We start from the raw sequence: 57,671 nt of genomic DNA, 5'->3' as shown, positions 1-57,671 counted from the left end.
TTGAACAAATTGTCGTCAAGCGCCGTGGTAACGAAGTGATCCGTTTGGCGCAGGTGGCGACGATCCAAGATGGCTTTGCAGAAATCAATGGTTTTAGCGTGCGTAACGGCAATCCGAACGTCGGCATTATGGTGATGAAATCTCGTGATGCAAGTACCGTGTCTGTGGCGAACAAAATCCGTTCGCAAGTTGATGAAATCAATAAAACGCTGCCAGAAGGAACCAAACTTGAAATCACCCAAGACGGCGGTAAAAACGCACAGAAGAATTTAAATAACGTGATCGAATCCTTGATTTTCGGTGCGGTATTAACGATTTTTGTGGTGTATGTGTTCTTGAATTCATGGCGCTCCACTTTGATCACAGCATTAAGTTTACCAACCTCGGTAATTGCGGCGTTTATCGCGGTGTGGTTGTGCGGCTTTACCTTGAACTTCATGACTTTACTTGGCTTATCGCTCGCGATTGGTGTGCTGATTGATGATGCGATTGTGGTGCGTGAAAACATAGTACGGCATATGGAGAACGGTTCTGATCGTCGCACCGCCGCTTTGAACGGTACGGCTGAAATTGGTTTAGCGGTTGCCGCGACCACATTCTCAATTATGGCTGTGTTTATTCCAGTCGCCTTTATGCCCGGTGTTTCTGGTGAATGGTTCCGTCCGTTTGCCTTAACGGTGACGTCGTCGGTGATGGTGAGCTTGTTTATTTCATTCACGCTCGATCCTATGCTATCTGCCTATTGGGGAGATCCAGTCGGACATCATTTGCAACCGAAGACTGGTCTCAGCGCCAAGTTGGAAAAATTTAATCTGTGGTTTGATAGTAAGGCGGAAGCGTATGGCAGCGTGATTGCCTGGGCCTTACATCATCGCCGTTGGATGGCAGTGATCGCGATGGCGAGTTTTGTCTTGGCGTTGGTTTTGCACGGTATGTTTGGCGGCACGAGTTTCTTGCCCGCTTCTGATAGTGGAACCGTGATGATTAGTGTACGTACGCCATCGAGCTCTAGTCTTGAGTACTCACGTTTGAAGGTTGAAAAGGCCGCCGAATTAGCGCGAACCTTGCCGGAGACGGTCGCCACTAATAGTAGCGTGAATATTACAGGCGGCAGGGTATATGTCGATATTGGTAAGAGCACCGAACGCAAGCGATCAGCAGCTGAAGTTGCTGTGAGTTTGCGAGCCGCTGTCAGTACCTTAGTTGGTGCTGAGTACGTGGTGCAAGACGATTTGAATAATGGCGGTGGTAAGCCAGTTCAAATACGTTTTTCAGGTGACGATTCTCGGAAGTTGATGGAGATCACCAGCGATTTTATGGATAAATTGCGTCAGGTTCCGGGTGCAGTCGATGTTGGCTTGTCTCAGCAAGATCCGAAAGATGAATTACAGATCGAATTGAATCGTGGTCTGGCAAATTCCTTAGGCATTTCAGCAAATGATGCGGCGCAGGCGTTGCGTGTATCGTTTGCTGGCGTCGAAGTTGGCGATTGGGTTGATCCGACTGGTGAGACACGTGATGTATCGGTGCGTTTGCATCCTGAAGATCGTGTGAGTGCTGACAATATCGAGACGTTGCCAATCGCTGTTGCTGGCACAGACAAAATGGTACCGTTGGAGCAAATTGCGACGATCACCATGGGCAAAGGGCCAGCGAGAATTGAGCATGCAGATGGAAAGCGCATGATTGCCGTATCAGCTAACGTGCAAGGTCGTTCGCCAGGTGAAGTGACTTCTGATGCTTTAAAAATCGCCAAAGCGATTAATTTCCCGGCTGGTTATGGGATTGAACTGGCTGGCTCAGCAAAGAATCAAAATGAATTATTTACTGAGATGACGATTGCCTTGGTGATGGGGATCGGTTTGATGTACTTAATCTTGGTGATGCAGTTTGGTTCTTTCACCGCACCGGGCGCGGTCATGCTGTCTTTGCCTTTAAGTTTGATCGGCGTGGTGTTAGCTTTATTGCTGACCAAAGGTACGCTCAATTTGATGAGCTTTATCGGTATCATCATGTTGATGGGCTTGGTCGCGAAGAATGCGATTCTGTTGCTCGATTGCGCACGTAAGCGCGAGGCGGAAGGCTTTGATCGTGAAGAGGCTTTGATTTACGCGGGTCGTATGCGTTTGCGTCCGATTTTGATGACGACCTTTGCTTTGATCGCGGGTATGCTCCCAGTTGCTATTGGCGTTGGCGAGGGTGGGGAATTTTATCGTCCTCTAGCAATTGCGATTATTGGCGGTACCATCACTTCGACTTTGCTAACCTTGTTAGTAGTGCCAACGTTCTACGATAGTATAGAAATTGCACGAGATCGAATGATTGCAAAATATGGTCGTCGTGCAGAACGTTGGAATGCTTTCTTTGCATTTACTGTGACCTTGATTGAAGCGATTTTGACTTTGATCTTTGTGCGCTTGATCTTCCGTTTGTTCATGAAGCTGGTCTATGTGGTCATGGGGAAAAAAGCGTAAATTAAATTCCGTGGTGTTAGGATGTGATCTCGCTTTCTTCGACTTAGTTTCGACTTAGTAGATCGCATCTAAAGTAATGTGATACAAACCACGGCCTCGTCAGAGGTCGTGGTTTTATGTTTTTCGATATGTGTAATCCGTCTTTTTGAGTAAATATTTATGAGTCAATCTTCCGTATTACCCGCGGCTGGCAACGATGCTGTCCAACCAAAAATGCCTAGACAAATCCCCTTCATTATTGCGAATGAAGGTTGTGAGCGTTTTAGTTTTTACGGCATGCGTAATATTCTGACAATGTTTTTGATGACCAGTTTATTGCTGTCGATTCCTGAAGAATTGCGCAAAGGTGAGGCCAAAGATATTTTCCACACCTTTGTGATTGGTGTGTATTTCTTTCCATTATTAGGTGGCTGGTTAGCCGATCGTGTCTTTGGTAAGTACAACACGATTCTTTGGTTAAGTCTGGTGTATTGCGCGGGTCATGCCTGTCTGGCGATATTCGAACACAATAAAAATGGCTTCTACACAGGACTGTTTTTAATCGCGCTAGGTTCTGGTGGTATCAAGCCTTTGGTCGCCTCGTTCATCGGTGATCAGTTTGATCAAACCAATCGTTCGTTGGCGCAAAAAGTGTTTGATGGTTTTTATTGGATCATTAACTTTGGTTCGTTTTTTGCGTCTTTGTTGATGCCAATCTTCTTAAAGCAATTTGGCGCCAGCGTCGCGTTTGGTATCCCAGGTATCTTGATGTTTATTGCGACCTTTGTGTTTTGGCTAGGAAGAAAACAATACGTGCGTGTGGAGCCAGTCAGCAATGATCCGCATGCCTTCTTAGTGGTGATTCGCCATGCGATTTTATCGCAAGGACCGAGTGGTACGCAAAGCCGTCCTGGGCTGTGGTTAAGCTTGATTGGCTTTATTTTGGCAATCCTTGGCTTCTTTTTTATTCCACAAATCGGCATCGTTTCAGCCATGTGTTCTGCATTGGTTTTGGTGATGGGTTTTGGCGGCGTCGGCGCATGGATACAATTAGATCGTGTACGCGGTCAACATCCTGATGAGGCCATTGATGGGGTACGCAATGTCTTGCGTTTATTAGTACTGTTCGCTTTGATTACGCCATTCTGGTCTTTGTTTGATCAAAAGGCTTCGACATGGGTACTGCAAGGAGAACAAATGACTAAGCCAGAATGGTTTCAGTCGTCCATGATGCAAGCCTTAAATCCTTTGCTTGTGATGATCTTGATTCCGTTTAATAACTTTGTTCTATATCCCTTGCTTAGTAGGGCTGGTATAAAAGTCACTGCTTTGCGCCGCATGGGGGCTGGCATTGCATTTACGGGTCTCGCATGGATTGTTGTGGGCGGCCTGCAATTAGCGATTGATGGCGGTGATCCAGTGACCATCGTATGGCAAATTATTCCCTATGCTTTAATGACATTCGGCGAGGTTCTTGTGTCTGCAACCGGATTAGAATTTGCTTATAGTCAAGCGCCATTATCGATGAAAGGCGTGATTACCAGTTTCTGGTATCTGTCTGTGACGGTGGGTAACCTGTGGGTTTTGCTGGCGAACTCAAGTGTGAAGGGGGCTGCAGTGACGACTTATATTGAATCGTTGGGGCTGAGTGTGACGGCTTTCCAAATGTTCTTCTTCGCCGGTTTCTGTCTGTTTGCTGCGTTCTTATTTGCGATGTATGCACGTAATTATCGTATGTTAGATAACTATCGCAAGGCATAAAGATTGACTCAAAAAAAACCGCAAGCTCCGCGTTTTGATGCTAAGAGTTTGCGGTTTTTTTACGTCTGATGATCTATTTTAAAGTTTCAGTCAAGACGCGCCCTTCAGATCCCGACGGCAATCGAATGCGTAGCAAATGCGATAAAGTGGGTGCAATGTCCATGACTTCTGCATATTGGCTATACGCGCCTGCTTTGATCCACGGTTTGCCCATGATCATTAAAGGCACATTGGTGTCATAGGTATATGGCGTACCGTGCGAAGTGCCTGAATTTGTAGAGCCAAAATACCAGTAAGGTTTTACCACCACCATCACATCACCAGACAATTGCTTATGCCACGCTCTTTGCATCAGGCGGCTGATACGGTCATTCGGCACTTGGCCATTTTCAAACTGGGTACGGGTATAGGTTGATGCTACGCCGTTGTAGTTCAGCATAAAGCGGGCGGCTGCGTTTTCTAATTCGCTACGTGTAATGCCTTTCACTTCTGCTTTACTGTAATCAAAGAAGAAGTAGGGAGCCGACCATTTACGAACCAGTTTTTCAACGCCGAATTGCTCCACTAAATGCTGATTTAATGCGGTCAACATTTTGCTACCGTCAAGTCGATTCGCATCACGTTTCATGCTCTGTGAAAATTCGGGTACGTTGGCGAAACCATGATCAGCGGTCAAGACCACCAGCGTATTGTCTAGCCCAATTTTTTTATCAACATCACTCAAGAATTTCGCCAATAAACGATCAAGGCGTTGCAAGTGATCGTGCGACATTTTGCTCTCGGGACCCCAAGTGTGATTGACATAATCATGACTCGATAAACTCACTCCCAATACATCGGTCGCGCCTGTTGGATTACTTCCTAACTTTTCACCTTCGATTGCAGCACGGGCGAAATCTAAAGTCAGTTCATCCACGTAAGGACCGGTGAATAATTTTTCATAATATTCAGCATCGGGCTTTCCCGATGCGCTGTCGTAGGTGTAAGGAAAGCGTTTGCTACTGCTGGAATTCGCAGGTGCGACGATATCATCGTGTGCATCATCATGATAAGCATGGTCTGCTAATGATGTGGTCCATTGTTTGCCATAAAAACGATCTTGCGGCTTATTCGCATGGAAGTCGGCATGCCAAGCCGGATGTTGATTCATGTAGTAGGTGCTGCTGGCAAAGGCCCCGGTTTTTTTCATCAACATATAGGCCGTACCAGTTTTACCGGCTAATAAAATCGCGCCGCGATCTTTACCAGATACGGTCACTACCTTGGAACGATTGCCCGTAGCGTAACGCAATTCATCACCGACAGTGCTGACTTTGAGATTGGCTGGCGAGGTTCCATCGCTGGCTTTGGTGTCGGTGCCAATATACGTGTGTTGCGTATCTTCGGTACAGTAAACCGAAGCAGATGTTTTAGGATCGAACCAGCTATTACCAATAATTCCATGCTGATACGGATACGCGCCTGTCAACACTGCGCTATGACCGACGGCAGTAACCGTAATGCCATGTGCCTGATGCGCATTGCCAAACCATGCACCCTGTTCCATTAAACGCTTAAAACCACCTTCGCCAAATTGGTGGCGATAGCGTTGTACCTGTTCGTTTGGCAGACCGTCAATCACTAGTACCAAAACTAACTTAGGTGCTTTCGCGATTTGTGGTGCTTGGCTCGGTGAAGCCGCCAGCGCATAGTGGCAACTGCCAGTCAGTGCGAATACCGTTAATCCAGTTAATAGCGTACGACGTAATTGGGAAGAGGGGGCTTGGTGTTTTAAATTCAGCATAGTGAAAAAGAATGTCGAAGGAAACAAAAGAGCGTTAAGGATAACGCATGTTGTTGATTCCTTCGAGTAACTTTGCTTGAATTTGTGTGGATTTTATATTGTGCGTATAAGTCGCTGTCTCCACATCGGTGGCTTTATGGCGATTTATACACCTTGTGTTTTTAGTCGGTAGATTTCTCTACTTACCATTTCATCTCGCCGGTATTTACCTTGGCGCCTATGTCTAGTGACATGCCACCATCAGTCAATTGTGGATAAGACTGCTTCATTGCTTTGATCAGTGCAGCGCTGTCTTTGCTAGTGGCGAGATTTTTCTCAAAAGTTTGCAAGTAATTTTTCGTAAAACTGATCGCACTGACATCGACGGACGTGCCTGTACTCATGTGACCTGGAACAACTAGCTCTGGTTTTAAGGCTACCATTTCCTCTAATTGGGCTATCCACGCTGCACGTTCGGCACTGCTTTGTGTATCGGCTGTCCACACGTGCATATTGCCAAATACAGCGATATTGCCGACGATGGCTTTAATCGATGGAATCCATGCGTAAGGGCGGTGTGCTAATAAACCTGTAGTGCCGCGAATTTCTATAGATTGACCTTCGAAGCTGATGGTATTGCCACTTAATACCTGTGGTGTGACAGGTGTACGTGGTGCATTCAAGCCCATTTTAGGACCCCAAAATGCCACTTTGCCAGCCATCTTCGCGCTCAGCTTTTCAAGTACCGCAGGTGTACTCACGACTTTGGCTTGCGGGAAGAATTCTTTCAAAGTCTCTACACCAAAGTAGTAATCAGGATCAGCCTGGCTGACATAGATGATACTCAGTTGTTTGCCGCTATCGAGTACATTGGCGGCAATGCGCAAGGCATCTGCGCGGGTGAAGCTTGCATCAATCACCATCGCTTCTTTTTCGCCATAGATGAGGGTGGAGTTGACATTGAAGCTGCCACTTCCCGCGTTATAAATTTTCACGGTCAGTGGGGCAGGTTGAGCGGCTTGTGCTGTGCCAAGAGTGACGGCAAGTGTGGCGGCGATTGTGCTGCTAATTAAGCTAGTGCGAATCATGATGAGCTCCTTTGGTCTGATAAAAAGTACGCAAAATTGCGTTGGATTGAACTATAGTTGCTAATATCGCGCAGATAAACCGCATAATCTGTGCATTACTATTTCTTGAATCGAGCAAATTATGGATAGATTAACTGCGATGCAAGTCTTTGTTGAAGTCGCCACCAGCGGTAGCTTTAGTGCAACTGCCGATAAATTAGACATGTCACGCGCCATGGTGACGCGTTATGTGGGCGAGATGGAGCGTTGGCTGGCGGCACGGCTACTACAGCGCACCACGCGTAGTGTGACCCTGACCGATGCCGGTGAAAATTGCTTGCGCCGTTGTCAGCAAATGCTAGCGTTGATGGAAAACGTAGAGGAAGAAACTAGTGATCACGAAGGTGAATTGCGCGGTCAAGTTCGTATCACCTGTAGCGTGTCACTTTGCTATGCACAACTGGCGGCGGCGATCGTAGATTTTTTGCGCTTGCATCCACAACTGAAGATCGATTTGAACGCCAGTGAAGGTGCTCTGAATCTGGTCGAAGCACGAATCGATCTGGCGATACGGATTAGCGCCGCGCCCGATCCGACTTTGATCGGCCGTATTCTGGCACCGTGTAGTTCAGTCTTAGTGGCATCTCCCGCTTATTTGGCAAGTCATGGAATTCCGCAAATGCCCGCTGATTTAACGACGCACCGTTGCGTTAGCTATGCGAATTTCGGTAAAAGCATTTGGAAGCTGAGTCGCGGTGAAGAGGGCGCACAAGTCAGCATAGGCGGCTACTTCAGTGCAAATGAAGCGACCACCTTATTACAAGGCTGTCTGGCAGGTGGCGGTATCGCTTTGCAACCGACTTTCTTGGCCAACCCGTATTTACGCGATGGTCGTTTGCAACAAGTCTTGCCCGAATGGCGCCTGCCAGAAATGTCGATTTACGCGCTATATCCTTCGCGCAAACATTTATCGCCTGCGGTCAGGGCATTACTTGATTTTTTGGTGGAGTGGTTTGCGGTGGTACCTTGGCAGGATGCAGAGGCAAAAACTTAGTATATAAAAAAAGAGAAGTCCAAAAACAGACTTCTCTTTTTCATCTTACGGATGTCCTTAGCGACGAAAATCTACTCTTAGCAAATTAATTGAATTGCTTAAAATCTGGCTTACGCTTTTGGAAGAATGCCATCATCGCTTCACGTGCTTCTGGTTGCGATAACATCGCGCCGAAGTGGGCGTTTTCTTCGTTCATTTTTTCGCGTATCGCTTGTGGCTGATTGGCCTTCATCAAGCTCTTAGTTAGACGTATAGATTTCGCTGGCAAAGCGGCGATCTTCGCTGCTTGTTTTTCTGCATACGGTAATAGTTCTTCAAGTGGCAATACTTTGTTTACTAAGCCCATTTCATGCGCTTGGTGGGCGCTGAAAGCTTCGCCTAATAAAAGCATTTCTGCCGCGCGTTGATAGCCAGCGATTTGGGGCAGTACCATGCTGGAGGCGAATTCTGGACACAAGCCTAATTGTGTGAACGGCATAGAGAACTTGGCGTTGTCCGCTGCATATACTAGTTCACAATGCATCAACAAGGTCGTTCCAATTCCCACAGCACCACCAGAGACGGCAGCGATCACAGGCTTTTGTGCATCGTTTAAAGCATGCATGAATTGATAGACCGGAGGCATTTCAGCAGACGCCAAGCTGCCAGCGTGTTTCATAAAATCTTCGAGATCATTACCAGCTGTGAAAATTTCTGGTTTTCCCGTAATCAAAATCACGCTGACGTTCTTGTCGTCGTTCGATGCATTGATTGCATTCGCCATCGCTTCATACATGCCAAAAGTGATTGCGTTCTTTTTCTCTGGACGGTTGAAGTTGATGGTCAAAATGCCGTCGTTGATCTGGGTCAGAATTTCCATGATGTCTCTTGAATTAGTTAGTTTGTGCGGATGGATGATGTTTGTTTTGTTGGATCAGCCATTGTAAAGCTTGTTGCCACAAGCTGTGTCGAAACTCCGCTCTAAAAAAGCCGAAATGGCCGACCCGTTTTGCTTGTATATCTTGCGGCTGTATGTAGCGGCGCTCCACGGGCGCATGGCTGAAATAATCATGTAGAGCATCGATATTCCTCCGCCCCATCATTTCATCGTCGGTAAAGCTCAAGCTGAGAATAGGCGCTTTAAATTGACGATGATAAGTGTTCATCGCATTGCCGCGTTCATCAACGAAGTAACGTTTGTCTTTGCACCAGCGCGACCATTGATAAATGACACCTTTAGGAAGATTGCCAACTTTACGTAGTTTCTTGCCAGGGAAATAACCACAAACCCCGGTGTACAGAGGTACCAAAAAGTACCACAACAGCCACACCATGCGCTTCGTTGGCGGCGCATTGTAACGCCAGTAACCAGTGCCAGAACCAACGGTGAGCATACCATCGATCAAATGATTATCCGGTAGTAAGCCTGCAAGTTGCCCGCCGAGTGAATGTCCGATTACTAACAGTGGAACATCGGCATGCCAGGCGCGGGCAGCTAAGAGTGCAGAGTTGTAATCAAGCTCGGCCCAATCACTGATATCGGCATCAAAGCCACGCAATGAGTCCACAAATTGAGATGGCAATGATTCGCCCATGCCGCGATAGTCGAAGCTCAATACCGCAAAACCATGCTCACATAAAAACTCAGCAAACGGCGCATAAAACTGCTGCTTTACACCCATCGCTGCAGGCATCAATACAACTGCACGTACTGCGCCAACTGGCGAATACTTGCGCCCCACAAGGCAAGTACCATCTTTCGCAATGACTTCAGTTGTCTCAATCAAACTCATGGCAACTCCGTAAAAAAACCGCACTTAAGTTTAAGTGCGGTTTAGTTTTTATAGTTTTTTTTAGAACGAAAAATTGCCCTCAGAAATTCAATTATAGGGATGCTGCGCTAGGCGCAAGACGCAGCAATATGTCGATATTGCGAGTACTTGCAACAACGCGTAGCGCCCTAGAATTGGATTTATGCGGGCAATGATTACATGCGTTCAAAAATACCTGCTGCCCCCATACCCGTTCCTACGCACATCGTCACCATACCGTACTTCAACTTATTCCGTTGCAAAGCATGAATCGTCGTCGCAGAACGAATCGCACCAGTCGCGCCCAATGGATGACCCAAAGCAATCGCACCACCCATAGGATTGACTTTCGCTGGATCGAGACCGAGGTCCTGAACCACCGCCAAAGACTGCGCAGCAAACGCTTCGTTTAATTCAAACCAATCGATTTGATCTTGTGTAATGCCAGCTGCTTTACATGCCGCTGGAATCGCTTCTTTAGGACCAATACCCATGATTTCTGGTGGAACGCCGCGCACTGCGAAAGAGGCGAAACGTGCCAATGGCGTCAGGTTGAATTGCTTCAAGATTTTTTCGCTAACCAAGATCAAAGCACCAGCACCGTCCGAAGTTTGTGAGCTGTTACCAGCGGTCACAGAACCTTTAGCAGCAAAAACTGCTTTCAGCTTCGCTAAACCTTCGAGTGACGTATCTGGACGCGCACCTTCATCACGATTCACTGTGCGTGTTTTGAGTTCGATTTCGCCTGTGACCAAATTCGGTACGCGGTCGATGATTTCGAATGGTGTGGTTTCTGCGTCGAAGTAACCAGCCGCTTGCGCAGCCAATGCACGTTGGTGCGATTGCAGTGCAAATGCATCTTGCGCTTCACGGCTAACTTTCCATTGTGCGGCCACTTTTTCTGCGGTCAAACCCATGCCGTAAGCGATGCCGGCGTTTTCATCTTTCAGGATCGCCATGTTCATGGATGGATTGCTACCCATCATCGGCACCATGGACATAGATTCCACACCAGCGGCGATCATCACATCAGCCTGACCAACGCGGATACGATCTGCTGCCATGGCGACTGCCGTGATACCAGAGGCGCAATAGCGATTGATCGTCACGCCACCTATGGTGTTTGGCAGACCTGCCAGCAGGATGCTCATACGCGCCAGATTCAAGCCTTGTGCGCCTTCTGGGAAAGAGCAACCAACGATAGCGTCTTCGATCAGTTTAGGGTCAAGATTCGGCACCTGTGCCAAAGCGGATTTCAATACACCGACCAGCAAGTCATCTGGGCGTGTGTTGCGGAACATGCCGCGACCCGATTTACCGATAGGGGAACGAGTTGCCGCGACGATGTAAGCGTCTTGTAATTGAGTAGTCATTTGTAATTCCTCATTAAGTGTAGCTGCACATGAATTTAAAAACTTTCGCCGCAGAGGCGCAGAGTTCGCAGAGAGATATTTTTGAATTTCTCCGCGTTCTCTGCGCCTCTGCGGTTAGCTTTTGCTTTTCATGTCGTGCGGTTCTTAGTTACGTACTGGTTTGCCGGTTTGCATCATGCCCATGATGCGCTCTTGGGTTTTTGGATGATTCAACAATTCCATAAACGCCTTGCGCTCCATGTCGAGCAACCATTGTTCGCTGACCATGCTGCCATTGTCGATGTCGCCACCGCAAACCACTTCAGCAATCATCTTGCCGAGTTTGAAATCATGTGCAGAGATGAACCCACCATCCCGCATATTGATTAATTGCGCACCGATAGTCGCAATGCCGTGACGGCCTGTGACTGGCACCAGTTTACGCATCGCTGGACGATAGCCAGCATCAAACATCGCACGCGCTTCAACTTTAGCGACATGCAATAATTCATAGGCATTGAAAACGATCACGTCGTTTTGATCGAGGTAACCCATTTTCTGTGCTTCTAAGGCTGACTTAGACACATTCGCTGTCGCTGCATTGGTGAAGTAGTTCTTCAAGAATTGCAGCAAGTCAGTACCTTTCGCATCTTTCGCAGCGCGTACTGCGGCTTCTTTCAAACCGCCGCCACCTGGTACTAAACCGACACCGACTTCGACCAGACCAATATACGATTCCAATGCCGCCACGCGTTTTGCTGCGTGCATCATCAGTTCGCAACCACCGCCGAGCGCCAGACCTGCGACTGCGGCTACGACTGGAACATTCGCGTATTTCAAAGCCTGATGCGCGTTTTGTAATTGTGAAATTGCAGGTTCGATCGCTTTCACACCACCGGACATAAACAATGGCAACATCGCTTGCAAATCAGCGCCAGCAGAGAAGGCGCCGCCTTCGGCTGCATCGGCATGCCAGATCACCAAACCTTTGAAATTTTTCTCAGCTTCGGCAATCGCTTTTTCCATACCTGCAACCACGCCTGGGCCAATCACGTGCATCTTGGTTTTGAAGGACAGGATCAAGACATCATCATTCTGATGCCAAATACGGACGGAATCATCTTCGAAGAAAGTCACACCAGCCGTTGCGCCAGTTTCTGCGCCTGCGCCCATCACAGGTGCGCGGAATGCTTGACGCTCGTACACTGCCAAACTGGAGCGTGGGGCGAATGTATTGCGGCTGATAGACCAAGAACCTTCTGGTGTATGTACACCTGCTTTGTCAGCGACTGGGCCTTCAAATACCCAAGCTGGCAACGGTGTTGCGCACAAAGCTTTACCTGCATCGATATCTTCTTTGACCCAAGTGGCGACTTGTTGCCAACCTGACGCTTGCCATGTTTCGAACGGGCCAACATTCCAGCCGAAGCCCCAACGCATCGCGAAGTCGATATCGCGTGCATTGTCAGCGATCGTCGCGCCATGAATCGCGATGTAGTGGAAAGCATCACGGAAAATAGACCACAAGAATTGCGCTTGTTTGTTAGTTGACTCGCGCAAAGATTTCATTTTCTTGACAGGATCTTTTTCCTTCAAGATGCGGCCAACCAAATCGTCTGCCTTAGCGCCACCAGCAACATAAGTGCCGCTAGCGAAATCTAAACGTTGAATATCTTTACCGACTTTTTTGTAGAAACCTGCGCCAGATTTTGAACCGAGCGTGCCAGCTGCTACCAGTTTCGCCAATACGTCTGGCGTTTTATAGACAGCAAAGAAAGGATCATCTTGCAAATTGTCCTGCATGGTTTTGATCACGTGCGCCATGGTGTCGAGACCAACCACGTCAGCAGTACGGAAAGTTCCAGAAGAGGCACGACCCAATTTCTTACCAGTCAAATCATCAACGACGTCGACACTCAAGCCGAATTGTTCAGCTTGATAGATGGTTGCCAACATACCGAAGATACCAACGCGATTCGCGATGAAGTTTGGTGTATCTTTCGCGTGGACTACGCCTTTACCCAAAGTCGTCGTCAAGAAACCTTCGAGTTGATCGAGGATGTCAGAACGTGTCGCTGCAGTTGGGATCAGTTCTACCAAGTGCATGTAACGCGGTGGGTTGAAGAAGTGGACGCCGCAGAAGCGTGCTTTCAATTCAGCGTCGAAACCTTCAGACAAAGCGGTGATCGACAGACCAGAAGTGTTAGAAGCGAAGATCGCATTTGGCGCGATATGTGGTGCAACTTTTTTGTACAGATCATGTTTCCAATCCATACGTTCTGCAATCGCTTCGATGATCAAATCGCAGCCAGCCAAAACGTCGAGATTGTCTTCGTAGTTAGCGACTTCGATCAATGCCGCATCGTCTTTATCACCGAGTGGTGCTGGGTTGAGTTTTTTCAGATTCTCAATCGCTTTGAGAACGATGCCGTTTTTCGGGCCTTCTTTGGCTGGCAAGTCGAATAAAACGACAGGAACTTTGGCATTGACACAGTGCGCAGCAATTTGCGCTCCCATCACACCAGCGCCGAGCACGGCGACTTTTTTGACGATGAAATTAGGCATTGGATAACCTTTACATGAAATTCAAACTTGGTTGGGGGTAGTTCAAAACAATTGACCTACATTTTTATTTTCCCCTCTCCCGCAAGCGGGAGAGGGGTTAGGGGTGAGGGAAGTTCCGCAATTCAAATGCTTCTTGAGCTTTGCTGTGCGTCTTGCAGTTTGAGTTGGAATAAGAAACTTCCGTCTATCTCAACCACCCTCACCCCAACCCTCTCCCGCTTGCGGGAGAGGGGGCTTAAAAACAATTAAAACAAATCAGCTTCTAACGACAACAAATTCGCAGAACCAGAACGTGCCTGACGGATGCACATGGCTGTTTCTGGATACAAGCGCGCAAAGTAGAAACGGATAGTCGCTAATTTCGCTTTGTAGAAGGTGTCGCCAGAATCTTGTTTTGCCAAGGCGATCTTCGCCATTTGTGCGAAGAAGTAGCTGTACACCAAATGACCCGCAACGCGCAGATAAGGAACCGCTGCCGCGCCAACTTCATCCGGATTTTGGAAAGCCTTCATACCAATTTCCATCGTCAGTTTAGTGACTTTGTCGCCGAGTTCTGCCAGTGGGGTGATGAATTCTGACATCGCTTCATCGGTACCGTTTTCTTCCACGAAGGCTTGTACTTTCGCGCCGAACTTACGGAGTTTTGCGCCGTTGTCTTGCAAAATTTTTCGACCTAACAAATCCAAGGATTGGACTGTATTCGTACCTTCATAGATCATGTTGATACGGGCATCGCGTACATATTGTTCCATGCCCCATTCCGCGATATAACCGTGGCCGCCGAATACTTGTAAGCATTCAGAAGTAGCTGTCCATGCGTTGTCTGTGATGAAGGCTTTGATGATAGGTGTCAGCAAAGCGACTTCGTCTGCGCATTCTTTACGTACTTCTTCATCTGGATGATTCAGTTCTTTGTCGAGTTGCAAAGCGACATAAGAACAGAAAGCACGACCACCTTCGGCCCAGGCTTTTGCGGTCAACAACATACGACGTACGTCAGCATGCACGATGATAGGGTCGGCTGGTTTGTCTGGTGCTTTTGGGCCGGACAAGCTACGCATCTGGATACGGTCTTTCGCGTAGATCAATGCATTTTGGTAAGCGACTTCAGTCAAGCCCAAACCTTGCATACCCACGCCTAAACGAGCAGCGTTCATGAACACGAACATCGCGTTCAAGCCTTTGTGTGGTTGACCAATTAAAGTACCGATTGCACCATCCAAGTTCATCTGGCAAGTGGAGTTGCCGTGGATACCCATTTTTTCTTCGATCGCGCCGCAGAAAATAGGATTGCGTGCACCGAGGCTGCCATCTGCATTCGGCATGAATTTCGGTACCAAGAACAGAGAAATACCTTTAGAACCTTCAGGTGCATCTGGCAAGCGGGCTAATACTAGGTGAATGATATTTTCTGCACAGTCATGTTCACCGGCAGAGATAAAGATTTTTGCGCCAGTGATTTTGTAAGTGCCATCGCCTTGTGGTTCTGCTTTAGAACGCAACATGCCGAGATCCGTACCGCAATGTGGCTCGGTTAAGCACATCGTGCCTGTCCATTCGCCAGAAGTCAGCTTCGGTAAGTACAATGCTTTTTGTTCTGGCGTGCCATGTTCATGCAAACATTCGTAGGCGCCGTGTGACAAGCCTGGGTACATCGTCCACGCCTGATTACCGGAGTTCATCATTTCGTACATGGAATTGTTCATCACCAGTGGCAAGCCTTGGCCGCCGTATTCCGGATCGCAAGAGAGTGCAGGCCAGCCTGCTTCTACGTATTGTTGGTAGGCTTCTTTAAAGCCTTTTGGCGTGGTTACGGAGTGCGTGGTTTTGTCATGATGGCAGCCTTCGCGATCACCGGAGTGATTGATAGGGAAAATCACTTCTGAGCAAAACTTGCCGCCTTCTTCCATCACTTGATTGATGATATCGGCATCAATTTCAGCGTACTTAGGCAATTCTTTGAGTGCCGCTTCTACTCCCAACAATTCATGTAAAACGAATTGCATATCGCGTAACGGAGCGATGTATTGACCCATGATTTTCTCCTCTGGACAAATTAAATTCTAAAAATTAAAAATCTCAAACTTGCATTTAAATCGCTATGATTCTTGGGCGATTCAGACTTACTTCAATTCACCGATTTAGTCGGCGCATAAGATTGAATCATTCTTTCAAAACCTGTTTCGGCGCGATTGACGCTGCCAGATTTCTTTAAAAAACGTGCATCGTGATGTAAGGCGAGTATCAAGCCATACATTTCATAAACTATCTGTTCTGGATCTATATCGGCTTGCAAATGTTTAAACTCTTGCGCTTGCATGGTGGCTCGTAGTAATGCACCTTGCCATGCGTTGACCATTCCTACTAATTCATCACGGATGGAACCTTGACGATCATCGTATTCGGTAGCGCCGCTGATATAAATGCAGCCAGAAGCAATTTCTCGTGTCACTCGTTTGACCCATAATGAAAACATGGAGCGCAATCGTGGTAATCCACGCGATTCTTTCATACTAGGATAAAAAACTTCTTGTTCAAACAGATGGTGATACAACTGCAGTACGGCGATCTGTAAGTCTTCTCGTGAGCCAAAATGCGCGAAGACACCGGATTTACTCATATTCATTTGCTCTGCAAGCAAACCTATGGTCAGGCCTTCTAAACCATGACGGCTGGCAGACTCTAATGCAGTCTCTAATATCGCAGCGCGGGTGAGTTCTCCCTTACGCATAAACTTCGAAGTGATATTCATGAATGCAAATGTTTTTCCGGTTGATACGTTTAAAGTAAGCCTTCAGATACTGAACTTAATCGCTATAGAAACAGCCGTTAAGAAAATAATCGAACGACCGTACTATTCAACATGCGACTTTAAAAGTCAATCAGAAAAAAGTCATTAGAATGGAATACCTACAACAGTGTGCGAGATCGCAACGCTCCTTATTTTTATTGTCAATATGAGAACGCCATCATTTCACAAAGGTGACAATGATGGCGTCTGCATGCTGCTATTGCTATCGATTTTTAGTCTCGCGACTGATTAGAATTCTTCCCAAGAATCAGCATTCGCTGTTGCACTCGATTTCGCTGGCGCTGATTTTATTCGTGCCACTGCGGGGGCGGCTTTTTTCACTGTAGCAGAGGCTTTTCTCGCCGTGGTTGTTTTGGGACTTTGATAAGTCGTTTGATGGTCTAGTTTGAACACGCTCACCACTTGTACTAAGTTGGCGGCTTGTTCCTGTAGTGTTGCCGCCGCTGCCGCAGCTTCTTCCACTAACGCAGAATTTTGTTGGGTCACGCTGTCCATTTGTATAATGGCTTGATTGATTTGTTCAATACCACTGGTTTGCTCTTGCCCGGCAGCGGTGATTTCGCTGATGATATCGCTAACACGCTTTACGCTTGCTACCACCTCTTGCATAGTGCTACCTGCACTATCAACCAGACGCGTCCCTTGGCTAACTTTTTCTACCGAGTCGTTAATCAATTCCTTAATTTCTTTCGCCGCGCTAGCAGAGCGTTGTGCCAGACTGCGCACCTCGGATGCAACCACCGCGAAACCGCGACCTTGTTCTCCTGCGCGAGCTGCTTCTACCGCAGCATTCAATGCCAAAATATTGGTTTGGAAGGCAATACCATCAATCACACTGATAATGTCGACAATTTTCTTCGAGGATTCATTGATCGAAGTCATGGTCGACACGACTTCCGATACAACATTGCCGCCTTTTTCTGCAATTGAAGTGGCGGTCTGCGATAGCACATTGGCTTGCCTTGCGTTTTCGCTATTGTGTTTGACCGTGGCGGTGATCTCTTCCATTGATGACGCGGTTTCTTCTAATGAACTTGCTTGTTCCTCAGTGCGACTAGATAAGTCTAAATTACCACTGGCGATCTCTGTCGCTGCATCGTTGATTTGATCAGTGCCAGCACGCACTTCAGAGACGACGTTGAGTAAGCTGGTATTCATATCAGACAGCGCACGGATCAGTTGACCAGTTTCGCAAGTACTTTCAGCTTCGATTTTATTGGTTAAATCTCCTGATGCAATCGATTGTGCAAGACCGACTGCATTTTGTAATGGTTTGGAGACGATTCTAGCTAGCCAAATTGCCATCGAAAATCCAATTGCGATACTGATCGCAATCGCAATAATGATCATCATTCGTGCTTTGATAAACAATGCATGACTATTTTCCGCGGCTTTTTGTCCAGCGACCAATTGTGCATCGACAATTTTGTCCAACATGCCACGCATTTTGCGATTGCTAACAGATGAATCTGTGCGTAGCAGCGCTACCGCTTCCGGTGTCTTTCCCTCGCGGGCAAAATTGCCAATCCGATCAGAAATTTGTGCATAAGCATTGAACGCAATCAGTAACTCATCTAAGGCTTTTTTGTCTTCAGCAGAATCGGCTTTTTTCAAGAAATCACTGTGATTTTTGCGAAACGCTTCGACCGCTTCGTTTGTTCTGTCTTGGTAAGTTTTGGCAAGTTCAGGTGTTTCAGCTGTCGCTAGCTGAGCCTCTTGAGCACGCATGCGAGAAACACTTTCCTTCATACCCATTCCGCTGATCGAACTAGGCATTAAATCATTGCCCATTTCATCCGCAGCATTATTGAAACTTGTTAACTGAATAATCGAAAAAATTCCTAATACACAAGTCAGTAACAAGACAGCGATGAATCCAAGAATTAACTTGGTGGCAATTTTGAGGTCGTAAAACGCTTGCATTTGAATCTCCTTCGAGGATCACTACAATGTTTCAGAGAGACGGATGTTTGGTGAGGATGATTCTTGATAAATAGAAACCATAGAACGATGTTGCATAAGGCAAATATACGCTGAAATCAGACCAAGCTTTCAAATAAAACTTGAAAAATGAATTCAGAGTTGTTTATCTGCCACCGTGGATTTTCTGTACTGGTGATTTTGAATGTACTGAATACTATTTAATTTTTACGACTAGAAATTCAGTCAATTTGTAGATTGTTTAGCTGTCTTCTCTGCCGCTTGGTAGGTCGTTGCTGCAGCTGTGCTGCAGGTTCGGTATGCAGGCGTCGGTGTTCGGCGCGTTGTTGACGTTTGGTGATGCTTTCTGTGGTTTCTGCATACATGGTTTGTGCAATGCTGGCCGCGCCGCGTACTTCTAGAATTTTGATTACCTCCACTTGCCATATTTGATCTGCGTGATGGATTTCTAACAGATCGCCGACTTTTACGGCGTGTGCAGGTTTGACTCTTTGCTCATTTTGTAGGACGCGTCCAAGTTCAACCGCATTCGTTGCTAAACTTCTGGTTTTGAAAAATCGTGCTGCCCACAGCCATTTATCGATTCGTGTTGTGCTTAACATAGACGCTTGCATAAAAATGTTGAAAATTAACGGTATTGACCCAAGGTGGCGATACGCATCACTGTGCGATAAAACCAATATGCTAGCCTATGTTTTAAACGTTTCGGCCAAGATAAGCGCACCACGCAATGTGGATCAACTTGTACAGCGTCTTGCAGTCCTTGCAGTAGGTGAAGTTTCAAGTCGTCCGCAAAAACGGGATCGAGTACAACGATATTCGCCTCATGATTCACAAATAAACTTAAACCATCAAAATTACTCGAGCCGACTGTCGCCCAGTCATGATCAATGACCGCGACTTTAGCGTGTAATTTCGTTTTACGATATTCAAAAATCTTCACGCCACTGGCTAATAATTGGGGGTAGTAAGACTGTGCGACGGCATCTTGCAATTCAAAATCGCCGACGCCTAGCAATAAACTAACTTCGACACCTCGCTCAGCAGCTTTGATTAAAGCATTCCGGATTTTTCGCCCTGGCGCGAAATAGGGGTTGGCCAAAATCGCGGTTTCTCTGGCTGAACCGAGCGCCTTTAAATACGCCTTTTGTATCGTACTTCGGTTGCGTAAATTGTCGCGAATTACCAGCGCAGCTTGGCTTAAGTGATCGGTCGAACTCACTGGTGGCATACGCAAATTGACCGCGAGTTTCAGCCTCTGCATGAGCTGAAGTTTTCCCATTTTTAACCACTGCGCACTAATTTCCTTGTGTAGCGCGGAAACCAGATTTCCTCGTACTTGTACGGCAAAATCCCAGCGAGGAAACGCCAAGGGCGTGTTCCTGCCATCATCGCTCACGCAGTCATCAATGATATTGATACCGCCGATAAATCCGACTGATTGATCAATCACCGCTATTTTTCTGTGCGTGCGTGCGAGCCCACGTTTGAACCAAGGGTTGAATAAGCGACATTGCACACCAGCATCTGAAAAATCGGTTTGTAGTTGCGCTGTTTGATTCCCGCCACCTATCCAATCGATAATCACCTGCACACAAACGCCTCGACGCGCAGCATCGCAGAGTGCTTGCGTGACTAGTTTCGCAGTTTGATCGTTGGCATAGATATAGGTTTCTAACAAGACTTCATGTTGCGCCTGTTGTACTGATTGGATTAAGGCCGCAAAAAATTGTTCTCCGGTATGCAGCAACTGAATCTGATTGCCATCATAAAAAACCAGCTTAGACATGATGTAAATGGAGGTGTTTGAGTTTGATGTCGACGCAAATCGGAACATGGTCTGATAATCGCGACCAAGGTTTGCCACTTAATACATTCGCTTGTTCAACATGAAATCCCCGCAAATACACGCGATCTAAACTAAGCCATGGTAGGCCAGCAGGGAAGGTGCGCGCGTGACTTGCATTGGATTTGAAAAAAGATTTAACCGAAGTTAAAGCGTTGCGTTTGATCGGTAATTCGGTGTGACTATGGTTAGCGATATCAAAAGCTTCAATCACCCCTAAGTCTTTATATAAAGTTTGGCTGAGGCCTTGGCTCCAATCATTGAAGTCGCCAGCAATAATTAACGGTTGGTCTGGTTCAACCTGTTGTTGAATTTGCGAGATTAATGCTTGTACCTGACGACGACGGCTGGCAGCAAATAAGCCAAGATGGACAACGAAGCAGTGCGCCTGAATTTCCCCTACCTGGATGCGCACATGCAAAATACCACGTTGTTCATAGGCGTGATCGGAAACATCATGGTTGCTGGAATGTAGGATGGGCAGACGACTTAATAGTGCGTTGCCATGATGTCCGTGTTGATAGACAGCGTTCATACCGTACACGCCGGTGTGCGTTTCGCCAGCCAAGAAATCGTGTTGACCCTGCTCTGGCCAGTTGCTGTGTTTTTTTGCGTGGTGGTCGTGTTGACCTTGCACTTCTTGCAGAAAGACTAGATCTGCATCGAGTAGTTTGATGGCTTCTTTAAGATCATGAATACGTGTTTTACGACCAAATGCACTGACACCTTTATGGATATTGTAGGTGGCAATACGTAGTTTCATGTGCTCGCCTTTGGTCGTGTGAGTGATTGTCAATGTAGGTCGATGGTCAGCGTAAGGAATGATTATTTGTGACGTTGCTGCAATTGCAAAATAGCTTCCGCATTTGAAGCAGAAAAACACATATCAGCCGCTTCCTTTAACGCCAACCATTGGTAGCGCAAATGTTCCCTCGGAGCTAGTGTAACCGAAGTCGAGCGAGGGACACAAAGTCCAAACACGTATTCTTTGTTCTGCGTCACACCGGGTGCATAACGATGCCGCCAAGTAGGGTAAATTTCATAAATATTTGAAAGATGCCAATCTGTTAGTGTATGCACTTGTGTATCGATACCCGTTTCCTCCATCACCTCACGTTGCGCGGTCAGCTCTAGTGCTTCATCTAAGCTGTCTTTAGAGCCAGTGACTGATTGCCAGAAACCAGGTTTGTCAGCGCGTTCTAATAGTAAAACTTCGAGCTCAGGGGTGTAGATGACGACCAAAACAGATTCGGGAATTTTGTATGTACTACGCATGTTTTTGTATGGGCACGAATCTCTGTGCGTTGATTTAAACTGGTTCTCAGTATGCCATAGATCTATTTTACATTTGAAGCATGTCACCCTGTATGTTTATGCAAAACGTGACAGAGCAATAAAAAACGGCAGAACTGAGTCTGCCGTTTTCATTTTGTCGCGATAAATGCCGCGCGACGTTTGTACTTGCTTGTCTTAAACGACTTTAGGTTCCGCTGCACGCAGACGAATATGCAATTCTTTCAATTGCTTTTCATCGACTTCAGACGGTGCTTGCGTCAATAAACATTGTGCACGTTGGGTTTTCGGGAAAGCGATGACGTCACGGATGGATTCTGCACCTGTCATCATCGTCACGATACGATCCAAACCGAATGCCAAGCCACCATGTGGAGGCGCGCCGTATTGTAAGGCGTCGAGTAAGAAGCCGAATTTTAACTGTGCTTCGTCGTCGTTGATCTTCAATGCGCGGAATACTTTACTTTGAACATCAGCACGGTGAATACGTACAGAACCACCACCAAGTTCCCAACCGTTCAGGACCATGTCGTAGGCTTTCGCAATACACTTGCCCGGATCAGTTTCCATCAAATCTTCATGACCATCTTTTGGTGCAGTGAATGGATGGTGGGTTGCGGTCCAACGATCGTTTTCTTCATCGTGTTCAAACATCGGGAAGTCAATCACCCACAATGGCTTCCATGCATCTTCGAACAGGCCATTGTTTTTACCGAATTCGCTATGACCGATTTTCACACGCAATGCGCCGATCGCATCGTTGACAACCTTCGCTTTATCCGCGCCGAAGAAAATCAAATCGCCATCATTTGCACCAGTCAATTCTATAATTTTAGCCAAGGCTGCATCGTGCAAGTTTTTCACGATAGGCGCTTGCAGACCATCACGGCCAGCCGCTTTGTCATTGACTTTGATGTAAGCCAAACCTTTAGCGCCGTAGATGCGGACGAATTGATCGTAGGCGTCGATTTCAGAACGAGGCATGCTGCCACCGCCTGGAACTAACATACCGACTACGCGACCATTGTGCATGTTGGCTGCGTTAGAGAAGACTTTGAATTCCACGTCTTTCATGACCTCGGTCAAATCCGTAAATTGCAATTTAACCCGCATATCTGGTTTGTCGGAACCATACAGGCCCATCGCGTCTGCGAAATCCATCACTGGGAATGGATTTGGCAAATCGATATCCAAGGTTTTCTTGAATACTCCACGGATCATGCCTTCAAACATATCGCGAATTTCTTGCTCGTTCATGAACGAAGTTTCGCAATCGATCTGGGTGAATTCTGGCTGACGATCGGCACGCAAATCTTCATCGCGGAAGCATTTAGTGATTTGGTAGTAGCGGTCAAAGTTCGCGACCATCAATAATTGTTTGAACAATTGTGGTGATTGCGGCAAGGCGAAGAAGTTGCCGGCATTCACACGGGACGGTACCAGATAATCACGCGCGCCTTCTGGCGTGGATTTGGTCAACATCGGTGTTTCGATATCGATAAAGCCGTTTTCATCGAGGAATTTACGCACTTCCATCGCGACTTTGTAACGCAAGCGCAAATTGTTTTGCATTTGTGGGCGACGCAAATCTAATACGCGATGTGTCAAACGCGTTGTCTCAGACAGATTGTCATCATCGAGTTGGAACGGTGGCGTGACGGACGCGTTCAAGATTTCTAATTCATGGCATAAGACTTCGATTTTGCCTGACTTTAAATTCGTGTTGACTGTGCCGTCTGGACGATTGCGAACGATACCGGTGATGCGCAAGCAGAATTCATTACGCACTGTTTCTGCATTCTTAAAGACTTCAGCGCGATCAGGATCGCACACCACTTGCACCAGACCTTCACGGTCGCGCAAATCGATAAAAATAACCCCACCGTGATCACGACGGCGATGCACCCAGCCGCACAGGCTGACGGTTTGGCCGAGTAAAGCTTCAGTAGTAAGGCCGCAGTAGTTGGTACGCATGGACATAATTTCTTACCTGTCTTTTTAAAAGTTAATAGCTTTGATATAAATTTCTTGTCTGATCACGCCTGATCAAAACTGAGCGCGAATCATTTGATGCATTGGTGAAGCAAGGATCAATTTGCTTTCACCTGATTAGTCTGTACTGCAATTTTTTCAGCCACTTCAGGCGCCACAACTCCCATAGAAACTACGTATTTGAGCGCCGTATCGACACTCATATCGAGTTCAATTGCATCCTTTTTGGGGATCATTAAAAAATACCCGGAGGTCGGGTTAGGAGTAGTTGGTACATACACGCTGATGAAGTCATCACCTAAATGTTGGCTGACATCACCGCTGGGTTTGCCAGTTAAGAATGCAATTGTCCATGAACCCTCTCTAGGGTACTGAATCAATAATGCTTTACTAAAAGCATTGCCGGATGATGAGAACAAGGTGTCTGAAACTTGTTTAACGCTGGAATAAATTGAGTTGACGATAGGAATCCGGTTCAACAAGGCTTCCCAAGCGGCAACCACATAGTTGCCAATGAAATTTTTGGTCAATAAACCAGTGACGAAAATAATCAACACGGTCAGTACGGCGCCTAGCCCTGGAATTTTGAAGCCTATTAAAGCTTCCGGGCGCCATTGTTCTGGTAATAGCAGTAGTGATTGATCCATGGTACTGATCACCGCATGCAATACCCAAGCCGTGATGGCGATCGGTACCAAAATCAATAAACCAGTTATAAAATATTTACGCATCGATCTGAGATCTTTTCGGGTGATTAAGTTGTGCCACTTATGCTGCTTTGTCGCTACTGCTTACAGTGCCAGCAGTGTTTGATGTAGTTGTTGCACTGCTATTGCTGTCGGATGCCGCTATAGCTGAGGTGGCGACATCACTACTTTTTTCTTCAGTTTTGGCACTGGCACCAGTTGCTGCACCTGTGCTCGCTTTTTCTGTATTCCCACCGCGAAAGTCTGTCACATACCAGCCCGATCCCTTTAATTGAAAGCCCGCCGCAGTGACTTGTTTCTTAAAGCTCGCTTGCTTGCATTCAGGACAAACCGTCAGCGGGTCTTCTGACATTTTCTGCAGCACATCTTTGGCAAAGCCACAGGCATCGCAGCGATAAGCATAGATAGGCATTTTTATCCTCAGGAAAACTTGTAAAACCCTGAATTATAACGGTTTACCTCGCGATTTCTACAAAAAACGCAGATACGCTAGTGAGTGGCCGCGCTATAACCGTGTCAGAACTGGTATAGCGCGGGCTTATTTCAAGCGTGTGACAAACTAAATTGCCGGGGCTTGGGGGCTGTGAGGCCTAAGTTGAGGCAATAGGGAACCGAGCAACATGCCCGCCAAACTCATTAATACGCCCACTAATTGCGGCGGCCAAAAATCTTCTGGCGCATTAATTTCTAACAAGATCCAAGAACTCAAGCCGAGAATGATAGACAACAAAGCACCTTGTTGCGTTGCGCGTTTCCAATACAAGCCGAAAGCCAAAGGAATAAACGCTGCCACCAGAGTCACCTTATAAGCGTTTTCTACCATTTTATAGATGCTCGCTTCCGTATTCATCGCAAATAAGGTCACGATGACGGTAAATATCAACACGACAATACGCATCATGAGCAGGAATTGTTTGTCCGTTTGATTCGGGAAGAAAGGTTTCAAAATGTTTTCTGAAAATGTGACGGATGGTGCAAGTAAGGTTGCGCTGGCACAGCTCTTGATCGCTGACAATAAAGCACCAAAGAACATGACTTGCGCAAACAAAGGCATGTGGGTCATGATCAGCGTTGGCAAGATCATCTGGGAATCGGTGTCGATAAGTTTGGCGACCATGGATGGATCAATCAGCGTCGCTGAGTAAGCCAGAAACATAGGAATAAAGGCAAACAAGAAGTACAAACTTCCACCTAATACGGCGGAATTCGCGGCCGCATTTTCAGATTTGGCGGAAGCAACGCGTTGAAAAACGTCTTGTTGCGGGATGGAGCCTAGCATCATGGTGATCCAGGCCGCGAAGAACCATAAAACTTCACGCGTGGTTGGCGCAGGCCAAAATTCCATCTTTCCTGCATTGACGGCGTGAGTAACGACGGCGCCAGCACCGCCAACCATATTCGAAACTTCCCAGCCCATATACAGCATACCGATCATGATGATGATCATCTGTAGGAAGTCAGTGATAGCAACGGACCACATCCCACCCATGAGCGTGTAAATTAAGACGCTACCCGCACCGATTACCATACCGGTGTTCATATCGATGGCACCACCAGAGACGACACTAAACACCAAACCAAGCGCTTTAATTTGCGCTGCGACCCAACCCAAATAGGACACCACAATGCAAAGTGACACTAAGATTTCAACAGTTCGACCATATTTGGCTTTGTAGTAATCACCGATGGTTAACAAATTCATTCGGTAAAGACGGCGGGCGAAAAATAAGCCAACGAAGATCAAACAGAGGGAAGAACCAAACGGATCTGCGACGACGCCTTTTAAGCCTTCTTTAACGAAGGTAGAAGAAATACCCAGAACTGTCTCTGACCCAAACCAAGTTGCAAATACCGTTGCCGTAACGATATACATAGGCAAAGAACGCCCGGCGACCGCAAAATCTTTCGAATTGTTGACATAACGAGCAGCGTAAAGTCCAAGGCCAACAGAAAGAACCCAATAAATGACGACCAGCCAAAATAGAGTATTCATGGAATAGATAACGATAGATAACAAAAAAGGGAAAATGACAGGATCGACGCAATATCACACAGGCGAGTCAAACATCACAAGGCCAGCGTCGGTTTTGCGTAAGTCCAAAGTTAAATAAATAATGCCCGCAAATAGTTCGCGGGCATTATAAGGCAATGCGTAAGGATAGCGACATTTCTGTACTAAAGCATGCTTATACTGTTTGCAATGCAACAAAAAATATCGTTATCTGAAAAATAGTTCTAGCGGTCTAACTAACTAACTAAGTATGTTCTGTATCTTTTCTTCAAGTGCCGCTTTACTGACGGGTTTCTCGATATTTCCTAGAAAATTCTGTCTGGATAGTTGGGCAACCAGTGAAGCAGAGTGGAGTACACGAGAACCTTGGCCTGACATCAGAACCACACCGCCTTTAAATTGCCGTTCCCCCATCGCACTCATGAACTCAAAACCATCAATGTCAGGCATTTGGATATCGCACAATAATAAATCCGGTTTAACAGATGCAGCGTCGAACGCGGTCAAGCCTTGCTTTCCACCAGTCGCGGTCGTAATTTTTTTGACACCCAATTCTGTTAGTAAATCTGATACAAAATCGACTTGAAATTCATCATCATCAACGATTAATACGCTCAGGTTTTCGTAACTTTTTGCCATATTTTTATCTTTCTCGGTCGTTTGCATTAAGAATTAGTTTTAAGATGATACATCTTAGAGCTAGTGTAAATTATTTTTCTTAAATTACTAGTCGCTAATAAGCACGGATCTCCAAAAAAGCTATGCTGGGTGTTGATCCTAACTGAGCTAGTTTCTTGAAACCGTCAGTAAGTTTGACTCAGTTTGACTCAGTTTGACTTACTGACGGCCTAATATAAAAATTCTTTTTTAGCTTGTTTCTCCCACTTAGTTTTCCAATCGATGAATTGTTCTGCTGGCATAGGCTGCGCAATAAAGTAACCTTGTACCTCGTCGCATCCAGATTCAGCGATTACATCCCAATCCTGTTGAGTCTCAACGCCTTCCGCCACCAGATTTAGATGAAAGATTTTTCCTAGCTGAATACTTGAATTGAGAATCGCTTTCGATGCTTCATCTTGGCTAGTGCCATGGACAAAAGCACGATCTATTTTTAATTCAGTAAACGGCAATTGTTTTAAGTTCTCCATTGCGGAGAACCCAGTTCCAAAGTCATCGATGGACAGGCCAAATCCCTTTAATCTTAAGCGCGTTAAAATTTCTAGACTAACAGTCAAGTTAGCCATCAATCGTGTTTCTGTCAGTTCCAAAATAAACTGAGAAGGGCGAATGCCAACCTTTTTCAGAATGGCTTCAAATTGCTCAGGTAAATCGAGTTGATTCAGATTGTCCATAGAGACATTGACAGCCAGTTTTAATTGATGGCCCTGGTTATACCACTTACGTAAATAGACGGCACTTTTTTCCAGAATGAGTTTACTCAGTTCGTCAATCATGCCATTTGCTTCCATTACAGAAATAAAAGCATTGGGCCCTAATAGACCTCGTTTGGGATGTCGCCAGCGTGCCAGGCATTCGGCACCGACCACGCGCCCAGTTTTGATTGACACTTTGGGCTGGAAAAAAACTTCAAGGCAGTCGTCTGAAAAACCCGCTTGTAATTCCGCCAGATTGAGTACAGTGATTTTGGATCTTTTAGTTCGTTCAGTTGGATTGGGTGATTGTTTGGCTAAGGAATCTAATAATTCGTTTTCAATTAAAGGTTTGCGCAGGGCACCAATTAGATTTAAGCCATAAGCTTTTACCAGATTTTCCGCCGCCTTCATGACGCTTTTATCGACGGCGCTTAAAATGATCACACTTCCTTTAAATGAATTTTCAGCCGCGATTCTCAAAAAGCTGATGCCATCCATGCCGGGCAGTGTTAAATCGCAGATCAGAATATCTGGCTCATAGGTACGTAACACCGCTAATGCCTGATTACCTTCGGTGCAATTCGATACTCGCGAAACGCCCAGTTTACGCAATACAGAACAAGTTGCCTCCATATCACCGATTTCATTTTCAAGTACCAGTACATGCAAATTTTCTTTGAGTTGACTTGAGAGACTGTGCTTCTGAACCGATGGCGTCGAAGCTGTCGCAATCGATGTGCTTACGAATTCTTTCGTTAATGGGACCGTGTTGACTTTATTGATCGCGTCGCCTGTTTTGTTCATGTTTGAAGCTTGAGTACTTGTATTGGATACTAAATACGCCTCAACTTCGCTTTTTATTTGATCAAATAATTGATGTAGTTGCGCAATGATTGGTGTGGCATCGTCGATTTTTCCTTGTGTTTTCAACTCTTCCAATTGATGACAAAGCGCGCCGAATTGCATCGCTCCCACTGTTCTGGCACTCGATTTCAATTTGTGGCCTAAGGCGCTTAAGCTGCTTAAATCATTTGCTTGTTTCGAATGCGCTATGTCAACCAAGCCAGCGTGCGCAGAATCAACAAATTTTTGCGCAAATTTGCCAATTTTTTCTGGAGAGTTGCCAACTAAACTTGCTAGCACCGTTAGGTCAATCGCCACATTTTTGGGTGGCGCTAACTTCACTACGCTACTTTCTATCGGCGCTGATGGAATTGGCGGCACAGGAGTTGTTTCGATGGCTAAAATCTTGTTTGATAAGTCGCCTAGCCAGCGGATCACAGTCGCATAAAGCAAATCTGGTGCAAATGGTTTTGCGATGAAGTCATTCATGCCCGCAGCCAGACAGTGCATACGATCCTGATTCATCGCATTGGCGGTAATTGCAATAATTGGCAGCTGCGCAAACTGCGGCATTTTTCTAATATGACGACTCGCTTCCAAGCCATCCATCACCGGCATTTGTATATCCATCAGGACACAATCGATGTGCTGATTTTCACTTGTTAATTGATTCAGTGCCAGTTGACCATCTTCAGCCAAAATGACTTGGCAGCCGGCTGCTTTTAATAACTCGCTGCCGACTTGCTGATTAAAGTCATTGTCATCCACCAGTAAAATCCGGATAGGCATTTGTCCGGTGATTTTTCTTAAGCGTTGTAGCGCGTCTTTATTCGGATTCGCTTGCTTGATCTGAATTGGTGGTCCTTTTATCTGTTCCAACATTGCTGTGAACCAGAATGTACTACCGTCGCCCAAGCGGCTATCCACGCCAACCTCTCCCCCCATCAGTAAGGCAAGTTGTTTACTAATCGCTAGACCTAATCCGGTGCCACCATATTTTCTGGTGGTCGAGCTATCCGCTTGTTCAAATGAGCGAAAGAGCTTGCTTTGCTGTTCTTCACTCATCCCGATGCCAGTATCGCTCACTTCAAACCGTACTAACCAGCCACTTGGGGTATCGTCGATTTTTCTGACATTAATCCTGATCTCACCTTGTTCCGTAAATTTGATCGCGTTATTCGTATAGTTAATTAAAATTTGGTTTAAACGATGAGGGTCGCCATGCATTTGGCGCGGTACGTCTTGATCAATGCTGGTGCGTAAACTGAGTTGCCTTCCAGCGACTTTGGTATTCATCATGGCAGAGAGTTTCGCCATCAAATCATCGAGGCTAAAGTCAATACCTTCTATCCGCATTTTGCCAGCTTCAATTTTTGAAAAGTCTAAGATATCGTCGACGATATGTAGCAGATGTTGGCCGGATAAATGGATTTTCTGCAGATAATCTAATTGCTTAGGATCTGTCGCACTGTTTAACGCGAGGTAGGTCATGCCCAATAATCCATTCATGGGAGTACGGATTTCATGACTCATATTGGCAATGAAGTTACTTTTCGCCCGATTGGCTTCCTCTGCCAACTCACGTGCGACTGCCAGTTCTTTCGTTCTGCTATCAACTAATTCTTCTAAGTGATGACGATGTTTTTCTAACTCTTCGCCGAGTTTCTTTTTCTCATTAATATCTTCTTGTGTCGAGACAAAATGTGAAATGCTGCCATCGGCCTGACGCAAAGGCGAGATGGTTGCATACTCGATCGAAATGGAGCCATCTTTGCGTCGATTAGTGAGCTCACCTTTCCACGTTTTTCCGGCGCGTATTGTGCTCCATAATGCAGAAAAAACTTCTTTCGGTGTTAAGCCAGAATTGAGAATGTTGGGATAGCGTCCTATTGCTTCTTGACGGCTGTATCCGGATTTACTCACAAAGGTGTCGTTGACGTATTCAATTTTCCCGATTACGTCAGTGATGATAATCGCTTCGGTACTTTGTTCAACTGCTTGTGAAAGTTGATTGAGCTGTGCTTCTGCCAGCAGTCGTTGCGTAATATCCTGAATTTGCGTCACGAAATTGACGGGTGTGCCATTCACGTCTCTGACGAGAGATACATTGACTTGCAACCAAACTAAGGTGCCATCTTTATGGTAGTAGCGTTTGTGTACTTCGTAGCGTTCAATCTCGCCTTGAATTAATTGTTGAACTTGCTGCTTATCGAGATATTCATCATCGGGATGGGTGAATTTTCTGGTGTACTGATGTAGCAACTCTGCATCGCTATAGCCAAACATATCGCAAAGCACACGATTGACTCTTAAGAACTTACCTTCAATATCAATTAAGGCCATACCAATCGGCGAACTGCCAAAGGCTTGTTCCATCAACGCATGGTTTAAACGGCGTTCTTCTTCCGCTTGCCGGCGTTCTGTGATGTCTTGTACCGTGCCTGTCAGGCGAATGATCTTGCCTCGCGTGTTTTTTTGCTTGCGGCCAGTTTTTGCCCAGATGGTGCGTAGACTGCCGTCGGGTAGAAATATCCTGTATTCAAAAGGCTGGTATTCATCACGCTCTTCAAACGCTTCCTTACAGGTGGCAATGACGATTGATTGGTCGCTGGGGTAGACCGTTTTTTTGATCATTTCAAACAAGTTGCCGTTGAATTCAGCAGGATCACGCTGCCAAATCCGTTTCATTTCATCTGACCAAGTAATTTTATCGGTACTTGCTTCCCATACCCAATGTCCGACATGTGTCGAACGCTCCGCTTCTAATAAATCATGCTCACTTTGCAGTAATGCTTCTAAGGTTTTTTTTCTTTCGGTGATGTCTCTTGTAATGCCGATATAGTGCGTGATTTGCCCAAGTTCATCGACCGCTGGTGTAATCGTGAGTTCGTTCCAAAAAATGCTTTGGTCTTTACGGTAATTTAGGATTTCGCCGAAGAATGGCGTATTCGCATTTAATGCTTGCGCAATTGCGGTGATCGTTGCGGGGTCAGTTAATGGACCTTGTAAAATGCCGCACGTCTTGCCGAAGATATCCTGTATGCCGTATCCAGTTTGCTGAGTGAATGCATCGTTAACTGACACAATTTTTCTATCGGGTGTCGATACAATCACACCTTGCGAAATGGCTTTTAATGCGAGATCGTTGATCTGTAACTTGGTTTCTGCTTGATGCTTGTACAGCGCCATTTGAATTACGGCACGTAATTCCTGATCCGAAAATGGTTTGGTGATGTAAGTGAATGCCTTATAACGATTACCACTCGTCATTGTTTCGTCATTACTTTTTCCCGTTAAAAAAACCACGGGTAACGCGTGTTGCGCGCGGATGTTTTCAGCTGCTGTAATGCCATCGATTTCACCCGTGAGTTCCGTGTCCATCAAAATGAGGTCTGGACGAAGTTCTCCTGCTAAACGAACTGCATTGGCGCCTGAGTTAGTTTGCCCAATCGTTTGATAACCAAATAATTCAAGTTTTAACTGTACGAATATCGCTACCAGTTCGTCACTTTCTACGATCAGAATTCTAGGTTTATTCAACGAAGACCACATTCAAAACTCCGTAGTAGCGGGTATAGAAAAAACCAAGTAGCGCAGATTGGTGGTGGTTGTAAGCTTAACGCCGCTACTGCGATAAACCAGAATGACAACTGTGCAGCATAAGCACGTGACGGTAGATTTAGAAGAAAGTAATTTCTGATTCTGTCGCATTCGTAGTGGCAGAAGCAGTCGATTTAGATTTGTCATGCCGACGTAATTCTTCCTCCATGGTATAGGTATCTTTCAAGCCCTCTACCCAGTCGTCTGTACTTGGAATAGTCGTTTGATGCAGATCTTGCGCCAGTTGTTCTAATTTGCTCATATCGTCTCGTACTACTTGTAATATCTGACTGATGCGATCTTGAAATTGCAAGGCAACCAATAAATTTTCAACATCGGTGCGAATGATATTGCCGTGATGCCGCATTTGTTCTGCGGTGTCACCCAAGGTTTGTACGTGCGATAAAACATCTCGCACCACATCGCCTGAAATCTCTAAGATTTTTTTATCTTGAACCGCGGAACGATCTGCGGTGGTGAGCGCCACTTTGGTCACATTGGAAATGTGATTGACTCTTTCCGCCATATGTTTGCCAGTCTCTGCTGAACGCTGTGAAAGCTTCCTGACTTCATCTGCAACCACCGCAAAACCGCGTCCTTGAGCGCCGACACGGGCCGCTTCGATCGCTGCATTGATCGCCAGCAAATTTGTTTGTGCGGCGATTTGTCCGACATCTTGCGCCATGCTCGACATGTCGCTAGTTGCTTTGGCTAAATCGCGAATACAGGTGAGCAACTCGTCTTTACTCTCTATCATTTGGGACAATGAATTAATCAGCGGCGCTAATTCTTTTTTGCATAGCTGGAGTAGTGTGATCGTCACGTCGGACTTTTGTATATTGTGGCGGTCAATATTGCTAACGCCTTCGAAGCCAGCTTTGTCGAGTTCGTTGACCATGGAAGCAAAGCTATTGATCAGATCATTGACGGAGTTTTCTGATTGTGTTCTGACTGATTCAACATGGGCTTCCCAAATTGGCAAGACATTCGTTAACAAATCACGTAATTCATTGACGGTATTGGCGCTGCTGCCTAGTTGTGCATTTTCGAAATCATCTGCATTTAACATCGCAAAACTGCGTAGCAGGCTGAGGACCAATAAACCAATCGCGATGGCAGATAAGGCAAATAAAGAAAAGCTCAGCAAGCTAGCTTGTCGCCACGCTAGTGTGAAGCTAGTGGCAATGCCGATGAACCCAGCCAGATAAGCAAAAGCTGGTTGACGAAAAAAATCTTTTTGCATAATGACTTATCCCAGGTAATGCTTGCATTAATTCACTTGTCGGTCGATAACTGAATATCGAAAACGGATTCTGTATGAAGCTCGATATCTGTGTGCGTCGTTTATTACTGTCAAAAATTTGAAGCGTCTAAAAATGGCTGGTGATTTGTGATACGAAGTCTTAATTCCTCTACAAATGATTTTAAACAATATTTTGCGCTTCTTGCATGAAAAAAACTGCGTCGTGGAAATTTTTTCTTGGCTAAGTTTTAGGAAGTTAAGTAATTAACAAATAGTTCCAGCGCTCAGTTTTATCGGTAAATCAGATGACGGATTTACCTTTACAGTAGTTTCTACTAGGAGACTCAGCGCTTTTTCCAAGGTTTCCATAGACATACTTGCTGCGCCAGGGTGATGACAAGCTTGTGAGGGCAAGTACGGAATGTGCACAAAGCCAGCACGTTTTAAATTTGGATGGGTGTTGGCATAATGCATCAAACCGTAAAAAACGTGGTTACAGACATAGGTTCCTGCGGTTTGCGAAATATTGGCTGGAATACTGTTATCTCGTAAATTCTTAAGCAATGCCTTGAGCGGCAGACTACTAAAATAGGCTGCAGGGCCGCCTACCACTATGGTTTCATCGATGGGTTGTGCACCGGCATTATCGGGAATGCGCGCATCATCAATATTAATCGCGATTCGTTCGATGCTGATATCCGCTCTGCCACCAGCCTGACCGATACAAATGGCGATCTCTGGTTGATGCAGGTCTAATAAAGCATGCAATTGTTTAATGGCATGACCAAACTCACAAGCTAATTGCGCAATCTGAATTTGATGCGTATTGCCGAATTGCCGCCCTTCGAATTGTTTGACAACTTCCCAAGAAGGGTTGATTGCTTCTTGATTAAAGGGGGCAAATCCTGTGATTAAAATGGTAGGCATAGGTGACATAGTCGACATAATTGGCAGAATTAGAAATTTACACAAGCAAGTACATCAAAATAATATTGCAAATTAAAACCGCAATCGCCGTGGGAATTTGATATTTGATGACCTGATATTTGTCTTTTAATTCTAACAGTGCGGCAGGGATGATATTGAAATTGGCTGCCATCGGCGTCATTAAAGTGCCGCAATAACCAGACAACATACCAATCGCCACTAGCGGTGCTGGACTAGCGTGATGTTGTTGTATTAAGAAGGGCAAGGCGATACCAGCAGCCATCACAGGGAATGCTGCAAATGCGTTTCCCATCACCATGGTGAACAGCGCCATACCAACACAATAAATCACGATCAGTGCGAGGCGGCTACTTGGATCTATCAGCATCGTGACTAAACTTTGAATCGATTGCCCGGTTTTAGCGGCGACAAACACGCCACCTAACATGGCCAGCATCAAAGGCAAGATCAATGCCCATCCCATCGCATCGACTAGGCGTCTTGATTCTTGTACCGCGACGACTGGCGTCCCTCCTGTAATTTGGTAAGCATAAATCAGGCTGACAAGACAAGCGATAGTCAAGCAAGCCAGCGTCAGGTTTTTTTGATCCAGTAAGAAATAATCCCCAATTCGCAGGTCTTTACCTATGCTACTTAATATAACGGTGATAATAGGTATCGCAATCGCTGGTAAAAAAAGCTTGTTTTTAAACTTGCGTGCGAATGCTGCTTTATCCCATTCAGCGTGAGTTTGGTATTGTCCGCTTCCAAGTAAATTGCTACCTGCGATTAGCGCCAAGAGCATAACGATGATGCCGAGAATTTTATAACTTAGTGGCTTGCCCAATGTCGCCACCATCGCATCGCCAAACAAAAATCCTATTCCGAATAAGAACCAAAACAAGCCAGTGGTATAGCGTTTAGGATTGCTACGATCGCACACACTCATCCACGCGATTGCCATGACGATGATGCCGATTAAATAAAAAACCACTTGTATGCTTAGTAGGCTTGACGCGGTTTGATTTAAGGCATTCATGCTTGTGCTCCTGCTTGCTCATCTGCTTGTGCTTTTGCTTGTGCCTGCTGCCAGACTTGAACGTCTCGCGCTATTTGTGCATCTAGCCACGAGAGACGAATTAAATGAATAATCAAAGCGCAGATTGCGGTCGGAATCGCCCATAAACCGATCATTAAGGGTTCAACATCGGTGATGCCATTTTCTTTTAGAAATCCGGTCATCAATAAAACTGCACCGAATGCGATAAAAATGTCTTCGCCAAAGAACAGCGCAACATTGTCACAAGCGGCAGCATGGGCAGCGATTTTCTGGCGCAAGCTATCTGGCAAATTGCCGTATTTGGATAAGGCAGCACCTTCTGCCATCGGAAACAATAAAGGGCGGACTGTTTGCGCTTGGCCGCCTAGGCTAATCAAACCAAGTGAGCAGGTGAACTGACGCAACACAAAATACAGCATTAAGATTCTGCCCGTTGTCGCGCTTCGTATACTCGCCACCCAAGTTTGTGCCCGTTCTTTCAAGCCATATTTTTCTAACAAAGCGATCACCGGCAAAATTAACATAATGCTGGCAAGCTGACGGCTATTCATAAATTTCTCGCCGAAAGTTTCTAATAGCAGACCGATATCCATACCAACCGCTAAGCCCGTCGCCAAACCAGCTGCAATGACCACCATTAAAGGATTAAAGCGCAGCGCAAATCCTGCAACGATGATAGGGATGCCGATGAGCGGTAGCCATAAATTACTATCCATAAGTTGTGTCTCCGGTTAGGTGTCTTTGATATTGATGGATGTCTTTGTGGGCGCAACAAATTTTGCTATCAATTTTCTGTCGATTTTCTGTAGATTATCCAGGCGCTAAGATTGACTACCAATTTGGTAGCCGCAAGCAATCAATTGTTGACGTATGCTGCTGAGTAGTTGCACTGCATGCGCGCCATCACCGTGTACACAAAACGTATCTGCTTTGATGTGAATGAGGTGCCCGTCAATACTGCACAATTCTTGATGGCGGATCAAACGCAGTACTTGTTGCACAGCTTCTTCGTCCTGGTCTATGCAGGCGTCGGCGAAGCGGCGTGCGCGTAAACTTCCATCGCTGTTATAGCGTCGATCAGCGAAGGCTTCTGCTTTGATTTTAATTCCAGACGCTTGCGCTAGTTGGAGTAAATTACTTCCTGCTAAACCAAACAAGCTTAGATTAGGGTCGCAATGCTGAATGACACGGATCAACACCTCCGCTAGCAAGGGATCGTCGGCCGCCTGATTATACAAAGCCCCATGTGGCTTGAGATGCGTCACACCATAGTTTTCTTGCTCAGCGATGTTGATTAAGTCATCGACTTGTTTGCATAATTGTGTGAATAGTAGCTCCGCTGGTGGATGTTGGGGGCTTCTGCCAAAATTATCACGATCTAAAAAACTGGGATGCGCACCAATTCTCACGCCATGGTCTTTGGCTAAGCGAATGGCAATACGCATGGTTTCTGCATCGCCTGTATGTCCGCCACAAGCGATATTGGCAGAACTGACGATGGCTAATATCGCGGCATCGTGTGCACCACCTTCCCCTAAGTCTGCGTTCAGATCGATCGTGCCGCGTGTTGTTTCTTTAGGTTTCAATATCGTTCGCTCCGTCGATTCTCGCTAATTCTCGATGCCACTTCTGCTGTGCGGCATGCGCAATCTCGGCATTGACTTCAATAAAACAGAAATGTTGTCCTATTGGTGTTTGCGCGATTTTCCATAAATCGGCTTCGATCACGCAGGCAATCCTAGGGTAACCGCCAGTTGTTTGACAATCGGCAAGTAAGACCATCGCTTGGCCATTGGCAGGCACCTGTACGACTCCTGGAAATACTGCATGCGATGCTAAGTCGCTTGAATCGTCGCGCAGGATGGGGTCACCAATCAGTCGATACGCCATACGATTACTTTGATTGCTGACTTTCCATGCTTGTTGCCAGAATTTCTTTTGTGAGCAAGCATTGAATTGTGCATATTCTGGACCGCGAATTGCACGTACTTCTGGTGTCCAGATTCTTTGTTGCACGCCGACTGAGCGATGAAAGAACTGAGCTTGGCCTAAGTCCAGCTGATCACCTTTCTGTAGTGCTCTTCCTTGATGTCCACCGATGTTTGCCTGTAAATTCGTGGCGCGCGAACCTATTACCGGTTCACTGATGATGCCGCCATCAATCGCCAGATATACACGAGATTCCTTGAAAGCACCTTGTAAGCGAAGGATTTGTCCTGCGCGGGCAAAATGTCGCCATGCCTTCGCCATGCTTTTGCCATCCAACACTGCACCGAAGTTAGCACCGCATAATGCAAACCAACTATCGCGGTGAAATTGTATTTCGAATGGACCGACCACAATTTCCAGTCCTGCGGCATGTTCCGGATTGCCGACTAATTTATTGGCTAGTTGTAGTGAGTAGCGATCTAAGGCACCAGATTGTGCGATGCCTAGGTGGCGATATCCGTGACGACCAAGATCTTGAACCGTGCTTTGAATGCCGGCTTTCAGCACACGGATGGAGGATGTCGGAAATTCGTCGGACATTACCAATGCTCCACAATGAAACGTACAACATCGCCTGGTTGAAGTAAGCTTGGTTGTGCGCGCTGTGCATCAAACAAAGTGACGCTGGTTTGACCAATAATTTGCCAGCCACCCGGGCTAGCTGCAGGATAGATACCAGTTTGATTGCCGCCGATACCGACCGCACCTGCCTCAATACGAATACGTGGCTCTGCTCTGCGAGGTGTCGTGAGCTGTGGCGCTAGTCCGCCTAAATAGGCAAAGCCAGGCTGAAATCCAAGAAAATACACCAGATAAGTGCCCGCGCTATGCAGTGCGATAATTTCATCTGGCTCGAGTTGGCAGTGTTCGGCGACAAACGCCAGATCAGGCCCATATGATCCGCCGTACTTCACCGGAATTTGAATTTCACGTGGTTCAAATTCTAGGGCTTTGGTGCTGTCAGCGAATGCGTGCAATTGCTTGAGAATGTGCTGTGCCTGAAATTTTTGTGGATCAAACAGAACAGTCAGATTGTTCATGCCTGGTACGATGTCGACATAACACAGCTGTTCACGTAGTTGTTGCGCAATACGCCAAATAATGCGTTGGCATTCCTCACTGATTTGTGGATCAAGGGACTGTAAAACAACAGCCCGTTCACCCAGCGAATAGCTCGTAAATAGCGCACTCACACTGGCGCTCAGTAGAGAAAATTATTTAGCATGCGGAATGTACCTACTCATGTGCATATTCATCTACTACCTATGTATTTACGTCGTGTCTAATGATCAGCTCGCTTGGCTTACCAACGGAAGCCCAGTTTCACACTAACCGTGTCACTGTCGCCGGTACGATCCACTTCCGCCGCTAAATTCATCAAGCCAAAATTCGCATTTAAACCAGCAAATAATTTATTGGCAGTCGTTGATTCCTTTTGTAGACCACCGACATTAGGTGTCAATTTCCCCCAAACGCGGCCAGCACCGACATAGGGTGTGAACATGACAAATCCTTTGGAGACGAGTAGCTCAACACTCGTGCTATTAAAGCCGAGTTGGCTAGCACCGGATATTGCCGAGTAGGCACCGCGCACGGCTACCGCTGGCAAGGCGACATTCCCCTCTAATAATGCATAGCGTGCTTCCAAGCCGATTAATTTGATATTCGAATCTGGAACCACACCTAAAGAAGCGCCAACATCAAGATTGAAAGGCAAACCTTTGTGAATATGGAATTTTGGAACAATCAAGGTAGATACGTCGGATCCGGCTTTTTTCCAGACACTTTTGTTTGCTAGCTGAGTGAAAGACACTTCAGTGCCGACGTCAAACCCAGTGATGCCTGAAGCCGCGGCAGGTGTCACGCCTTTATAACTAGCGGCGGAAGTGAAATCCGCGGCGAGTCGTTTGAATTCCGACTGACTTAAAGTTTTGAGTTGTGTAAAGTCGTTGTTTGCCGACACCAAACCTGAACAAGTAAGAAATAAACCAGCGCAGGCGACTTGCAGAACTTTTTTTGAAAACATAGAAACTCCAATCAGTTAATCATACGATCAGGACAGAACCGTAATGCATTCAAGCCTGAAAAACGCAAATTTTACCTTGCTGGCATGATTGGTAGTGGATATTTAATCATCTGACTTAATGCATAGTGAATTGTCGAAGAGCATAAACGACGTGCTTATGCATGTAATGTAAAGTCAGGCAATGTAAAGCACTGATTCTTGTCAGGAATGACGACCTGGGTATTTTTGAGCTGCGAGGCAAAGCGATGCATGACCTCTTCTTCACCATGCACTAACACTGTATGCTTAGCTTGAATTTTCGATTGCCAAGACAGTAATTCTGCACGATCTGCATGCGCGGAGAATCCATTGATGGTGTAAATATTGGCGTTGACGTCAATCTCTTCGCCGAATAAACGAACGCTTCTGGCACCATCGATGATTTGTCTGGCGAGAGTTCCTTTTGCCGCAAAACCGACAAAGATCACGCTGGCATTTTTACGCCACAAATGATGTTTTAAGTGATGCCTGACCCGACCGCCAGTACACATGCCAGAACCAGCCAAAATGACTGCACCGCTCGTGATGCGATTGATCGCCATGCTATCAGCAGCGTCACGGGTAATGTGCAAGTTGTTGAGATGAAATGGATCACGTTTTTGCTTGAGTAATTTAGCCGCCTCTTCATCGTAGCATTCGGGATGGTCGCGGAAAATTTCAGTAGCAGAAATCGCCATCGGAGAATCAAGAAACACATGCATCGATGCAGGCAGTTTTCCTTTTTCTACTCCTTCGCGCAGATACCACAAAATTTCTTGTGCACGTTCTAATGCAAACGTCGGAATAATGACGTTACCGCCATGCTGAAACGTATCACTGATTGCTTGATAAAATTCTTTGACGGAGGCATCCAGAGAGCGGTGCAGACGATCACCGTAGGTGGTTTCCATCACCACAACATCGGCTGGTGGCGGTACAACAGCATCGCGTAAAATTTTGCGGCCATTGCTGCCGATGTCGCCAGAAAAAACGACCCAGCAAGTTTTGCGCGCTTCTTTTAGTTCAAGATGAATACTGGCCGACCCTAAGATATGTCCGGCATCGTAAAAAGTAGCAGTGATGCCAGCAGCCACTTTGATTGCTTTGTTGTAATGCGCAATTCTGCCAAAATAGTCAAAACTGCGGGTGGCATCGTAAAGTGTGTAAAGCGGTTCTTCAGACAGCACTTTTTTTTGTGAGTGCCTTTGCTGTTTGCGTGCTTGCGATCTGGCATCAGCTTCTTGCAAATGTGCGGAGTCTAAGAGCACGAGTCTAGCTAGATCCTTACTTGCCGAGCTTGTGATGATTTCCCCTTTAAAGCCGCGTTTCACAAGCAAGGGAATTCGTCCACAATGGTCCAAATGTGCATGGGTTAGCAGCAAAAAATCTATGTCAGCTGGATTGAATCCAAAATCCTCAGCGTTTTCTTCAGACAGATCTCGTCCGCCTTGAAACAGTCCACAATCGATGAGAATTTTTTTTCCGGCGCACTCAATCAGGTGACATGAGCCGGTGACATCCTTGTTTGCGCCGTGAAATGAGATTTTCATGAGTTTTTCCTGATGAAAAATAGCGATAAGTTGCAATGAATAATGAGAAACAGCGATCAACCAACGAGCTAGTGTATGCCTGAATTGGCTAGACTGACATCATTCTTTATTTGATTCTGATCAAAGACACTTGCTACGGAATTGCATACGACTATTTCTTTCTTTGTTCGATGCGTCATTGTGCTTAATTTTTAAGCTAGGTTGAATACTAATTACATAGTCTTTCTTTAAGGTTTTTGGCGAAAGATTTCGAGGATGCATTCCAATCCTGACTTTTCCCGCTGCAATCGCTTGCGTGTGTTGGAGATTTTCACTATCTTCTAAGAGTAAAAAAACGATCATTCAGAAATATTTTTGAGTGACATTAAAAAACTTAGGAGACACCATGAAACTAGCACCATATCTTCAATCGAGGTTGGCATCATTTGCCTTGATTTGTTTGTCCACGCTGACACTCGCACTGACACCGGCTGCCCATGCCGATACGGTTACGGTATCGGGGGTTAAATTAGACGACACGGTACAAATTGGGTCGCAGACATTGAAATTGAATGGTGCTGGGGTACGCTACAAGGTCTTTTTCAAAGTGTACGTCGCCGCGCTGTATCTGCCTGAGGAAAAGAATACCACCCCTGAAGTACTGGCTTTGCCTGGTGCAAAGCGCGTTACCTTGGTGATGATGCGTGAATTGAGTAATGATGATTTAGGTCAGCGCTTTATGGATGGTTTGAGAAACAATCTGGATATGGATGAGCGCTCTAAGTTGATTAAACCAATGATTACGTTTGGCAAGATGTTCTCTTTGGTTCCTGTTTTGAAAAAGGGTGACATCCTCACGTTTGATTGGATACCTGGCACAGGTGTGGTTTGCCAGTTTAATGGTCAGAAAATTGGTGAAACGATCAATGATCCAGCCTTTTACAACGCGGTTCTGCGCATTTGGATAGGAAAAGATCCTGCCGATGACGCACTCAAATTGAAAATGTTGAACGCAAAAGCTGGTTAACATCTGCCCATCTGCCAATTTTGTGCCTAAAAAACACCAAGGCGCCTGATGGCAGCTTGGTGTTTTTTTCAAGATGACATTCTTCGCACGCAATTCGTCCTTAAGGATTTTAACGCTAGCTGTTACAATAGCGCCCGAAGCAGGCCAGACAATCGCTGGTTGCCGTGCTCACACGGTGACGGGAGGAAGGTCCGGACTCCATAGAGCAGGGTGACGGCTAACGGCCGTACGTTGAAATCCAAGGCGCAAGCTAAGGTATAAGGCGAGGAATAGGGCCACAGAGACGAGCGTATTTAGTTACGGTGAAACGCGGTAACCTCCACCCGGAGCAATTTCAAATAGGCACGCGTTGAGGTGGCTCGCTGAGCGTGCGGGTAGAAAGCTTGAGCGGCGGAGTAATCCGTCGCCTAGAGGAATGATTGTCATAGCGTGATGCAGCGATGCAAAGCGCCGTAACAGAATCCGGCCTACCGGCCTGCTTCATTTTTATATCCCACCGCTCACATCTTCTTGTGAATGCATTTCAAATTTGCGTTGTTGCAGCGACTTATTCATACGACTTTTTGCAAGTTTCTTGCACATTTCTTGGTATGTAGATATGCCAGTGTTACACTCTAATACACTAATTTAATACCTAGGACTTACGCAAAACAGACGCTAGCGTCGTTGGTTCGCCTCGCCCCCTGCCTTCGCAGGGGCAGGCCAAGCAACCGTACTGTCTTCGGCTTCACGCCTAGCCAGCGCAATTTTGCGAAAGTCCTAATACCAATTGTTGTAGTCTATAGAGACATTTTGGTATTTGAAATTGATCAGTAAATCAGGAGTGATGCATGGTGCGTAGTACAAAGAAGCACGAAACAAAAGAAGTGCCTGTTTGGCTCTTAGTCAGTTGTGTACTGCTCATTATTCTCGCGATCGTGGCGCAAACTTGGTGGTCGATCGTGCAAGACCGAACGATGGTCTTGGCTACCGCAAACAAGAATAATTTATTGAACTTGAGAATCTTGGAAGAACATGCGAATCGCGTTTTGCATGATGCTTCTCGTGCGCTTATTGTCGCTGCCGAAGAACTTCAATCAAAGAGCGATCAAGTGTTGCACGATGAAGCGAGTGTGCGTCAGATTCTCAGTAGCCAACGTCGTGATTCCGAATTTATTGCCGCATTATCGCTGATTGATCGCCATGGTTTGTTACGCGCATCTTCTTCCCGTTTTCCGGTCGAGCCAGTTGATTTATCAACGCAAGATCATATTGCTTACTTAAATAAGCCCGTCAATGCTTATCAAAAAGCAGCACAGCTTGGTTCACCATATACCCCTAAAAAATCGACGCAAGTAATTTTGCCGTTGGCGCGTAATATTTTTTCTGTCAGTGGCCAGGCAACTGGACAAGTGCAAGCTGAGATTAATCTCAGCTATTTTCAGGATTTCTACGAGCGGGTAGCCAAGGATTTGGGTGCAAAAATTTCTTTATATGATAAGGAAGGCGCTCTCATCGTCCAGGCAATGACATTGCAGAACACCTTTAAAACAGAGGCAGATGAGGCGGTTGTTGCGAGTGTAAAAGATAGTTTTGGCGAACAAGGACGATTTGAAAGTACCTTGATTGGCGCAGATAAAGCGACCAGTTATAGTTATCTGAAAATGAAAGATTTTCCCTTAGTGGTCGTGCTCGGGCGTGACCTCGATACCATCTTATTGGAGTGGCAAAAGCGGCTAGAGCAGCGATTATTGTTTGCGGCCTTATCGATTATTTTTACTTTGCTGCTTGCCGTTTTGCTGTACAAAAAGGTACATCATCTTAAACTCTCACGAGAAAAATTAACCGATAGTGAACGCCGTTATCGTTTGCTATTTCAAGATGCACAAGATGGCATTTTGCTGATTGATAAGAGCTATCATTTTGTCGATGGAAATCAAAATGCGCTAGAAATGTTGGCGGTTGATAGTAAGGCAGATCTGCTGAGTCTTGATATTGGCGAATTCTCTGCTGACCTGCGTTATACCCAACCAACCGTCGCTGCAAAAAAGGCCGAGTCGATCAAGAAATTTGTCGATCTTGCGTTTAAAGGCAAGGTGCAAAAGTTTGAATGGATCGCACACCGTCGCGGAAAAGATTGGTTTAGCGAAGTCACTTTAAGTCGCGTAAAAATTTCTACAGAGCCGATGGTTTTTTGTGTGATGCGTGACATTTCACAGCGCAAGCATGCGGAGCGTTTGTTGCAAGGTCAAAATCAGTTATTGCAGCTAATTGGTAGTAGTGAAAGTCTGGAATCAATTCTGATTGATACCTGCCACTTCGTGGAAAAAAACAATCCGCATTGGCATTGTGGCGTGCAATTGCTTTCCGTTGATCAACGGGTTTTTATGCAAACGGTCGGGCATCATTTTCCTGAAATTTTGCGCCGTCAATTGAATGAGGCACCAGTTTGTCATGGAAATGGCGTTTGGAGTGAGGCGGTGCTTGAGTTGATTCCAGTCTGGACTCAAGACATTCCCAAATCGCCAACAATGGAATTTATCGCGCAACGTAAATTACTGGCAAATTATGCAGCAGTAGGCTCTTGGCCGATTATGGGTAAGACAGGTTTAATCTTAGGAACCTTCACCCTGTTCACGGAATCCTCAGCCGCACTTAGCAATGAAGATTTGAGTTTGATCAGTATTGCGACCGATGTTTCCAGTATCGCGATTGAAGGCAAGCGTGCCGAAGAAAAAGCGATTCGACTAGCGCATTATGATGAAGTGACGAAGCTGCCAAATCGTTTTTTATTCAATCAATATTTATCTAAAGCCTTGGTGTATGCGGAAGCGACCAAGGGAAGCCTTGCAGTCTTGTTGTTAGATTTAGATCGGTTTAAAGCGATCAATGACAGCTTCGATCATGACGAAGGCGACAAGGTCTTGTGTACTATCGCGTCTCGCTTGAAGCAAACATTATCGGAATCCGACACTATTGCCCGTGTCGGTGGTGATGAATTCATGCTCTTGCTCGATCGTTATAAGACGCCGCGCGAGTTGACCGATATCGCCGACAAATTACTGCAGGTTGTGGCAGTCCCGTTTGATATTAACGGGCAAGAATTACAAATTAGCGCCAGTATCGGCATTGCTGTTTATCCCGAAGATGGCATCGATGCGCAGATTTTGATGAAAAATTCAGAGATCGCGATGTACCGCGCAAAGCATAACGGGAAAAACAATTACCAGTTTTACGATGCACACATGAATGTGCATACGATAGAACGTTTGTCGTTTGAAGCGCAGTTGCGGCGCGCATTGGAAAATCGTGAATTTTTGGTGTACTACCAACCGAAAGTCTGCGTTGCGAGCGGGAAAATTCTGGGTGCCGAAGCTTTGATACGATGGAATCATCCTGATAACGGCATCATTTTACCGACACAGTTCATTGGATTGGCGGAAGAGGCTGGATTGGTTGGCAAGATGGGACTGCAGGTATTGGATATCGTTTGCCGCGATATTGCGCAAATGAAGGCAGCTAAAGAGGAGTTTGGCCGAGTGGCAATTAATCTGTCGGGGGCGCAATTTAATGACCCATTTTTGTTGGAAGAACTGCAGAAAGTGACAGAATTCTGGAAGGTCATGCCTGAAAGTATTGAATTCGAAATTACCGAAAGCATGGTGATGAATAATCATGAGCAGGCAATCGATCATATGGATGGATTAAATGCGGCTGGTTACACCTTATCGATTGATGATTTTGGTACAGGCTATTCATCCTTGGCTTATTTGAAGCGTTTCCCTGTGAATAGTCTGAAAATTGATCGCTCTTTTATTCAAGACATGCCAATGGATGCCAATGATACGGCGATCGTTTTGGCGATTGTCGCGATGGCGAAAACCTTAGGACTGAAAGTAGTGGCTGAAGGCGTGGAAAATGTGACTCAGCTTGAGACCTTAAAGTCATGTCAGTGCGATGAATATCAAGGATTTTATTTTTCTCAAGCGCTTCCATTGGAAGAATTCGTGGCTTTGCTGGAAGGTGCGAATATGCCAGTCTGAGTTTGCTTCACTCTTTTTTATCTTTTATCGCTTCTCTTATTTAGGTCAACACGCCCTAATAGGAAACAAGTATTTTTTGTTTGTTTATTTGTTTTTGGCTGAGTTGTGGAATTTGCGTAAATAAGCGCAAGTTTCCCCACGTATTCGGATCTTGGGACTTCCCTAGTCGCAATAAATTACTCTCCCGCAATTACTTGCTGTGGCATTTAATTCGCCATTTTCGCGCCCTATTTTTATACCTAAACACATGGGTATATGTAATGTCCTACTTTCAGTATCTTTCGTAAGTATCTAATTTATTGAGATATTCCTTTGCGCGCTGTTTTAAGTGTGTGCGCTAAGTCATTGACTTTATTCATTAATTTCACATTTTCATGTGTGAATTCGCTTGACCATGCTCAAGTGATCCTCTAAAGTGGGGAAAAGTGTGAAAAAGTGTTTTTTTGTGGTGTAAATTCGCCATAAAGTTTTTCACCCAAGTTTCTTACGATCGATTTCAAATTTAGGGTTATCCAGTGTTCCAAGGCGCCTCTGCACTCAATCTCGATGCGAAAGGCAGGATGTCAATTCCTGCTAAGCACCGTGACGCCTTGAATGTGCAGTGCGAAGGTCGCGTCACCCTGACTCGCCATCCTGATGGCTGCCTCTTATTATTCCCCCGTCCAACTTGGGAGTCGCATCGCGAACAAATCGCTGCTTGGCCTATGGCTGCGCGTGCGTACCAACGTATTTTGTTGGGCAATGCTTGTGATGTGGAAATGGATGGCAATGGCCGCATCCTCGTCGCACCTGAGCTGCGCAATGCGGTTGGCATGCAGCGCGACGTCATGGTTTTGGGCATGGGTTCGCATTTTGAAATTTGGGATGCCAGCAAACTCGCTGAAAACGAAGCCAAGGCAATCGCTGATGGCATGCCCGATGCATTAAGCAATTTCTCCTTTTGATCGAACATCATGACTGTTACTACTCCGGGAGAGCTGATTCACCACACGGTGTTACTGGACGAGGCTATAGATGCACTCGATATTCAGGGCGCACGTGCCAATGGTATTTATGTTGACGGTACTTTTGGGCGTGGCGGTCACAGTCGCAAATTGCTCAGTCAATTGGGACCACAAGGCCGTTTGATTGCGTTTGATAAAGATCCATATGCGATCGCTAATGCCGAACAAATTCATGATCCACGTTTTTCTATCGTGCATGAGAGCTTTGCCGATATGCGTGCAGAGTTGACACATTTAGGTATCAATCAAGTCGATGGTGTGTTGATGGATCTTGGTATCTCATCGCCGCAAGTCGATGACGCTGAGCGTGGGTTTAGTTTTAGAAATGATGGTCCTTTGGATATGCGCATGGATACCACGCGTGGTATTTCAGCGGCAGAGTGGCTGGCGCATGAAGATGAACAAAAAATTAGAGAGGTTATAGAAAATTATGGGGAAGAACGGTTTGCTTTTCAGATTGCAAAGGCGATTGTTGCTCGCAGGGCGAGCGAGTCCATTTCAAGTACTCGGCAGCTTGCCGAACTCGTCGCACACGCCGTCAAAACTCGCGAGAAGGGCAAAGACCCGGCAACTCGCACCTTTCAAGCTATACGGATTTTCATCAATAAAGAGCTTGAAGACCTCGAGATCGGTTTAGTCGCGGCTTACGATAGCCTAGCGCCGGATGCAAGGATGGCGATCATTAGCTTCCATTCTTTGGAAGATCGCATCGTCAAGCAATTTTTTGCCTCGAAAGTCAAAGTGGCGCAGCCAGATCGGCGCTTGCCGATTCGCGATGTCGATTTGCCTAAACCGCAAATGCGTTTGATCTCACGCATGAAACCAACTGAACAAGAAGTTCTGCGTAATCCGCGTGCTCGTTCGGCGATTATGCGCGTTGCTCAACGCATAGGAGCAAGCTGATGAGTACGCGCCTGAACTTATTGCTGGGCTTACTATTGGTGGTTTCTGCCCTGTCTTTAATTAATTCGCAGTATCAGGCACGTCGCCTGTTTATTGAGATTGAACGCGCAAAAACCTTGAGCCAGCAATATGAAGTTGAGTGGACTCAACTGAAATTAGATCAGTCAACTTTTGGTAAACACGCACGTATCGAAGCGGTTGCTAGCGCAGAGTTGGGAATGGCGCATGTAACGCCTGCTCGTACGCAGTATTTGACTGCTGAGGTGGTCAAGTGAGTCGTCCATCTTCTTCACGTACTGCTGCTGGTAAAGGCGTGTCTTTTTCTTCCAGCCCTTTGCTGGCGGTTAAATTGCCGGTGTGGCGTTCGCGTTTAGTGTTGTTTTTCTTATTCGCTGCTTTTGTTGCGTTGATTGTGCGCGCACTTTGGTTGCAAGGTATGTCAACGGAATTCCTGCAAAAGCAAGGAGCAAGCCGTTATGCACGAACTCTGGAATTATCAGCCACACGCGGCAAAATCATCGATAGACATGGTCAAGTATTAGCATCGTCTGTACCAGTGAAAGCCATTTGGGCGAGCTCAGAAAGTGTACTCGAAGCACCGCAAGAAAAAATTGTGCAATTAGCTGCGCTATTAGATATGAGTGAGCAAGAGTTGCGTAAAAAATTGGTTTTGGATCGCCAGTTTGTTTATTTGAAACGTCAAGCTGAACAGCCTTTGGTGGATAAAGTTCTCGCGCTGAATATTCCGGGTGTGAAGACAGAAAAAGAATACAAACGCTTCTACCCTGAAGGCGAAGTCATGGCACATGTGGTGGGCTTCACCAATGTGGAAGACAAAGGACAAGAAGGTATTGAATTAGCTTCAGAAAAAAATCTTGCTGGTAAAACCGGCAGCCGTCGCGTGATCAAAGATCGCTTGGGACGTGTGGTTGAAGATATTGAATCGGTACGTCCACCGCATGATGGTAAAGATATGAAGCTGTCGATCGATAGCAAAATTCAATACATTGCCTACACGCATTTGAAAGATGCAGTGGAAAAATTCAAGGCAAAAGCAGGCGGTGCAGTTGTGCTAGACGTGCAGACAGGAGAAATCTTAGCACTGGTTAATTTGCCGACCTACAATCCAAATGACCGTTCAGTATTAACTGGTGCGCAATTACGCAATCGCGTGATCACGGATACCTTCGAGCCTGGTTCTACCATGAAGCCATTTCCTGTGGCCTTAGCCTTAGATACTGGCAGAGTCAAGCCCGATACCTTGATCGAAACCGCACCTGGTCATATGACGATCGGTTCCGCCACGATTCATGATGCACACAGACAAGGAACTCTGACGGTAGCGGGTGTGATTCAAAAATCCTCCAATATCGGCACGGCAAAAATGGCTTTGCAAATGCCACCACAAGAAATGTGGGAAATGTTTGCGACCTTGGGATTTGGACAGCAACCGAACATCGGTTTTCCCGGCGCGGTTGCAGGTCGCATGCGCAATTTCAAAACCTGGAAACCAATTGAGCAAGCGACCATGAGCTACGGCCATGGTCTTTCTGTTTCACTGTTACAAATCGCCCGTGCTTATATGATTTTTGCACGTAAAGGAGACATGATTCCTTTGACTTTTCAACAGTCAACAGCGATGCCAGTTGGGACCCGCGTGATTTCAGAAAAAACCGCAATGCAAATGCGTGAAATGTTAGAAAGCGTGACGCAACCAGGTGGTACGGCCACGCAAGCGCGCGTGCCCGGTTATCGCGTTGCGGGTAAAACTGGTACCGCGCACAAAATTGAACATGGCAAGTATGTGAATAAATACATCGGTGACTTTGTTGGATTTGCGCCGGTATCGAATCCACGGATTATCGTCGCTGTCATGATTGATGAGCCTAGTGGCGGTGTCTACTACGGTGGCTCAGTTGCCGGTCCTGTGTTCGCTGCAATTACAGCGAACGTTTTGCGTTCTATGAACGTGGTTCCCGATTCTTCGGTGATGAATATTATTCCTGAACCTAGCGTACAGGAGAGTTTGTGATGAGTGAATTAAATAGTAAAGATCAAGAGTCGTTAGCCACTTCTGTGGCAGCGATAGTGCAATGGCTCAAACACCATGCGCCTCAAGGGAAATTAACTTCCGATTCGCGTGAGATTTTGGCTGGTGATGTATTTTTCGCTTTCCCTATAGCCGGAAGCACAGGTGATGGTCGTGCCTTTATTCATAATGCGATTGAGCGTGGCGCAGGGGCGATTGTGTTTGAAAAGAATGGCGCGGACATTGCACAAGAAATTAGTGTTTCTCATCTGGCTGTGGATGGCTTGATTGACTTACTGGGTGCGATTGCAAATCTATGGTACGACAGGCCTGATCAAGATATGTTCAGCGTGGCAGTGACGGGCACGAACGGCAAAACCTCTTGTTCGCAATGGATAGCCAAAGCCTTATCGATGCAAGGCGCGCCTGCTGCTGTGATCGGCACTTTAGGCGTAGGCAATTATCGCGATGGTGTGATTAGTCAGTTGCAAGAGACTGGTTTTACTACGCCGGATGCCTTGCAACTACAAGCGCGTTTGGCTAATTTGAAAAAGAATGGTGCCAAGAGTTTAGCGATTGAAGCGTCTTCGATTGGCATTCATCAAGGTCGTTTAAATGCCTTGCATGTAGACGTGGCTTTGTTCACGAATTTAACCCGCGACCACCTTGATTATCACGGCACGATGGAAGCCTATGCAGCAGCAAAGGAAGCTTTGTTTCAATGGCAGGGCTTGCAAGCTGGTGTGATCAATGCGGATGATGCTTTTGGATTGGAATTATTGCAGCGATTAGCGAGCGATAAACCAGAACTCAAATTACTAGCTTACAGCATCGATGCTGTAAACGAATCTACGATACCAACGCTGCGAGCTTCGCAATTAAAGACCACACATATTGGAACACAGTTCTATCTAGATTCACCTTTTGGTAGCGGCGTGCTGAAGACGCAAATGATAGGGCGCTTTAATGTCAGCAATGTGCTGGGTGTTTTGGGTGTGCTTTTGATGAAAGGCATCGCCTTCGAACGGGCAATCTCTACCATAGAAAAATTGAGCTCAGTTCAAGGACGCATGCAGCAACTTGGTTCTAATGGACAAGCGATGGTCGTGGTGGATTATGCGCATACCCCAGATGCTTTAGAAAAAACTTTGCAAGCTTTGCAGCAAGTAGCGCAAGAGCGTCAAGGGAATTTATGGTGCGTATTTGGTTGCGGTGGTGATCGCGATCCTGGCAAGCGTCCACAGATGGGCAAGATCGCTCAGTTGGCGCAACACGTGGTGGTGACGAGCGATAATCCGCGCACCGAAGATCCTGAAAAAATTGTCCAAGATATTCTTGCTGGTATGAATGGTACACCCAATGCCATCGTTGATCGTGCGAGTGCAATTTTATATGCGGTCAAACATGCGCAATCAAATGATGTGATTTTGATCGCAGGAAAAGGTCATGAGAACTACCAAGATATCAATGGAAAAAAATGGCCATTTTCCGATGAAGAACATGCGCTGTTAGCCTTGGCGACTGTTGCTACGAATAGTGCAATGCGGAGGTCAACTTGATACGCTCATCCTTACATACATTGCAGAAAGTGGTGGCGAATTCCATCATCACAGCCGATGTGGCTTTCACTGGTTTAAGTACGGATAGCCGCAAGATAGAACAAGGCAATGTGTTTCTTGCTTTGCGCGGTGAAACTTTTGATGCGCATGATTTTCTGGAGATGGTTGCTGAGTCTGGTGCAGCGGCGGTGATCGTTGAACGTGTGCCTGAGAATTTTTCCGTTCCTGCGCTGATCGTACCAGATACCAAGCTGGCATTGGCTGCGATCGCAGCTCATTGGCGTCAGCAATTTACTTTGCCAGTCATTGCTGTTACCGGCAGCAATGGCAAGACCACCGTAAAAGAAATGATCGCCTCTATTCTGTTGGCGCAGTACGGCAGCGAGCACATGATTTCCACCAAAGGAAATCTGAATAATGAAATCGGTGTACCGCTCACCGTATTCCGTTTGCAAGCCCAACATCAAGCAGCGGTATTCGAATTAGGTATGAATCATCCTGGTGAGATCGCGATCTTGAGTGCGATAGCACAAGCGAATGTGGCCTTGGTCAATAACGCCCAGCGTGAACATCAAGAATTTATGCAAACGGTAGAAGCAGTTGCGATTGAAAATGGCGCGGTGATTCAAAGTTTGCCAGCCGATGGTGTTGCAGTGTTTCCCGCAGATGATACGTATACAGCGATCTGGAAAGAATTTGCAGGACAACGCAAAACGCTGACTTTTGGTTTGGTTTCAAATTCTGCACAAAAAGCAGATCAAAAGGCTGATGTGTCGGGCAGTTTTATTGCACAAGATTTTGGTAGTGATATTCAGATGTCGATTCAGGGCGAAGCGGTTACAGTGCAGCTGGCTGCGGCTGGTCAGCACAATGTTTTGAATGCCTTGGCGGCCGCCGCTTGCTGTTCGGCGATTGGTATTTCTGCTGCAAAAATCGTTGAGGGATTGCAAGCATTCGCGCCAGTGTCAGGTCGCTTGCAATTGAAAATGGCCGCAGCAGGTGCGCGCTTGATTGATGACACCTATAACGCGAATCCAGATTCTGTGAAGGCGGCGATTGATGTGTTAGCCAAAGTCACTGCAGAAACGACGTTGGTACTTGGCGACATGGGCGAGGTTGGCGCTGATGGCGCGGCCTTCCATCAAGAAATTGGGCAATACGCCAAAGCGCAAGGCATTCAACATTTATATACCTTAGGTTCATTGGCGAAATCGTCGACCATAGCCTTCGGTAGCGGTGCACAGCATTTTGATGAATTGAGCATGCTGTTGGCGAAGTTAGATCATCAAAACGGTAGCGGCAATACGATCTTGATTAAGGGATCACGTTTTATGAAGATGGAACGTGTCGTCGCACATTTGATGAATGTCATTGGAAATACCGCAGCATCAGGAACACATTAAAAACAATTAGAAAAAATTAAAAATAATTAGGGAAAAATATTATGTTGCTTTGGTTGGCAGAACTTTTTAAACAAGACATCGGTTTCTTCCGCGTGTTCGGATTTATTACTTTCCGTGCGGTGTTCGCGACCATGACGGCAATCTCTATAGGCCTGATCGCTGGTCCTGCGGTGATTCGTATGTTGACACGTTTAAAAGTTGGCCAGGCGGTACGTACGGATGGTCCACAAACGCACTTGATTAAGTCTGGTACGCCGACGATGGGCGGTGCTTTGGTGTTGATTTCTATCGGCATCTCCACTTTGTTGTGGTCGGATTTGAGTAATCGTTTTGTCTGGGTGGTGTTGATCGTGACCTTGGGATTTGGTGCGATTGGATGGGTTGATGATTATCGCAAAGTCGTGTATCGCGATCCAAATGGGATGGCGTCGCGCGAAAAGTTTTTCTGGCAATCCTTGATCGGTATCGTGGCGGCGATTTATTTGGCGTTCTCCGTATCTGCGCCGACCAATACCAAAGTGATGGAATTATTTTTTGCTTGGGTGCAGTCAGGTTTCAGTATGGATTTGCCACCAAAGGCCGATTTGATTATTCCATTCTTTAAAACCTTTAATTATCCGCTCGGTGTTTGGGGCTTTATCGCACTGACCTTTTGCGTGATTGTTGGTACGAGCAATGCGGTGAATCTCACCGACGGTTTAGATGGTTTGGCGATTATGCCGACGATTATGGTTGGATCGGCATTGGGGCTTTTTGCTTACCTCACGGGCCATGCTGGCTACTCGAAATATTTGTTGATTCCTTACATTCCTGGTGCAGGTGAGTTGCTCATTTTCTGTGGTGCGATGGCGGGTGCGGGTTTGGCATTTCTTTGGTTTAACGCGCATCCGGCACAGGTGTTTATGGGCGATGTAGGTGCTTTAGCTTTGGGTGGCGCACTCGGTACGGTCGCCGTGATTGTGCGTCAAGAAGTGGTGTTGTTCATTATGGGCGGGATTTTTGTCGTCGAAACTTTCTCGGTAATGTTGCAAGTGATGTACTTCAAATTCACCAAGAAAAAATATGGTGTCGGCAAGCGCTTGTTCTTGATGGCGCCTTTGCACCACCATTTTGAGCAAAAAGGTTGGAAAGAAACGCAAGTCGTAGTGCGTTTTTGGATCGTGACGATGCTGTTGGTGTTATTAGGTTTGTCGTCTTTGAAGCTGCGTTAAGCTGCGTTGATGGTTTTTATTAGGACTTACGCAAAATTGCGCTAGCTAGGCGGGAAGCCGAAGACAGTACGGTTGCTTGGCCTGCCCCTGCGAAGGCAGGGGGCGAGGCGAACCAACGACGCTAGCGTCTGTTTTGCGTAAGCCCTATTTATAAGTGGAATGGTTACTCTGGTATGAGCATGGTGTTTTCAGATAAACAGGTATTGATCGTCGGGCTAGGTGAATCTGGTCTGGCGATGGCACGTTGGTTGCAGCGTTGTGGTGCGCGCTTGCGCGTAATCGATACACGCAGTAATCCAGACCGTTTATCTGCCCTGAAAGAACTCGCGCCAGAAGCCGAATTTTTTGGTGGGGAATTACAGACCGCACATGTTGAGGGTGTCGATATTGTCGTTGTTAGTCCTGGCTTAGCACCGGATGGTGAGTTACAGATTATTCTTCAAGCTGCACAAGAAAATGCTATTCCTGTTTGGGGAGAGTTGGAATTGTTCGCGCAAGCCTTAGCCGACCTCAAAGAACAGAATAATTATACGCCAAAGGTGATCGCAATCACGGGCACCAACGGTAAAACGACAGTGACTAGTTTGACTGGTCAATTGTGCGCGCGAGCTGGATTGACAGTCAAAGTTGCCGGCAATATTAGTCCCGCGATGTTGGATGTGTTATGTGAATGTATTGACAGTGAGACGCTGCCGCAAGTCTGGGTATTGGAATTATCCAGCTTCCAATTGCATACCAATATCAGCTTGAATCCGGATGTTGCTACCGTCTTAAATGTGACACAAGATCATTTGGATTGGCACGGCGATATGAAAAATTATTGTGCTGATAAAGCCAAAATTTTCGGCACAAGCACGTTGCAAGTGTTAAATCGTGATGATGAACAAGTGATGGTAATGCAACGCCCAAATTCACATTTTCTGAGTTTTTCCTGCACTGCGCCGCAGCACGATGCGGAGTTTGGTTTACTGCATGATCAAGGTATGACCTGGTTGGCGGTAGCGAATGCCGATGAAGATGAACAAGCCTCATCGCGTAAACGCAAAAAAGAAGTGGTGGAAATGCCATTAACGATAACACGCTTAATGCCAGCCGACGCTTTAAAAATTCGTGGTCAACACAATGCCAGCAATGCGCTTGCCGCTTTGGCTTTATGTCGTGGCATTGGTTTGCCACTAGCCCCATTGTTGCATGCCTTGCGCGAATACAAAGGTGAACCGCATCGTGTTGAATTGGTGACGACTATCGCCGGTGTGGATTACTTCGATGACAGCAAAGGTACGAATGTTGGCGCAACGGTTGCGGCATTAAAAGGCTTGGGCGAAGAAGCGGGTGGTGCTAGTCAAAAGATCATTTTGATCGCGGGCGGAGATGGTAAAGGCCAGGATTTTAGCCCGCTAGCTTCGCCAGTGTCACGCTATGTCAAATCCGTTTTATTGATCGGTAAAGATGCTGCTGAAATTCAATCTGCTTTGAATGTGACTGCGGTTGATATGCAGCTTGTTGATAGCTTGGAAAACGCAGTGGCAAAGGCGGGTGAAATGGCGCAAGAAGGCGACATCGTTTTATTGTCACCAGCTTGCGCTAGTTTGGACATGTTTAAGAATTATGCGCATAGAGCACAAGTGTTTATCGATGCGGTACGTGACATTGCATTGAATCGTGGCGAGGTTTGCTGATGAAGCAGCTATTCCTCAATTTGAACCCGTGGCGTTGGTCTGATAATCAGCAGACATCGACCCATTTTGTACAGCGTTCAAAAATGATGGAGTATGACCAGGCCTTAGTTTGGGTGACTTTGATTTTGATGGTGTTTGGCATGGTGATGGTGTATTCCGCCTCGATTTCTTTGCCTGATTCGCCGAAGTATGCGAACTACAAAAACAATCATTTTTTGATTCGTCAAGCGATTTTTGTGACGGTGTCGATTTTGGCGAGTTTTATTATTTTTCGTTTGCGCATTGAAGATTGGCAAAAGTTGGCGCCGTATTTGTTTATCGCGACTTTAGTTTTGTTAGTGTTGGTGTTGATACCCGGTATAGGTAAAGGTGTGAATGGTGCAAAGCGCTGGATTTCATTCAAGGCTTTTAATGTACAGCCTTCCGAAATGATGAAGTTGTTTATGGTTTTATATGCAGCCGATTACACGGTGCGTAAGCAAGAGTTTATGCATAAGCTGACCAAAGGCTTTTTGCCGATGATGATTACGGTCGCGGTCTTGGGCTTGTTGTTATTGTTGGAGCCAGATCTTGGGGCATTTGGCGTGATTGTTTGTATCGCCATGGGTATTTTGTTTTTGGGTGGCATTAACGGTATTTGGTTTGGTGGCATCGCGGCGGCGCTGGTTGGAATTTTTACCTCGGTGATTTTGTTATCACCTTGGCGACGTGAACGGATTTTTGCGTATCTGAATCCATTCGAAGAAGACAATGCCCTAGGTAAAGCCTATCAATTAACGCACTCGCTGATTGCTTTTGGCCGTGGCGAATTATTTGGCGTGGGCTTGGGTGCGAGCGTCGAGAAACTGCATTATTTGCCAGAAGCGCATACAGATTTTTTGTTAGCGGTGATTGGTGAAGAACTAGGTTTTGTTGGCGTTGCTGTGGTGATCTATTTGTTTTATTGGATCGTCAAACGTGCCTTTGAAATTGGCCGTCAGGCGATTGTGTTAGATGCGACTTTTGCGGGCTTGACGGCAAAAGGCATCGGTATCTGGATAGGCATACAAACCTTCATCAACATGGGTGTGAATTTAGGTTTGTTGCCAACCAAAGGTTTGACTTTGCCATTGATGAGTTATGGCGGTAGTGGTGTGTTGATTAATTGTGTGGGTTTAACCCTCTTGCTCAGAATCGATTATGAAAATCGTTTGATGATGCGTGGGGGACGGATATGACGAGCAAAGATGTAATGTCGGCGAATAAGAAAAAACATTTATTGATTATGGCAGCCGGTACCGGCGGACATATTTTTCCTGGCTTGGCAATCGCCGCCGAAATGCAGCAACGCGGGTGGACAGTGTCGTGGCTCGGAACCAAGACTGGTATGGAAGGCGAGATCGTTGCCAAGCATGGAATCGCGATGGATCAATTAGATTTTACTGGTCTGCGCGGTAAAGGTTTGCGACATAGCATTACTGGCGCGTTCAAGTTGGTAGCGAGTTTTTTCTCATGCTTACGTATTGTGAGCAAACGTCAACCCGATGTGGTGTTGGGTATGGGCGGTTATGTCACGGTGCCGGGTGGTATTAGTAGCGCATTATTGGGTAAGCCTATGGCATTGATGAATGCCGATGCACCTTTGTTGTTGTCGAATAAAGCATTGAAGTCATTTGCGAAAAAACTGATGTTTGGTTTGCCTTCCAATGCGCCTATGCAAGAGCAGAAATTTGTTTTTACTGGTAATCCGATACGTCGTGAAATGACTGAGTTGGGAATGCCAGAAGAGCGTTACGCACAGCATCAAGGACCTTTGAAAATTTTAGTCGTCGGCGGAAGTC

Annotated in this window: 43 protein-coding genes and 1 other RNA gene (2 of these 44 cut by a window edge); 16 read left to right on the top strand and 28 right to left on the bottom strand. The window is 46.2% G+C overall.

What is annotated here, in order from left to right:
- Together H8K33_RS15835 and H8K33_RS15830 are read left to right on the top strand one after the other, a co-directional pair.
- Positions 1-2,474: the 3' portion of an efflux RND transporter permease subunit gene (locus H8K33_RS15835; RefSeq protein WP_186892021.1), read on the top strand. The gene continues 718 nt to the left of window position 1, outside the view; 2,474 of the gene's 3,192 nt are visible here — the last part of the coding sequence; its start codon lies beyond the left edge, outside the window; it ends in the stop codon at positions 2,472-2,474.
- A gap of 159 nt (positions 2,475-2,633) precedes the next feature.
- Positions 2,634-4,214: a POT-type proton-dependent oligopeptide transporter gene (locus tag H8K33_RS15830; RefSeq protein WP_186892020.1), complete on the top strand. Its 1,581-nt coding sequence runs from the start codon at positions 2,634-2,636 to the stop codon at positions 4,212-4,214.
- A 73-nt stretch (positions 4,215-4,287) separates the two neighbouring features.
- Here H8K33_RS15830 and H8K33_RS15825 read toward each other — a convergent pair whose 3' ends face one another.
- Positions 4,288-5,997, bottom strand: a complete 1,710-nt coding sequence (locus H8K33_RS15825; RefSeq protein WP_186892019.1) for an alkaline phosphatase family protein — start codon at positions 5,995-5,997, stop codon at positions 4,288-4,290.
- Positions 5,998-6,179: 182 nt separating this feature from the next.
- The gene (locus H8K33_RS15820; RefSeq protein WP_186892018.1) at positions 6,180-7,064 is read right to left on the bottom strand and encodes an MBL fold metallo-hydrolase; all 885 of its coding nucleotides are present in this window, start codon (positions 7,062-7,064) and stop codon (positions 6,180-6,182) included.
- Positions 7,065-7,185: 121 nt separating this feature from the next.
- Between H8K33_RS15820 and H8K33_RS15815 the strand changes: the two genes are divergently transcribed.
- Positions 7,186-8,097: a LysR family transcriptional regulator gene (locus tag H8K33_RS15815; RefSeq protein ID WP_186892017.1), complete on the top strand. Its 912-nt coding sequence runs from the start codon at positions 7,186-7,188 to the stop codon at positions 8,095-8,097.
- Between the two features lie 85 nt (positions 8,098-8,182).
- On the opposite strand, the gene H8K33_RS15810 is transcribed toward H8K33_RS15815, so the two are convergent.
- The 26 genes from H8K33_RS15810 to H8K33_RS15685 form a co-directional block, all read right to left on the bottom strand.
- Positions 8,183-8,956: an enoyl-CoA hydratase gene (locus H8K33_RS15810; RefSeq protein ID WP_186892016.1), complete on the bottom strand. Its 774-nt coding sequence runs from the start codon at positions 8,954-8,956 to the stop codon at positions 8,183-8,185.
- 13 nt (positions 8,957-8,969) lie between these two features.
- A complete protein-coding gene (locus H8K33_RS15805) occupies positions 8,970-9,869 on the bottom strand; it encodes an alpha/beta hydrolase family protein (RefSeq protein ID WP_222613452.1) in 900 nt (299 codons plus the stop codon).
- A 194-nt stretch (positions 9,870-10,063) separates the two neighbouring features.
- On the bottom strand, positions 10,064-11,260 hold the full coding sequence (locus tag H8K33_RS15800) for an acetyl-CoA C-acyltransferase (protein ID WP_186892015.1): 1,197 nt from the start codon (positions 11,258-11,260) through the stop codon (positions 10,064-10,066).
- A gap of 144 nt (positions 11,261-11,404) precedes the next feature.
- Positions 11,405-13,804: a 3-hydroxyacyl-CoA dehydrogenase NAD-binding domain-containing protein gene (locus tag H8K33_RS15795; RefSeq protein ID WP_186892014.1), complete on the bottom strand. Its 2,400-nt coding sequence runs from the start codon at positions 13,802-13,804 to the stop codon at positions 11,405-11,407.
- A 245-nt stretch (positions 13,805-14,049) separates the two neighbouring features.
- Positions 14,050-15,840 carry an acyl-CoA dehydrogenase C-terminal domain-containing protein gene (locus H8K33_RS15790; RefSeq protein WP_186892013.1) on the bottom strand — a complete coding sequence of 597 codons (1,791 nt, stop codon included), beginning with the start codon at positions 15,838-15,840 and terminating at the stop codon, positions 14,050-14,052.
- Positions 15,841-15,932: 92 nt separating this feature from the next.
- Entirely contained in the window at positions 15,933-16,535 is a 603-nt protein-coding gene (locus tag H8K33_RS15785) for a TetR/AcrR family transcriptional regulator (RefSeq protein WP_186892126.1), read from the bottom strand.
- A 309-nt stretch (positions 16,536-16,844) separates the two neighbouring features.
- Positions 16,845-18,539 (bottom strand): methyl-accepting chemotaxis protein, encoded by a 1,695-nt coding sequence (locus H8K33_RS15780; RefSeq protein WP_186892012.1) that lies wholly within the window; start codon positions 18,537-18,539, stop codon positions 16,845-16,847.
- Positions 18,540-18,778: 239 nt separating this feature from the next.
- Positions 18,779-19,159, bottom strand: coding sequence for an RNA-binding S4 domain-containing protein (locus tag H8K33_RS15775; RefSeq protein WP_186892011.1), 381 nt, complete (start codon positions 19,157-19,159; stop codon positions 18,779-18,781).
- Between the two features lie 26 nt (positions 19,160-19,185).
- Positions 19,186-20,346: a cardiolipin synthase ClsB gene (gene clsB, locus H8K33_RS15770; RefSeq protein ID WP_186892010.1), complete on the bottom strand. Its 1,161-nt coding sequence runs from the start codon at positions 20,344-20,346 to the stop codon at positions 19,186-19,188.
- A complete protein-coding gene (locus tag H8K33_RS15765; RefSeq protein WP_186892009.1) occupies positions 20,339-21,166 on the bottom strand; it encodes an endonuclease/exonuclease/phosphatase family protein in 828 nt (275 codons plus the stop codon). The genes clsB and H8K33_RS15765 overlap by 8 nt, the downstream gene beginning before the upstream one ends.
- A gap of 62 nt (positions 21,167-21,228) precedes the next feature.
- A complete protein-coding gene (gene nudB / locus H8K33_RS15760) occupies positions 21,229-21,678 on the bottom strand; it encodes a dihydroneopterin triphosphate diphosphatase (protein ID WP_186892008.1) in 450 nt (149 codons plus the stop codon).
- Between the two features lie 195 nt (positions 21,679-21,873).
- Positions 21,874-23,676: an aspartate--tRNA ligase gene (aspS, locus tag H8K33_RS15755; protein ID WP_186892007.1), complete on the bottom strand. Its 1,803-nt coding sequence runs from the start codon at positions 23,674-23,676 to the stop codon at positions 21,874-21,876.
- Between the two features lie 110 nt (positions 23,677-23,786).
- A complete protein-coding gene (locus tag H8K33_RS15750; protein ID WP_186892006.1) occupies positions 23,787-24,419 on the bottom strand; it encodes a DUF502 domain-containing protein in 633 nt (210 codons plus the stop codon).
- A gap of 37 nt (positions 24,420-24,456) precedes the next feature.
- Positions 24,457-24,807, bottom strand: a complete 351-nt coding sequence (locus H8K33_RS15745; protein WP_186892005.1) for an FmdB family zinc ribbon protein — start codon at positions 24,805-24,807, stop codon at positions 24,457-24,459.
- A 147-nt stretch (positions 24,808-24,954) separates the two neighbouring features.
- Positions 24,955-26,388, bottom strand: a complete 1,434-nt coding sequence (locus H8K33_RS15740) for a high affinity choline transporter 1 (RefSeq protein WP_186892004.1) — start codon at positions 26,386-26,388, stop codon at positions 24,955-24,957.
- A gap of 258 nt (positions 26,389-26,646) precedes the next feature.
- On the bottom strand, positions 26,647-27,045 hold the full coding sequence (locus tag H8K33_RS15735; protein ID WP_186892003.1) for a response regulator: 399 nt from the start codon (positions 27,043-27,045) through the stop codon (positions 26,647-26,649).
- Positions 27,046-27,254: 209 nt separating this feature from the next.
- Positions 27,255-32,174, bottom strand: a complete 4,920-nt coding sequence (locus H8K33_RS15730; protein WP_186892002.1) for a PAS domain S-box protein — start codon at positions 32,172-32,174, stop codon at positions 27,255-27,257.
- Positions 32,175-32,301: 127 nt separating this feature from the next.
- A complete protein-coding gene (locus tag H8K33_RS15725) occupies positions 32,302-33,465 on the bottom strand; it encodes a methyl-accepting chemotaxis protein (RefSeq protein ID WP_186892001.1) in 1,164 nt (387 codons plus the stop codon).
- A 264-nt stretch (positions 33,466-33,729) separates the two neighbouring features.
- Positions 33,730-34,392: a pyroglutamyl-peptidase I gene (gene pcp, locus H8K33_RS15720; RefSeq protein WP_186892000.1), complete on the bottom strand. Its 663-nt coding sequence runs from the start codon at positions 34,390-34,392 to the stop codon at positions 33,730-33,732.
- 37 nt (positions 34,393-34,429) lie between these two features.
- Positions 34,430-35,431, bottom strand: a complete 1,002-nt coding sequence (locus H8K33_RS15715; protein ID WP_186891999.1) for a DUF979 domain-containing protein — start codon at positions 35,429-35,431, stop codon at positions 34,430-34,432.
- Entirely contained in the window at positions 35,428-36,168 is a 741-nt protein-coding gene (locus H8K33_RS15710) for a DUF969 domain-containing protein (RefSeq protein ID WP_186891998.1), read from the bottom strand. Before H8K33_RS15710 ends, H8K33_RS15715 begins: the two co-directional genes overlap by 4 nt.
- Before the next feature lie 105 nt (positions 36,169-36,273).
- Positions 36,274-37,038, bottom strand: coding sequence for a 5-oxoprolinase subunit PxpA (pxpA, locus tag H8K33_RS15705; protein WP_222613451.1), 765 nt, complete (start codon positions 37,036-37,038; stop codon positions 36,274-36,276).
- Positions 37,028-37,981 carry a 5-oxoprolinase subunit C family protein gene (locus tag H8K33_RS15700; protein WP_186891997.1) on the bottom strand — a complete coding sequence of 318 codons (954 nt, stop codon included), beginning with the start codon at positions 37,979-37,981 and terminating at the stop codon, positions 37,028-37,030. Before H8K33_RS15700 ends, pxpA begins: the two co-directional genes overlap by 11 nt.
- Positions 37,981-38,634, bottom strand: a complete 654-nt coding sequence (pxpB, locus tag H8K33_RS15695) for a 5-oxoprolinase subunit PxpB (protein WP_186891996.1) — start codon at positions 38,632-38,634, stop codon at positions 37,981-37,983. Before pxpB ends, H8K33_RS15700 begins: the two co-directional genes overlap by 1 nt.
- Before the next feature lie 110 nt (positions 38,635-38,744).
- Positions 38,745-39,467: a hypothetical protein gene (locus tag H8K33_RS15690; protein WP_186891995.1), complete on the bottom strand. Its 723-nt coding sequence runs from the start codon at positions 39,465-39,467 to the stop codon at positions 38,745-38,747.
- Between the two features lie 155 nt (positions 39,468-39,622).
- On the bottom strand, positions 39,623-41,035 hold the full coding sequence (locus H8K33_RS15685) for an MBL fold metallo-hydrolase RNA specificity domain-containing protein (RefSeq protein WP_186891994.1): 1,413 nt from the start codon (positions 41,033-41,035) through the stop codon (positions 39,623-39,625).
- Positions 41,036-41,420: 385 nt separating this feature from the next.
- Between H8K33_RS15685 and H8K33_RS15680 the strand changes: the two genes are divergently transcribed.
- The 13 genes from H8K33_RS15680 to murG all read left to right on the top strand — a co-directional run.
- The gene (locus H8K33_RS15680; RefSeq protein WP_186891993.1) at positions 41,421-42,041 is read left to right on the top strand and encodes a chalcone isomerase family protein; all 621 of its coding nucleotides are present in this window, start codon (positions 41,421-41,423) and stop codon (positions 42,039-42,041) included.
- Between the two features lie 136 nt (positions 42,042-42,177).
- Positions 42,178-42,527, top strand: an RNA gene (gene rnpB / locus H8K33_RS15675) — RNase P RNA component class A.
- A gap of 344 nt (positions 42,528-42,871) precedes the next feature.
- Positions 42,872-46,063, top strand: a complete 3,192-nt coding sequence (locus H8K33_RS15670; protein WP_186891992.1) for a bifunctional diguanylate cyclase/phosphodiesterase — start codon at positions 42,872-42,874, stop codon at positions 46,061-46,063.
- A 515-nt stretch (positions 46,064-46,578) separates the two neighbouring features.
- Entirely contained in the window at positions 46,579-47,007 is a 429-nt protein-coding gene (mraZ, locus tag H8K33_RS15665; protein WP_186891991.1) for a division/cell wall cluster transcriptional repressor MraZ, read from the top strand.
- Positions 47,008-47,016: 9 nt separating this feature from the next.
- Complete coding sequence (rsmH, locus tag H8K33_RS15660; RefSeq protein WP_186891990.1) at positions 47,017-47,970, top strand: 16S rRNA (cytosine(1402)-N(4))-methyltransferase RsmH; 954 nt, start codon at positions 47,017-47,019, stop codon at positions 47,968-47,970.
- On the top strand, positions 47,970-48,245 hold the full coding sequence (gene ftsL / locus H8K33_RS15655) for a cell division protein FtsL (RefSeq protein ID WP_186891989.1): 276 nt from the start codon (positions 47,970-47,972) through the stop codon (positions 48,243-48,245). The genes rsmH and ftsL overlap by 1 nt, the downstream gene beginning before the upstream one ends.
- Positions 48,242-50,002, top strand: a complete 1,761-nt coding sequence (locus tag H8K33_RS15650) for a penicillin-binding transpeptidase domain-containing protein (protein WP_186891988.1) — start codon at positions 48,242-48,244, stop codon at positions 50,000-50,002. Before ftsL ends, H8K33_RS15650 begins: the two co-directional genes overlap by 4 nt.
- Entirely contained in the window at positions 50,002-51,558 is a 1,557-nt protein-coding gene (locus H8K33_RS15645; protein ID WP_186891987.1) for a UDP-N-acetylmuramoyl-L-alanyl-D-glutamate--2,6-diaminopimelate ligase, read from the top strand. Before H8K33_RS15650 ends, H8K33_RS15645 begins: the two co-directional genes overlap by 1 nt.
- On the top strand, positions 51,558-52,961 hold the full coding sequence (locus H8K33_RS15640; protein ID WP_186892124.1) for a UDP-N-acetylmuramoyl-tripeptide--D-alanyl-D-alanine ligase: 1,404 nt from the start codon (positions 51,558-51,560) through the stop codon (positions 52,959-52,961). The genes H8K33_RS15645 and H8K33_RS15640 overlap by 1 nt, the downstream gene beginning before the upstream one ends.
- A gap of 41 nt (positions 52,962-53,002) precedes the next feature.
- The gene (gene mraY / locus H8K33_RS15635; RefSeq protein ID WP_186891986.1) at positions 53,003-54,172 is read left to right on the top strand and encodes a phospho-N-acetylmuramoyl-pentapeptide-transferase; all 1,170 of its coding nucleotides are present in this window, start codon (positions 53,003-53,005) and stop codon (positions 54,170-54,172) included.
- Between the two features lie 179 nt (positions 54,173-54,351).
- Positions 54,352-55,851 carry a UDP-N-acetylmuramoyl-L-alanine--D-glutamate ligase gene (gene murD / locus H8K33_RS15630; protein ID WP_186892123.1) on the top strand — a complete coding sequence of 500 codons (1,500 nt, stop codon included), beginning with the start codon at positions 54,352-54,354 and terminating at the stop codon, positions 55,849-55,851.
- Positions 55,852-55,934: 83 nt separating this feature from the next.
- Entirely contained in the window at positions 55,935-57,068 is a 1,134-nt protein-coding gene (gene ftsW / locus H8K33_RS15625; protein ID WP_246443678.1) for a putative lipid II flippase FtsW, read from the top strand.
- Positions 57,065-57,671: the 5' portion of an undecaprenyldiphospho-muramoylpentapeptide beta-N-acetylglucosaminyltransferase gene (gene murG / locus H8K33_RS15620; RefSeq protein ID WP_246443667.1), read on the top strand. 497 nt of this gene lie beyond the right edge of the window; 607 of the gene's 1,104 nt are visible here — the first part of the coding sequence; it begins with the start codon at positions 57,065-57,067; its stop codon lies off the right edge, out of view. The genes ftsW and murG overlap by 4 nt, the downstream gene beginning before the upstream one ends.

This window comes from Affinundibacterium amnicola (assembly GCF_014284275.1).
Taxonomy (GTDB): domain Bacteria; phylum Pseudomonadota; class Gammaproteobacteria; order Burkholderiales; family Burkholderiaceae_D; genus Undibacterium; species Undibacterium amnicola.
Note: the sequence above shows the minus strand (reverse complement) of the source record. Positions and strands in the feature narration are given on the sequence as shown.

What these genes read in the sequence shown, in the direction of transcription:
- H8K33_RS15820 (WP_186892018.1), bottom strand. Translation starts at nt 7,064, where the DNA reads ATGATTCGCACTAGCTTAATTAGCAGCACAATCGCCGCCACACTTGCC.
- H8K33_RS15790 (WP_186892013.1), bottom strand. Translation starts at nt 15,840, where the DNA reads ATGGGTCAATACATCGCTCCGTTACGCGATATGCAATTCGTTTTACAT.
- H8K33_RS15795 (WP_186892014.1), bottom strand. Translation starts at nt 13,804, where the DNA reads ATGCCTAATTTCATCGTCAAAAAAGTCGCCGTGCTCGGCGCTGGTGTG.
- H8K33_RS15785 (WP_186892126.1), bottom strand. Translation starts at nt 16,535, where the DNA reads ATGCGTAAGGGAGAACTCACCCGCGCTGCGATATTAGAGACTGCATTA.
- ftsL (WP_186891989.1), top strand. Translation starts at nt 47,970, where the DNA reads ATGAGTACGCGCCTGAACTTATTGCTGGGCTTACTATTGGTGGTTTCT.
- mraY (WP_186891986.1), top strand. Translation starts at nt 53,003, where the DNA reads ATGTTGCTTTGGTTGGCAGAACTTTTTAAACAAGACATCGGTTTCTTC.
- H8K33_RS15800 (WP_186892015.1), bottom strand. Translation starts at nt 11,260, where the DNA reads ATGACTACTCAATTACAAGACGCTTACATCGTCGCGGCAACTCGTTCC.
- H8K33_RS15715 (WP_186891999.1), bottom strand. Translation starts at nt 35,431, where the DNA reads ATGAATGCCTTAAATCAAACCGCGTCAAGCCTACTAAGCATACAAGTG.
- H8K33_RS15810 (WP_186892016.1), bottom strand. Translation starts at nt 8,956, where the DNA reads ATGGAAATTCTGACCCAGATCAACGACGGCATTTTGACCATCAACTTC.
- H8K33_RS15730 (WP_186892002.1), bottom strand. Translation starts at nt 32,174, where the DNA reads ATGTGGTCTTCGTTGAATAAACCTAGAATTCTGATCGTAGAAAGTGAC.
- H8K33_RS15735 (WP_186892003.1), bottom strand. Translation starts at nt 27,045, where the DNA reads ATGGCAAAAAGTTACGAAAACCTGAGCGTATTAATCGTTGATGATGAT.
- ftsW (WP_246443678.1), top strand. Translation starts at nt 55,935, where the DNA reads ATGATGGAGTATGACCAGGCCTTAGTTTGGGTGACTTTGATTTTGATG.
- pcp (WP_186892000.1), bottom strand. Translation starts at nt 34,392, where the DNA reads ATGCCTACCATTTTAATCACAGGATTTGCCCCCTTTAATCAAGAAGCA.
- H8K33_RS15765 (WP_186892009.1), bottom strand. Translation starts at nt 21,166, where the DNA reads ATGAAACTACGTATTGCCACCTACAATATCCATAAAGGTGTCAGTGCA.
- murD (WP_186892123.1), top strand. Translation starts at nt 54,352, where the DNA reads ATGGTGTTTTCAGATAAACAGGTATTGATCGTCGGGCTAGGTGAATCT.
- rsmH (WP_186891990.1), top strand. Translation starts at nt 47,017, where the DNA reads ATGACTGTTACTACTCCGGGAGAGCTGATTCACCACACGGTGTTACTG.
- H8K33_RS15690 (WP_186891995.1), bottom strand. Translation starts at nt 39,467, where the DNA reads ATGTTTTCAAAAAAAGTTCTGCAAGTCGCCTGCGCTGGTTTATTTCTT.
- H8K33_RS15750 (WP_186892006.1), bottom strand. Translation starts at nt 24,419, where the DNA reads ATGCGTAAATATTTTATAACTGGTTTATTGATTTTGGTACCGATCGCC.
- H8K33_RS15670 (WP_186891992.1), top strand. Translation starts at nt 42,872, where the DNA reads ATGGTGCGTAGTACAAAGAAGCACGAAACAAAAGAAGTGCCTGTTTGG.
- H8K33_RS15725 (WP_186892001.1), bottom strand. Translation starts at nt 33,465, where the DNA reads ATGCAAAAAGATTTTTTTCGTCAACCAGCTTTTGCTTATCTGGCTGGG.
- H8K33_RS15685 (WP_186891994.1), bottom strand. Translation starts at nt 41,035, where the DNA reads ATGAAAATCTCATTTCACGGCGCAAACAAGGATGTCACCGGCTCATGT.
- H8K33_RS15815 (WP_186892017.1), top strand. Translation starts at nt 7,186, where the DNA reads ATGGATAGATTAACTGCGATGCAAGTCTTTGTTGAAGTCGCCACCAGC.
- H8K33_RS15710 (WP_186891998.1), bottom strand. Translation starts at nt 36,168, where the DNA reads ATGGATAGTAATTTATGGCTACCGCTCATCGGCATCCCTATCATCGTT.
- nudB (WP_186892008.1), bottom strand. Translation starts at nt 21,678, where the DNA reads ATGCGTAGTACATACAAAATTCCCGAATCTGTTTTGGTCGTCATCTAC.
- H8K33_RS15775 (WP_186892011.1), bottom strand. Translation starts at nt 19,159, where the DNA reads ATGTTAAGCACAACACGAATCGATAAATGGCTGTGGGCAGCACGATTT.
- H8K33_RS15680 (WP_186891993.1), top strand. Translation starts at nt 41,421, where the DNA reads ATGAAACTAGCACCATATCTTCAATCGAGGTTGGCATCATTTGCCTTG.
- H8K33_RS15745 (WP_186892005.1), bottom strand. Translation starts at nt 24,807, where the DNA reads ATGCCTATCTATGCTTATCGCTGCGATGCCTGTGGCTTTGCCAAAGAT.
- H8K33_RS15700 (WP_186891997.1), bottom strand. Translation starts at nt 37,981, where the DNA reads ATGTCCGACGAATTTCCGACATCCTCCATCCGTGTGCTGAAAGCCGGC.
- H8K33_RS15780 (WP_186892012.1), bottom strand. Translation starts at nt 18,539, where the DNA reads ATGCAAGCGTTTTACGACCTCAAAATTGCCACCAAGTTAATTCTTGGA.
- aspS (WP_186892007.1), bottom strand. Translation starts at nt 23,676, where the DNA reads ATGTCCATGCGTACCAACTACTGCGGCCTTACTACTGAAGCTTTACTC.
- H8K33_RS15830 (WP_186892020.1), top strand. Translation starts at nt 2,634, where the DNA reads ATGAGTCAATCTTCCGTATTACCCGCGGCTGGCAACGATGCTGTCCAA.
- H8K33_RS15740 (WP_186892004.1), bottom strand. Translation starts at nt 26,388, where the DNA reads ATGAATACTCTATTTTGGCTGGTCGTCATTTATTGGGTTCTTTCTGTT.
- H8K33_RS15825 (WP_186892019.1), bottom strand. Translation starts at nt 5,997, where the DNA reads ATGCTGAATTTAAAACACCAAGCCCCCTCTTCCCAATTACGTCGTACG.
- H8K33_RS15645 (WP_186891987.1), top strand. Translation starts at nt 50,002, where the DNA reads ATGAGTGAATTAAATAGTAAAGATCAAGAGTCGTTAGCCACTTCTGTG.
- clsB (WP_186892010.1), bottom strand. Translation starts at nt 20,346, where the DNA reads ATGTCTAAGCTGGTTTTTTATGATGGCAATCAGATTCAGTTGCTGCAT.
- H8K33_RS15805 (WP_222613452.1), bottom strand. Translation starts at nt 9,869, where the DNA reads ATGAGTTTGATTGAGACAACTGAAGTCATTGCGAAAGATGGTACTTGC.